Below are 56,970 nucleotides of genomic sequence, written 5' to 3' on the forward strand. Positions count from 1 at the left end.
CGCGTGAGGGGCGTGCGGCGCGCCTTACGCGCTCTTCGGCTCCTCCAGGCGCGGGAAGAGCACCTCGCCCTTGGTCACCGTGGAGCCCGCCGGGAGCCGGCCCCAGCGGCCGGCGTCCTGGACGCGCTGGTCGGCGAGGGCGCCCAGCGACGCCTCCGCGCCGAGGGAGTCCCACAGGAGCCGGGAGGTGCGCGGCATCACCGGGTTGAGCAGCACCGCGCAGGCGCGCAGCGACTCGGCGGCGGTGTAGAGGATCGTCGCCAGACGGGCCCGGGCCTCGTCGGAGGAGTCCTTGGCGACCTTCCACGGCTCCTGCTCGGTGAGGTAGCCGTTGACCAGCTTGACGAAGTCGAAGATCGCCGCGATGCCGCCCGCGAAGTCCAGCTCGTCGCCGATGCGCCGGTCGGCCTCGGCGACCGCCGTGGCCAGGGCGTCCTTGATCGCCTGCTCGGCCTCGCCGTCCGCCGTGGACTCCGGCAGGGTGCCGCCGAAGTACTTGCCGACCATGGCCGCCACGCGCGAGGCGAGGTTGCCGTAGTCGTTGGCCAGCTCGCTGGTGTAGCGGGCGGAGAAGTCCTCCCAGGAGAAGGAGCCGTCCTGGCCGAAGGCGATGGCGCGCAGGAAGTACCAGCGGTAGGCGTCGACGCCGAAGTGCGAGGTGAGGTCCTGCGGCTTGATGCCGGTCAGGTTGGACTTGCTCATCTTCTCGCCGCCGACCAGCAGCCAGCCGTTGGCGGCCACCTTGCCCGGCAGCGGCAGGCCCTGCGCCATCAGCATCGCGGGCCAGATCACCGCGTGGAAGCGGAGGATGTCCTTGCCCACCAGGTGGACGTCGGCCGGGAAGGTCTCCTCGAACTTCCGCTGGTCGGAGCCGTAGCCGACGGCGGTGGCGTAGTTCAGCAGGGCGTCGATCCACACGTAGATGACGTGCTTGTCGTCCCAGGGGATCTTCACGCCCCAGTCGAAGGTGGAGCGGGAGATCGACAGGTCCTCCAGGCCCTGGCGGACGATGTTCACGACCTCGTTCCGCGCCGACTCGGGCTGGATGAACTCCGGGTGCCTCTCGTAGTGCTCCAGGAGCTTCGGCCCGTACGCGGAGAGCTTGAAGAAGTAGTTCTCCTCCTTGAGCATCTCCACGGGCTTCTTGTGGATCGGGCAGAGCTTCTCGCCGGCGTACTCGCCCTCGCCGTCCAGCAGGTCGCCGGGGCTCTTGTACTCCTCGCAGCCCACGCAGTACGGGCCCTCGTACTCGCCCTTGTAGATCTCGCCCTTGTCGTACAGGTCCTGGACGAACTCCTGGACGCGGGCGGTGTGCCGCTCCTGCGTGGTGCGGATGAAGTCGTCGTTGGCGATGTCCAGGTGCTCCCAGAGGGGCTTCCACGCCTCCTCCACGAGCTTGTCGCACCACTCCTGCGGGGAGACCCCGTTCGCCTCGGCGGTGCGCATGATCTTCTGACCGTGCTCGTCCGTGCCGGTGAGGAACCACACCTTCTCGCCGCGCTGGCGGTGCCAGCGCGTGAGCACGTCGCCCGCGACGGTCGTATAGGCGTGGCCCAGGTGCGGAGCGTCGTTGACGTAGTAGATGGGGGTCGTGACGTAGAACGCCTTCGCCCCCTGCTGCTCTGTTCCAGTGGCCGCCATGGGGAAATCCTAACGTTCCGGGACCCCCGTTCCGATCCGTGTTCCGGCGGGCACGAGCCGTCCCCGCGGGGTGCGCGGCGGGGTCGGACGCGCCCTCCGATCCGCCGTCCGGGCCCCTGGGCGGGCGGCGTGCGCCCCGCGCCGTCCGGGTCGGCGGAACGTGCCCGGGCGGATCCGGACCGTAAGGATGGTTGAAGTGCGCAACTGTTCTCACGGTCGTGGTTCACTGCCCGTTCACCATGCGGTCGCCCCCCGTCGCATTGGCGCCCATACCGTCCTCACCTGCACGGACACGAAATTCCGGAGGGGACCATGCGCAAGCTGCTGCCGCTGATCGGTTCGCACCCCGGCGGGAGATCCGCCATGACCTGCCGCTACCGCTGCGGCGACGCCTGCTTCCACGAGGTGCCCAACACCAGCGGCAACGAGTACGCCGGCGACGTGATCGCCGGCGCGCTCTCCCGGCGGTCGGTGCTCCGCGCGGGTGCCGTGGTCGGTGCGGCCGCGACCGCCGGAGTGGCCGGATTCGGCCGGACGCCGAGCGCCTCGGCGGTGCCCACCGCCGTCCCCGCCCAGGGCAAGGGCCTGGGCGAACACGGCAAGGCCGCCCGCGGCCTGCGCTTCGCGCCCGTCGCGCCGAACACCGCCGACAAGGTCACCGTCCCCGAGGGCTACGCCCAGAACGTCGTCATCCGCTGGGGCGACCCCATCCTGCGCGGCGCCCCCGCCTTCGACCCGGAGAAGCAGAGCGCCAAGGCGCAGGCCGGGCAGTTCGGCTACAACAACGACTTCCTCACCCTGATGCCGCTCAAGGGCGAGCGCGGTCGCCAGGTGCTCTTCGCCAACCACGAGTACACCGACGAGCAGCTGATGTTCCCCGGGTACGACCCGGACAACCCCACCCGCGAGCAGGTCGAGATCGCCTGGGCCGCGCACGGGCTGTCCGTCGTCGTGGTCGAGGAGGACCGCCGCACCGGCAGGCTCACGGCCGTCCCCCGCCACCACCTCAACCGCCGCTTCACCGCCACCACCGAGTTCCGCCTCACCGGCCCGGCCGCCGGCGGCGACCTGCTGAAGACCTCCGCCGACCCCACCGGCACCAAGGTGCTCGGCACCCTCAACAACTGCGCGGGCGGCTCCACCCCCTGGGGCACGGCCCTGTCCGCCGAGGAGAACTTCAACCAGTACTTCGCCAACGCGTCCGCCGTCTCCGACGCCGACACCAAGGCGAAGCTGGCCCGCTACGGCATGACCGGCGGCGCCTCGGAGCGCAAGTGGGAGCGGTTCGACGAGCGCTTCGACCTGGCCAAGGAGCCCAACGAGGCCAACCGCTTCGGCTGGATCGTCGAGGTCGACCCGTACGACCCCGACTCCGTGCCGCGCAAGCACACCGCGCTCGGCCGCTTCAAGCACGAGGCCGCCCAGCCCCGGCTGACCGCCGACGGCCGCCCGGTGGTCTACATGGGCGACGACGAGCGCTTCGACTACCTGTACAAGTTCGTCTCCGCCAAGCGGATGATGAAGGGCGACAGCCGCGCCGCCCGCGAGCACAACCTCACGCTGCTGGACGAGGGCACCCTCTACGTCGCCAAGCTGACCGGCGACAGCCCGGCGGACCTGATCGACGGCAGCGGCAAGCTCCCGAACGACGGCGAGTTCGACGGCTCCGGCGTGTGGATCCCGCTGGCCACCGGCGACACCTCGCACGTCCCCGGCATGACGGCCGAGGAGGTCTACGTCTACACCCGGATCGCCGCCGACAAGGTGGGCGCCACCAAGATGGACCGCCCCGAGGACGTCGAGCCCAGCCCGCGCACCGGCCGCGTCTACGTCGCGCTGACCAACAACACCCAGCGCGGCACGGCCGGCAAGGCCGGCGCGGACGAGGCCAACCCGCGCAACAACAACAAGCACGGCCACGTGCTGGAGCTGGCGGAGCACTGGGACGACCCGGCCGCCGACGGCTTCGCCTGGCGGCTGTTCCTGGTCTGCGGCGACCCGGAGGACCCGTCCACCTACTTCGGCGGCTTCCCCAAGGAGCAGGTCAGCCCCATCTCCTGCCCCGACAACCTCACCTTCGACGCCTACGGCAACCTGTGGATCTCCACCGACGGCAACGCGCTGGGCACGCACGACGGCCTCTTCGGCGTCGCCACCGCGGGCGAACGCCGCGGTGAGGTGCGCCAGTTCCTGACGGTGCCCACCGGCGCCGAGACCTGCGGCCCGATCGTCCAGGACCGCCGCGTCCTCGTCGCCGTCCAGCACCCGGGCGAGGTGGACGGCGCCAGCTACGAGCAGCCGGCCTCCGCCTGGCCCGACGGACCGGGCACGGTCGTCCGCCCGTCGGTCGTCGCCGTCTGGCGCAAGGACGGCCGCGACATCGGCGTCTGATCCCGGCGCTTCCGTCTCCCGTCCCTCTCCCGACACCGCACACGTCGCCGCACACACGTCGCCGCCCCACCCCGACCGGGGAGGGGCGGCGACGTCCTTTTCCGCCAACCCGCCCGCCCCGTCGAGCGGATGAGGGCCTCTCCGGTGCGCCCCTTGCGTGCATTCGTTCGAACGGGGAAGGAGGAAACGCGAGGAACCGACACGAAAAGGTGGAGTCATGGAGATGACCGGCATCATCACGGCGATCGTCGTCGGCATCGTGATCGGTGTGCTGGGACGACTGGTCCTGCCGGGCCGGCAGCGCATCGGCGTCCTGTGGACGATCGCGGTCGGCATCATCGCCGCCCTGCTCGGCACGTTCGTCGCCGCGGGGCTCGGTGTGGCGGACACCAACGGTGTCGACTGGATCCAGGTGCTGATCCAGGTCGCCCTGGCCGCGCTCGGTATCGCCGCGCTGGACCGCACCAAGGTGCGCGCCTGACGGTTCACCGACTCCGTACGGCCCGTGAGATACGGCCCGTGAGGTGCGACCCGCGAGCGCCCCGCCTCGACGCGAGGGCGCACCGGCCCGGCGGGGCCGCGGCGCCGACGGCCGCCTCCCCGCCGGGCCTTCGACCGTTCCGGGACGGGCCCGCCCCGTCCCGGAACGGCCGGGGAGACCGGGGGCGGTGCTTCCCGGTCTCCTCCGGCTCCGGCCGTGACGGCCCGGCCCGGGTCCGTCCGATCCCACCGGGCCGGACCGGCTCCCTCACGGCGGAGCCGGCGTCGTGGGCTCTCAGCCCGTGTGGTGGTCGCGCTGGAAGAGCGCCGCGTGTTCCAGCACGTCCTCCATGGGGTCGTCGATCTGCCCGGTCGAGATCAACGCGACGGTGGGGCCGTTGTGCGATCCGTTGTGCGTCTCGTCGGCCCACGCCGCCCCACCCGACAGGGCCACCGACGCGATGGCCGCCGCGACCACCGCGCATCCGCGCGCCCAAGTCCTCTGCACCGTGCTTCTCCTCTCGAAAGCGGCCACGGCGAACGCCGTTCACCGTGCATATCTGCCGGTGAGCGGAAAAGTTACGAACGGATCTGCACTCCGGTCCCGCGCCGGTTCCCGCGCGCGGTCCTCCGCTTCCTCGCGCCCCTCTACGCCGTGGAACCACCGTGGTCGAAGGCGTCCAGGAGCCGGCCCACGGCCCGTTCGAACGCGGCCTCGTAGTCGTGGGGGCCGGTGGGGGCGGGGTTCTCCGCGACCGCCGCGGCGAGGTGCGGATACCGTCCGCTTCCCAACTCCGCCGTCAGGTAGGCGTTCCGGACGGCCTGTTCCTCCTCCGGCGTCCAGGGCACGGCGCGGGCGCGTTCGGCCGCGGCCACCTCGTTGGAGACGAACGCCATCACGCTGCCGTTGATCATCGACAGCAGCTCCAGCTTGGCGCCGCCGGTCGCGTCCAGCCCCTCCAGCGCGGCCATGCAGCGCTCCAGGTGGCGCAGTGTGTTGGGCGTGAAGCCGTACGCCGCGCTGAGCAGGCGGGTGAGCCAGGGGTGACGGCGCATCAGGTCGCGGGTGTCGCGGGCGACCGTCAGCATGTCCGCGCGCCAGTCGCCGGTGGGCAGGGCCGACAGGTCGTGCTCCTCGGCCGCCGCGTCGACCATCAGCTCGTACAGGTCCTCCTTGCGCGGCACGTAGTTGTAGAGCGACATCGTGCCGCAGCCGATCTCGGCCGCCACCCGCCGCATGGAGACCGCCTCGATCCCGTCGGCGTCGGCGATGCGGACGGCGGCGCGCGCGATCTCCGCCCGGGTGTGGGCGGGGCGCGGTCCGCGACCGGTCCGCTCGGGACGGGTCCAGATCACCTCGGGTCCTGCGGAACGGCCGCCGGCTGGCATCGATCGATCACCTCGCCGTCCATCGTAGTTACGTACAGCGTACGTAGTGGTGTAGCGTGACGGCATGGCTACTACGTACGCTGTACTTAGTGAGGGTGTGCGGAAGCGCTACGGCGACGTCCACGCCCTGACCGGACTGGACCTGGCCGTCCCCGAGGGCACCGTCTGCGCGCTCCTGGGACGCAACGGCGCGGGCAAGACCACCGCCGTCCGCGTCCTGACCACCCTCACCGTCCCCGACTCCGGCACCGCCCGCGTCGCCGGCCACGACGTCGTGCGCGAGGCGGCGGCCGTCCGCCGCGCCATCGCCGTCACCGGCCAGGACACCTCGGTGGACGACGACCTCTCCGGCCGCGAGAACCTCCACCTGTTCGCCCGGCTGCTGCGCCTGCGCACCGCGGCGGCGCGCGAACGCGCGGACGCGCTCCTCGACCGCTTCGGCCTCGCCGACGCCGCCGACCGCCCCGTGCGCACCTGGTCCGGCGGCATGCGGCGCCGCCTCGACCTCGCCACGAGCCTGCTGGTGCCGCCGGAGGTCCTCTTCCTCGACGAGCCCACCACCGGCCTCGACCCGCACAGCCGCAACCACATCTGGGACGCCGTCCGCGCCCTCGCCGACGACGGCACCACCGTCCTGCTCACCACCCAGTACCTGGAGGAGGCCGACCGGCTCGCCGACGAGGTCGTCCTGGTGGACGGCGGCCGGGTCGGCGTGCGCGGCACGCCCGCCGAACTCAAGGCGCGCATCGGCTCCCGGGCGGAGGTCGTCGTCGCGGAGGAGTCGGCGCTGCCCGCGGCGGCCGTCGTCCTCGGCCCGCTCACCGGCTCCGCACCCGCCCTCGACCGCGAGCGCCTGGCCGTCGGGGCCGTCACCGTCGACCCGACGCTCACCCTGCCCCGCCTCGTCCGCGAACTCGACGCCGCGGGCGTCCCCCTCGTGGACGCCACCCTGCGCCCGCCCACGCTCGACGAGGTCTTCCTGCGCCTGACGGGCGAACCCACCGCGAAGGAGAGCGCCGCATGACCGTCGCCGCCCACGCCGTCCACGCCGCCCACGACACCCGGGCGGTGCTCGGCCGCCACCTCGCGCGCATCCGCCGCGCCCCGGGCCTGTTCCTGATCACCCAGACCATGCCGCTGACGCTGCTGCTGTTCTTCGGCTACGTCTTCGGCAGCGCCGTCGCCCTCCCCGGCGACGTGGACTACCGCGCCTACCTCGTACCGGGCCTGTTCGCCGTCACCGCCGCCGGAGGACTGGTCACCGGCATGCTCCAGGCCGCGCAGGACGCCGGACGCGGCGTGACGGACCGCTTCCGCGCCCTGCCCGTCAGCCGCGCCGCCGTCCCCGCCGGACAGGCCGCCGCCGACGTGCTCGCCACCGCCGTCGGCCTGTTGCCGCTCGCGCTGGTCGGATACGCCGTCGGCTGGCGGATCGAGAGCGGGCCCGGCGCCGTCCTCGGCATCCTCGGCCTGCTGCTGTTCTTCCGCCTCGCCACCGTCTGGGTGGGCATCCACCTCGGCCTGGTGATCCGCGACGAGGCGGCGGCCGGACAGCTCGCCGGCAGCACCTTCCTGGTCCAACTGCTGTCCAACGCCTACATCCCCACCGCCGGGATGGCCGACTGGCTGCGCGCCGCCGTCGAGTGGAACCCGATCAGCGCCGTCGCCGCCGCCGTCCGCCGACTCTCCGGCGATCCGGCCGCCGACCTCGCCGCCGCCCCGGGCGCCGCCTGGCCGATGCACCACCCCGTCGCGGCCTCGCTCGCCTGGTCGGCCCTGCTCATCGCGGTCTTCGCCCCCCTCGCCGTCCGCCGGCACGCCCGGGGCGCCGAACGCTCCGCGTGAAACACCTCGCACGGCGGGCCTCTGGCCGGGCCCACCGTCACGCCCCGCTCGCGCCGCCCGGGGGCTCGACCTCGCTCAACCTGCGCCGTAGGCAGGCACGTTCGGGCTCGTTGCCGGCCAGGGCGAGCGCCCGACGCCAGGCCGCCGCGGCCTCGGGGAGGCGGCCGAGCCGGTGCAGCAGGTCACCCCGGGCGGCATGGCAGGGGTGGTGGCCGCGCAGCCGCGGCTCGTCCGCCAGCCGGTCGAGCAGCCTCAGGCCCGCCTCCGGGCCGTCGCGCATCGCCACCGCCACGGCCCGGTTCACCGCGACGACCGGGGACGGGACGAGGGCGAGCAGCATGTCGTAGAGCGCCACCACCTGCGGCCAGTCGGTGCCGGCGAGATCGGCGGCCTCGTCGTGCAGGGCGGCGATCGCGGCCTGCACCCCGTACGGGCCGGGCGGGCCGCCGGTCAGCGCGGTGCGCACCAGGCCGCGGCCCTCCTCGATCATCGCGCGGTCCCACAGGCCGCGGTCCTGGTCCGCCAGCAGGACGATCCCGCCGTCCGGGCCGGTCCGGGCGGCGCGCCGGGCGTGGACCAGCAGCATCAGCGCGAGCAGCCCGGCGACCTCCCGCTCGGCGGGCAGCAGGCGGCGCAGGATCCGCGCCAGTCGGACGGCCTCCTCGGCGAGGTCGAGTCGCTGCAACTCCGGGCCCGAACTGGCCGCGTAGCCCTCGGTGAAGACCGAGTAGAGGACCTGGAGCACCCCCGGCAGCCGCTCGGGCAGTTCGTCCGTGCCGGGCACCCGGAACGGGATGCGGGCCTCGCGGATCTTCCGCTTCGCCCGCACGATCCGCTGGGCCATCGTCGCGGTCGGGACGAGGAAGGCCCGCGCGACCTCGGGCGTCGTCAGACCGGCCAGGCAGCGCAGGGTCAGCGCCGTGCGGTCCTCGGCCGCGAGGGCGGGGTGGGCGCAGGTGAAGAACAGCAGCAGCCGTTCGTCGGGCAGCGCGCCCTCCTCGTCGACGGGCGGCACGGGCGCGGCCCGGTCCGCCTCCACCTGGAGGAGGGCGAGCCGGACGGCGTACGCCCGGTCCCGCCGCAACCGGTCGACGGCCCGGCGCCGTGCCACCGTCAGCAGCCAGGCGCCCGGCCGGGCCGGGACGCCCTCGACCGGCCAGTGCCTCAGCGCCGCCTCGACGGCCTCGGACGCGACCTCCTCGGCCAAGTCGAGATCGCCGAAGCGCCGGACGAGGGTGGCGAGCAGCCGCCCGCGCTCCTCGCGGAACACCGACTCGACGGACGCCCTCGCGGACGCTTCGCCGACCGGTTCCCCCACGGGCTCCACGTCCGTCAGGCCCCGAACTCGGCGACCGGCCGCACCACGACCGCCCCGCCACCGCGCGCGCCGGGGCAGCGCGCGGCCCAGTCGAGCGCCGCGTCCAGGTCCGGCACGTCGATGACCAGGAAGCCGCCGAGCACCTCGCGGGTCTCGGCGAACGGCCCGTCCGTGACGATCCGGTCGCCCTCCGGGCCGACCCGGACCGTGGTGGCGGTGACCAGATCCGCCAGCGACTCGCCGGAGACGTGGATCCCCGCGTCCCGCACCGCCTTGTCGTACGCCATCCACTCCTCGACGCCGCACTCGGCGGCACCGCCGTCGGCGTCGGTCGCACCGGCGTGGATCAGCAGCATGTACTTCACGTTCCGTCTCCTCGATCGGGTCTGTCGTGTTCCGTACGGCGGGTCGCCGTACACAAGGACGACGAACGGTGGACGGACTCGTCGACAGGGCGCCGAAGATTTTTCGAGACGGATTCGGCGGGCCGGCGGTGCGGCGTGGCGGTCACCAGGGCACCAGGTCCGTCCACCTGCGGCCCAACCAGTCGCCGAACGACACCATCCGGCCGTTCAGCCGCAACGGGAGGATCCGCTCGCAGGTGGCGCGGGCGTCGAACCACATCGTGCCCCGGTACGGGCCGGTGACGACGAGGAGGGTGGAGAAGCCGCAGCCGTTCTCCTGGAGGAACACGGCGCCGGCCGTCCTGCGCTCCTCGAACACCCCGCACTCGGCGTCCCGGCACGCGCGTGCGCGTGGCCGCGGCCGTCCGGAGGTCGGGGTGTCCCGGCGGGCCGTCCGGCGGGTCATCCGGCGCGGACGCACCGGCGGCAGACACGGGCGGAGGCCGCCACCACGGTGTGGAACACGGCCGCGAGGACTCCGGCGAGCGCGACCAGCGGCCAGTTCGCGGCCAGCGGGGAGGACACGGCGAGGGCGAGCGCGGAGAGGCCCGTGGCCGCGCCGGCCGCGGTGCCGGCCCACGCGGTCGCCGTGGGCAGCCGGTGCGGCGTGGGCAGCCGGCGGGCGAGGGCGCCGGTGGTGGTCAGCGTCGCCGCGGCGAGCAGGGTGGCGCCGGCCGCGACACCGGCCGGCGGAAGGACCAACCACCACGCCAGGGAGGGGAGTCGGCCGCCGTGGCCGACGATCAGGAGGTACCAGCAGACGACCAGGAGCGGGGCGGTGAGGGCGACGGACCGGGCGGTGTGCCGGACCTGGGCGACGGTCAACTCCCGCTGACAGGACGGCACCAGCTCCTCCACGGTGCCGAACTCCCGCACGGCCCGCCGGACGGCGTGGTCGTGCGGGAGCCCCTGGTCGACGTACGCCGCCACGGTGTCCGCGAGGCCGTCGCGCACCTCCTCGACCAGCCGCGCCTTGGCCCGCTCCGGGCCGTGGAGGGCCGCCGCCAGGGCGGCGGCGTACTCCGCGGCGTACGTCTCGGCGTCCGTCCCCGCGTCCGTCCCCGCGTCCGTCTCGGCGGGGTCGGGCCACCGTTCGGCCGCGCTCACGAGGCGTGCCCCGGCCGTGCGTCGGCGGGGTTCAGCACGGCGCCGATCGCCTCCGTGAACGCGCGCCAGGCCGTCCGCTCCTCGGCCAGGGCGCGCCGTCCCGCGTCGGTGAGCTCGTAGCAGCGCCGCCGCCGCTCGCCGACGGAGTCCCAGGTGCTGCGCAGCAGGCCGAGCCGCTCCAGCCGGTTCAGGGCGGGATAGACCGTGCCCGTGCGCAGTTCGAGCGCGCCTGCGCTGCGCCGCTGGACCGCCGTGATGATCGCGTAGCCGTGCAGCGGCCCCGGTTCGAGCACGGCCAGCAGCAGCCCGTCCAGGTGTCCCCGTACCGCGTCCGCCTTCATGAGTAGGCAGCCTACACAACCTGGATGTAGGCGTGCTATCTATTGGCAGCCAACATATTCGTCATCGGTACGGAGGAGAGTCCGCGATGACCAAGCTGCTGCTGTCCGTGCACGTCCTCGCGGCGATCCTGGTGGTCGGACCGATCGCCGTCGCCGCCTCGCTGTTCCCCCGCTACGCGCGGCAGTCGGCGTCCGGGGGCGGGGGAACGGGGGACCGGGACGCCGGGGCCGCCGCGCTCCTGCACCGGATCTGCCGGGGCTACGCCGTCGTCGGCGTCACCGTCCCGGTCTTCGGGATCGCCACGGGCGCACGGCTCGGCGTCCTCACCGACGCCTGGCTGCTCGTGTCGCTCGTCCTGACCGCCCTCGCCGCGGCCGTCCTGGTGCTGGCGATCGTGCCCGGCCAGCGGCGGATGCTCGAACCGGCCGGCCACGAGGGGGCGCGGTCGGCGGCGGCCCGGCTGTCCATGCTCACCGGCGTCTTCAACATCCTGTGGGCGATCGTCGTGGTCCTGATGATCGTCCGGCCCGGCTCGACGACGGGAGCGTGACCGTCATGGGCCCGCGCACCCTGCGCATCGCCGCCGGCGTCGAGGCCGCGTCCCTGGCCGTCCTGCTCGCCAACCTGCTCACCGTGCACGCGCGGGTGATCACCTCGCTCGGCGGCCCGCTGCACGGCACGGCCTACCTCGTCACCATCGCGGCGGCCTGGCAGGTCACGACCGCCGCCGAACCGAGCGCCCGCTGGTACGCCCTCGTCCCCGGGATCGGCGGACTGCTCGCCCTGCGCCGCGTCCGGAAGACCCCCGTCCACACCGCCCGGGAGGGCTGACCCGGCGGGCCGGTGCGGGGAGCCGCGCCGTGCCGGTCCGGCTACCGCCGCAGCCGGTCGTGGGTGTCCCGCGCCTCGCGCAGGTACGGCGCGGTGGCGGCCGGCTCGTCCCGCGCGATCCGCCTCAGGAGAGCGACCGCCTCGGCCGACGCCTCCCTGGCCCGGTCCGAGCGGTCTCCGGTCAGGAGCCGGGCACGGGCGAACGCCGCGAGCGCGAGGGCGAGCACGTCCCGGTGGCCCCGCCGGTGCTCGCGCGCGAGCAGTCGGGCGAGAGCCAGGGCCTCCTCCGTGGCATCGGCCGCCTCCCGCGCCCGTCCGGCCTCGGCGAGGCGGAGGCCGTGACTCGCCAGCGACAGGGCCAGGGACGAGCGGAGGACGGGAAAGGCCCCGACGAGGCGGTGGTGGATGGCGACGGCCTCCCCGGCGGCGCGGAGCGCCTCCGGGTGCCGCTCCGGCACCGCCGCCAGATGCCACCCGAAGCACCCCAGCGCCTCGGCGAGCTGCATCTCGGCCCCGGGACCCGCACGGTCGGGGAGGGCACGGCAGAGGGCGACGGCTTTCTCCAGGAGCTCCGGAGCGCCGTCCTCGCCCAGCACGGCGGCGACCCTGCCGTACGTGGTGAGCGCCGCCGCCGTGGTGAGGTCGGGCGCCGCACCCGGGCCGGCCGCCGCCCGGCCGATGCCCACCGCCTCGGCGGCGGCCCCGAGAGCCGCCTCGCCGTCTCCCGCGTGGAGGAGCAGGACGGCCAGTTGGCACAGCGCCGAGGACAGCGAGGAGAGGGTCGTCCCGTGCGGGTCGGAGCCGGCCGCGTGAAGCGCCCGGAACTCGGCCTCGGCCTCCCGGGTCGGCGGCAGCGCGTCGGCGCGGCGACCGCACTGTACGAGGCGGTTTCCCAGAAGCATGGCCGCACGCGCCGCCGCGGACCGGGCGTCGTCGGTGCCTCGGTGATCCCGCACCTCGCGACGGAGGACGAACACCTCCTCGGCGGTCGCGAGGGCCTTCCCGCGCCGGTCCAGCAACCACAGCTGGTCGCCGTACTTCTCCAGGTACTCCGCGAGTCCGGCCCGGTGGCGGCCGGGATCGCCGTCCGCGAGCCGGCGGCCGACGGCCACGGCCTCCCGCGCCCGGCGGAGGGCCCGCTCGCGCTGTCCCGTGAACTGCAGCAGCACACCGGTGGAGGAGAGGACCATCGCCAGGTCGCTCTCGTACCGGCCGGGCGCGGACCTGACCAGGGCCCGCAGTCTGCGCACCGCCTCCGCCCCCGCCGGCGCCGCCTCCTCGAGCCGGTTCAGCAGGACGAGGCAGTGGTACTTGACCATCCAGTTCTTGGCGAGGGCGTCCGCGAAGGCACCGGCCCTGCCCCGTGCCAGCCTGCTGTTGATGGCGATGGACTCCTCGACGGTGCGCAGGGCGGACTCGAATTCCCCGGTCCGCCACAGGAGGCTGGAGAGGTTGTTGAGGCACCCGGCGAGACCGGGACGGTAGGCGTCCGGGGCGGCGTCGGCCAACGGCCGGTAGATCGACTCGGCCTCCTCCAGGGAGGCGCGCGCCTCGTCCGGCCGGTCGGTGCGCTCCTGGCAGAGGGAGAGGGTGACGAGGGCCACCGCGAGCTTGTCGCGGAACGCCCCCGGATGTGCCGCGTCCAGTTCCCGGTACGTCCGGACGGCTTCCTCGGCGGTCTCCAGGGCCCGTTCCCGCTCCTCATGGTCGAGCAGGCTGTTGGCCAGGGAGTTCAGGGCCAGGGCCAGGTCGGGGGTGTGGGCCGGGGGATGCGCGACGGCCAGGTCGCGGAACAGCTCCACCGACTCCTCGCCGGCGGCCAGTGCCTCGTCGTGCAGTCCCAGGCCCATCAGGTCGATGGCGAGGCTGTTGAGGGCGTGGGCGAGGTCGGCGCGGTACACCTCCGGACGGGCATCGGCCAGTCGGCGGCGGATGGCGACGGCCTCCCGGGCCGCCTCCAGCGCCCTGCTCCTCAGACCCATGAGGCGGGCGGCGGCCGAGAGGGTGGCGAGCGCCGCGGCCAGGCCGGGCCGGAACGCGTCGGGGTGCGCGGCGGCCAGATCGTCGTGGAGGGCGACGGCCTCCTCCGCCGCCGTCAGCGCCTCCTTCCGCAGGCCGCACTCCATCAGGTGGCCCGCCAGGCTCTGCAGGCCGTCGGCCAGGAGGGAGGTGGACTCCTCGTCGCGCCCGCACAGCTCGTACAGGTCCCGCCGGAGCTTCACGCACTCCTCGGTGGTCCGCAGGGCGGCCGTGTTGTCGCCGAGCTCGCTCTGGGCCCAGGCCAGTGAGGACAGCCCGCGCGAGAAGTGGCCGAGTGCCACCGGATCACCGGACCGGGCCTCCTCGCGGAGCAGTTCGACGGCCGTGAGGGCGGCCTGGAGCGCCTCCTTCCGCCGGCCGAGGGCGCTGTGGCACAGGACCGCGTTGTTGTGGCAGGCGCCCAGTTCGGCCCGGCGGCCCGGGAGGTGCGCGGGCAGCGCCCGCCACAGGTCGATGGCCTCCTGGTTCACCCGGAGGGATTCCTCGCGTTCCCCCATGCTCCCCAGGCGCTTGGACAGCTCCCGCAGGGCGACGGCGAGCCGCGCCCGCCCTTCCGGGACGTCGCCGGCCTGCTCGCGGTGGACCTCGACGATGCGCTTGTGGAGGCGGAGGGCCCAGGGGGCGAGGTTCTGCGTGCTCCTGGGGAGGCGCGCGGCCAGGCGTTCCAGGTCCGGCAGGGACGTGCCGGGGTCGTCGACGACCGCCCCGAGCGCGTCCAGCAGCGGCTCGGGCTCCTCCACCCGGGTGGCCACGTCGATCGCCGGGAGCGCCAGGACGTCGCGGTGGCGGACGCACCAGTCGGTCAGCTCCCTCCCGAGGACGCCGCGGGCGGCCGCCCGGGTGGCGAGGGTGAGGAACCGGGCGGCCTGGTCGGGGGTGGCCCCGGACAGGAGGCCGTCGGCGAGTTTCGGCTCCCTCACCAGACGTTCGCCGACGAAGCGCTCGGCCAGCCGGTCGGGCTGGAGGTCGCCCACGGGACGGCCGGCCGCGGGGGGAAGGACGGACCGGAGCCAGGAGAGCACCGAGTAGAGCCGGTCCTCGCTCTGACCCGCCAGACGGTGTACGCGTCGGATGAGCGCGTCGGCCTGGTCCTGGTCCCGCGGGCGCAGCACGACCATCGCCGCCACCGCGTTGAACAGGGCGTCCTCCGACAGGGCGGGTTGGCGCAGCCCGTGCGCGGCGGCGATCCGCACCCAGTGCGACCGTTCGTGGGCCAGCAGTCGCTCCTCCACGGCCGCGGTGCCGTCCCGGGGGTCGGCGGCGCGCGGGGCCGCGGTGCCGTCGGTGTCGGTGTCGTCGGTGTCGGAGGCGTCGAGGGAGGCGTTGAGGAGGTCCACCAGGGCGGTCATGTGCAGGGTGAGGGGGGAACCGAGGTGATCGCCGGGGCCGGGCGGGGACAGCCTGCCGGCGAGGGTCTCCCAGGGGTGGTGCTCCCACTCGGGAACGCCCTTCAGGGCCGAGGCGAACGCGCGGACGGCGCTGCGGTACGAGCGCCGCTGCGCAGCGGCGTCCGTCTCCAGGTCCGGCAGGGCGATCGTCAGCGCTCCGCTCATGAGGGTCGCGACCGGGAGGGACGGCTCGCGTCCCCGGAGGTCGTTCCACCAGCCGTCCGACCGGGCCAGGAGGACGACCTTGATCCGGGCACTCCGGTGCCGCACGGCGAACTCCAGCACGGCCGCGGTCTCCTCGACGCGGCTGTCGGCACCGTCGACCACCACGAGCAGCGGCATCGCGGGCGGCGGCATCCGGCGGACGTCGTCGGATCTTCCGGGGGCCGGCCAGAGGACCGCCCAGTCCTCCTCCCCCGAAGCCGGCCCGCGGGAGAACTCCAGGGCCAGACGGGTCTTTCCCCGGCCGCCGGGGGCGTGGATCAGGGCCACTCCCGGCCCGGGCCGCCGCGACCACTCGTGCAGGCGCGCCAGGTGCTCGTCGCGGCCGGCGAAGGGCACGACGCCGCGGGCGGGGTGGAGCAGCTCCATGATCGAGGCGGGACTCCGGTCCGGGCCGGTCCCGTGGTCCCGATCGGCGAGTCCGGCGTACTCGACGGGTTCGAGCACACGGGGGCCCGACGGCCCGTACCGGTCGAGGACGTCCTGGAAGCCGTCCGCCCGGAGCAGGACGGCGGCCGGCTCGGCCTCCAGCCGGGCGGGCAGGTGGCCCGGCAGCTCGGCGGTCACGACGCCCGTCAGGAGATCCCCGCAGAACACGGCCGCCCCGGACATGCCTCCCCACGGCGAGCCCTCGGCCGGGCGTGGAGGGGTGGTGTCGCAGTCGATCACATACGTACCGCCGACGAAGCCGTTGCCCGGGTTGATGGTGCCGAAGACCTGCGTGCTCTCTCCCGCGCGGTGCTCCGAGCGGGAGAAGCCCCACACGCGGCACTCCACGCGGACGCGCTCTCCGACGATGCGGCCCCAGCGGGGCCGCTCCGTCGCATCCGGCTCCGTCGCATCCGTCGTGGCGCTCCGCCGGCCGGGGTCCTCGACGTGGACCAGGGCCGCGTCGACGTACCGGCCGCCCCGCCGCTCCGGACCACGCGCGTCCGAGGCGCACGGCCCGCCGCGCCAGACGACCCGTCCCGAGTGCTCCGGGTCGTCCGGTGCCCTGCGCACGCGGACCGGTGAGCCCACCTCGTCCACGGCGTGGGCGGCGGTCAGGACGAGGCCCGGCAGGATCTCGTATCCGGACCCCCACGTTCCGGGGGTCTTCACCTGCACCACTCGACCGCTGTCCATCCCCGTCCCCTCCGTCGATCGGCGCCACGTCACCGCCCGGCCCCCGGCCTCCGGTGCCCGGGCGGACGGGAGGCCGTGCCGGCGTCAGCGCCTGCGGAAACGCCGCTCGTCGTCGGAGGACGGCTCGGGGGCGGGGGCGTCCTCCGCCGCCGAGACCAGTACGGGACCGCCGCCGGCGCGGCGAGGGGTGAGGGTGAGGGCCACGCGGTGACCGCGTCCCCGGGCCACGCCGCCCTCGGCGTCGGCCGCGAGGACCCATGCGCGGAAGCCGGACTTCCCCCGGACCTCCTGTCGGAGCTCGACCTGGAACTCCATCTCGATCGGTCCGACCTCGAAGGCGACGTCCCGGCCCGCGCCGCGGGAGGCCGCGTCCATCAGGCTGTCGCGCAGCGCGGCGACGGCTTCGGTGAGTTCGATCTCCACAAGGCCCCCCGTGATCCGACGGCGTGCTCGACGCCGTCCGCCCCCTCGACGCCCGCGCCCCCGCCGAACCGCTCCCCACCGATCGGCGACCGCACGGGGCGGACATGAGGCTCCCCACTGTAACGACCCTCCGTCGCGCCTGCCACACGTTCCGTGAACTTCCGTTCGGGCCCGTCCGGGGAGCGGGGTACCGGCGAGGCCGGGGACCGGGGCGAGGCTCCGCCCCGCGACCCCGTCCCACGGCCTCGCCTCACCTCGTCTCACCGCACCGCATCACCGCCCCGCCTCACAACCGCTCGAAGCCGCGCATCCGCTCCCAGTCCGTGACCGTCCGCTCGAAGGCCGCCAGCTCCGTGCGGGCCGCGCGGGCGTAGTGGGCGACGACCTCCTCACCGAAGAGCTTGGCGGCGATCTCGCTGGTCTCCCAGCGGTGCAGGGCCTCGGTGAGGGTGCCGGGCAGGCGGGGGACGGTGGTGTCGTCGAGGGCGTTGCCGGCGTGGGGGGACGGGAGGGGGAGGCGGTTGTCGATGCCGTACAGGCCCGCGGCCACGGCGGCGGCGACGGCCAGGTACGGGTTGGCGTCGCCGCCCGGCACCCGGTGCTCGATGCGCAGCGACGGACCCGAGCCGACCACCCGTATCGGGCAGGTGCGGTTGTCGTGTCCCCAGGCGATGCCCGTCGGGGCGAACGCGCCGGGCTGGAGGCGCTTGTAGGAGTTGACGTTGGGCGCCATCAGCAGGACGAGGTCGGGCAGGCAGGCGAGCTGCCCGGCGACGAAGTGGCGCATCGTCTCGGACATGCCGTCGTCCGCGCCGTCGTCGGCGAGGACGGGCGTGCCGTCCTCGTCGCGCAGGGAGAGGTGGACGTGGCAGGAGTTGCCCTCCCCCTCGTCGAACTTCGGCATGAAGGTGAGCGCGACGCCCTCCTCGGCGGCGATCTGCTTGGCGCCGTTCTTGAAGAAGACGTGGTTGTCGCAGGTGGCCATCGCCTCCGCGTAGCGGAAGACGATCTCGTACTGGCCCGGGTGGCACTCCGCGCGGGCCGTCTCCAGGACCAGCCCGGCGCGGACCATCTCGCGGCGGATGCGGCGGACGACGGGCTCGATCCCCTCCAGGCCCTGGAGGGAGTAGTCGACGTTGTAGCGGGTGGCGGGCCGCAGGCCGGTGTAGCGGCGTTCCCACGCCTCGCGGTAGGAGGCGGTGAAGGCGAGGAACTCCAGCTCGGTCCCGGCGTACGCGACGAGGCCGCGTTCGGCCAGCCGGTCGAGCTGGGCGCGCAGGATGCGGCGGGGCGCCACCTCCACCGGCGCCCCGCCGGGCCAGACGGCGTCGGCGACGACCAGCGCGGTGCCGCCGTCCCAGGGCAGGCGGGTGCGCAGGGTGGACGGGTCGGGGCGCAGGACGAAGTCGCCGAAGCCGCTGTTCCAGGCGTCGATGGCGTAGCCGGGGCCGGTGTCCATCTCGACGTCGGTGGACAGCAGGTACAGGCAGGCGCCGAAGCCCTGCCGGGCCGCCTCGTCGAGGAAGTGGGGGACGGACAGCCGGCTGCCCATCAGCCGGCCCTGGAGGTCGGGGACGGCGACGACGACCTCCTCGACGCGGCCCGCCCGGGCCTCGGCGCGCAGGTGTTCGTAGGGGTCGGTCATGTCCTCGGTCATGTCGGCTCCTCGCTGCTCTCGATGGTGGGGGGTGCGCCGGCCAGGGGGTTGACGACGGTGCCGTGGACGACGTCGAAGCCCTCGTCGCGTTCGGCACGGTCGTGGAAACCACCGCCCAGGAGCTGTTCGCGGTTGAGGGCCACCCGGTCGAAGACGGGCGCGAACAGTCCGAACTCCCCGAACCGGTCGGCGAGTTCGGGAAAGCGGGCGTGGTAACGGTCGACCTCGGCACGGACCATGCTCCAGAAGTCGCCCTCGGCAACGCCCAGATGCTCCTCCAGGAGGGGCGCGAAGAAGCGGAAGTGGCCCGCGAAGACGGCGCTCAGCAGCGAGTGCGCCAGCTCGTGCGCGGGCCAACGGAGCAGGACGGCGTTCGCGCGCTCCGAGAGCCCGGCGTACTCGGGGCGCTCGCCGGGAAGCAGGTTGACGTCCTCGGCGAAGTCCTTGAGCGCGACGCCGACCGGCGTCTCGGCGGCGTCGTAGAGGACGACGGTGTTCTCGCCGTGCGGGCAGTAGGCGACGCCGTAGCGGTAGAGGTAGTGCAGCAGGCCGGGCAGCAGGGCCGCCAGGAAGCGGGCCAGCCAGTCGCGCGGGGCCAGGGCGGAACGTTCCACCAGCTCGGCCACCAGGGCCCTCCCGTCCGAGCCGACCTTCAGCAGGGCGGCCATGGTGCGGGCCTTCTCGCCGTCGCGCAGCAGCGCGGTCACCGGTTCGCGCCACACCGCGCCCAGCAGCTCGTGGTAGCGGTACGGGGCGTCCCGCACCGACTCGTACAGCGGGTGGCGCACGGCCACGGACGCCACCTCGCCGAGCGGGTGGAAGCGCAGTTCGTCCCGCAGGTACGGGTCGGCGTCGCGGATCGCGTGGAGCCAGGCGCTGACGTCGGGCGCGGCCTTCGTCGGCTCGGTGGACAGCCCCCGCCACACCAGCGTGTTGCGGATGAGGAGGGGGACCTTGACGTTGCGGCGCCCGGGGTGGTCGAGGTTGGCGAGGGTGCGGATCGACTGGAGGGGCCGGTAGCGGTCCGGCCCCTCGCCGAGCGGGACGATCCGGCCGTCGGCGAGGTAGGGGGCGAAGAGCGTCTCGACGGCCTCGTCCCAGTGGAAGGGGTGGACCGGGAGCCAGACGAAGTCCCGCGCGCCGTACGGGGTCCGGGCGCGGGCGTCGGTCGGGGCGGTCGGGGCGTCGGTCGGGGCGGCGGTCAGGGCGTCGGCCAGGGCGGCGGTGAAGCGCTCGCGGGTGGCGGGGTCCAGCTCCTCGGCGAGGAGGGTCGCGTCGTCCAGGCCGGGCACGCCCGCGTACGACGCCAGGGAGGTGTGCACCGCCGCCCAGCGCAGCCGCACCTCGCCGGCGGCCTCGGGGGCGTAGGCGGCGGCGTCGGAGGCGGAGAACCCCAGCCGGCCCTTGTTGAGCACCATGCAGGGGTGGCCGTCCTGGTGGGCCTCCAGGTCCAGGTGGTCCAGGTCGGCGAGGGCGGCGGCGGGCAGGTCGCGGGCGAGGACCTCGGCCTGGGCGCGGCGGGTGGCGGTCAGCTCGCGCAGCGCCTCGGCGGTGGTGGGGCCGTCCCAGCCGAGCACCGGGCGGGCGTCGAGCAGCAGCCGCTCGGGGCCGGCCTCCTCGCCGTCGCCGGGCTCCGGGTGACGGCGGAGGGTGTCGGGGAGGAGGCGCCAGGTGCCGAAGGTGCCGCGGGCGGCGCGGAACGTCCAGTGGGCGCCGTCCCCCAACTCCAGCCGCCAGGTGCCGGGTTCGGGGCCGGGCACGGGGACGAGCAGCTCCTCGTACGCGAACTCCTCGACGGCCTTGACCAGCAGTCTCCGGCCCGCCTCCGCCCAGGCGTCGCGGAAGACGGCACAGGGGTCTTCACGGGGGACGCCGCGGGAGACGCCGTGGGAGACGCCGCGGGGGGCGGGGGTCATCGCGCGGCCTCCCCGGTCCGCGGCCCGGGCGCTCCGAAGGTCGTCCAGGCCACGTGTCGGGGGACCCTCACCACCGTCCGCCCGGCGGCGGAGTTGAGGATCGTCGCGGCCCGCCACGCGCCCAGGGTGAGGTCGGGGGTGCCCACGCCGTGGGTGTGCGTCTCGGCGTTCTGGACGTACAGCGTGCCGGTGACGGTCGCGTCGAGGGCGACGCGGTAGGCGCCGTCGACCCGGTAGCGGCCCTTGTCGTCCCAGTCGACCAGCTTCTCCAGGGGCTCCAGGAAGGCCGGGCGCACGGCCGCGTAGCCGGTGGCGGCCACGACCGCCGAGGTGCGGATCTCGAACTCCGTGCCCTGCTCGGCGTGGCGGCAGCCGAGGACGTAGCCGTCGCCGTCGGGGCGCGCGGCGGTGACCTCCACGCCGGGGTGGAGGTCGGCGCGCGGGCGCCCGCCGCCAATGGTCCGCTCGTACAGCTCGTCGTGGATGTCGGCGAGCGTCTCCTCGCTGACGCCCTTGTAGAGCTGCCACTGCGCGCGCACCAGCCGCTCGCGGGTGGCCTCGGGCAGGGAGCGGAAGTAGTGGAGGTAATCGGGGGTGAAGTGCTCCAGACCGATCTTGGAGTACTCCATGGGCGCGAACGCCGGGGTGCGCGCCAGCCAGCGCACGTACGGGCCGCCGCGCCCCTCGCCGTCCTGGTGCCGCACCAGGTCGAGCACCACCTCGGCACCGGACTGGCCCGCGCCGATCACCGTGACGTCGTCCCGCGCGGCCAGGGCGGTGCGGTGGGCGCGGTAGTCGGCGCTGTGCAGGACGCGCCCGGCGTGCGCGGGCGTGAGCAGCGGGCGCAGCGGCTCGGGGACGGTCGGGCCGGTGCCGACGCCCAGGACGACCCGGCGGGCCAGGACGCGCGCCTCGGTCCCGTCCGCCGACCGGTGCGCGACGGCGAACGCCTCGGCCCGCCCGTCCCACTCCACGGCGGTGACCTCGGCGTCGAAGCGGCACGACGGCAGGCGCTCGGCGACCCAGCGGCAGTAGTGGTCGTACTCGCGGCGCGGGATGTGGAAGCGCTCGGAGAAGAAGAACGGGAACAGCCGCTCGTGCTCGCGCAGGTAGTTCAGGAACGACCAGCGGCTGGTGGGGTCGGCCATGGTCACCAGGTCGGCCAGGAACGGGACTTGGAGGACCGTGCCCTCCAACAGCAGGCCCGGGTGCCAGGAGAAGGCCGGCCGGCGGTCGAGGAAGAGGGCGCTCAGCCCCGGTACGCCGTCGCAGAGGGCGGCCAGGGAGAGGTTGAACGGACCGATGCCGACGCCGAGCAGGTCGTACACGCCGTCGTGTACGGCGCCGCGTGCCGTGCCGTTCACGCCGTCGTTCGCGCCGTCGTTCGGGCTGCCGTTCACGCCGTCGTTCGCGCCGTGCGCCGGGGTGGGGCGATCGGTCACCGCTGTACCTCCGCGAGGGGGTTGGGAAGGTCGATGTAGACGGACTGGGTGTGGACGTCGCCGACCAGCTCGTCGAGTCCGTCCACGCAGGTCAGGAAGTTGCCCTTGCAGCGCAGGGCCGGCGCGTCCAGCAGCGGGTCCAGCAGGCCCTCGGCGCCGGGCTCGGCGGCGCGCAGCCGGTCCAGCGCGCCGCGCAGCACGCGCAGCAGCTCCTCCTCGTCGGCCAGGCCGTACGCGCCGAAGGCGCCCACCAGTCCGAGGAGGTTGTTGACGCCCAGGTAGTAGACGACGCGCTCGTCGACGAACGCGTCGTCGAAGACCAGCTCCACCCCCTCGGCCACCCCGGGCAGCAGCCGGTCCAGCTCGGCCGCGTGGGAGGCGGCCACGTAGTAGCCCTGGCTGTCGCGGTACCAGCCGGCGGCGGGCAGCCCGTCGCCGTCCAGGGCCACCAGGGTGTTCTGGTGGTGCGGCTCCAGGGCGATGCCGTAGCGGGCCCGGAGGCGGATCAGCGGGACGGCCAGCACGTCGAGGTAGCGGGTCAGCCACCGCGCGGACGCCTCGGCGCGGGAGACGCCCAGGGCACGGGCGGCGCGCTCCACGGCCGCGCAGAGCGGGGCGCGGTACGGCGGCGGGGAGCCGTCGCCCGGACCGGTGCGCTCGGCCACCAGCCCGGCCACGCACAGGGCGTCGCCGGTGCCGCCGCGGGAGGAGCCCCGGAAGGGGTTGTCGCGGATCGCCGTCTCCAGACCCGTCTCCGCGTCGCCGGTGCCCACCGACACCCAGGCGAAGTCCCGCAGGACGCCGAACTCCGGGTGCTCGGCGCGGAGCCAGGCCGCCGGGCCGGGCCGCCCGGTCCCGTCCTCGGGACCGGCCGCCAGCAGCCGGGCGGCCCGCACGCCCAGCCGCAGCTCGCCGCGGAGGTTGTTGCGGCGCGAGTTGGTGATCCGCATGCCGAGCGACAGCTTGAGCATCGCCGCCGCGTCCGGCCGGTGCACGGTCCGCACCGAGGACGTCGGGTGCCAGGCGGGACCGGCCGGGCCCAGCGGGCGCAGCAGCCCCGCGTCCAGCAGGGCGGCGACCTCCGGACGGGCGGCCACCTCGCGCGCCTGCCAGGGGTGGGCGGGCACCGGAACCCACCCCTCGGGCACGCCCACGTCCGTGGCGAGCGCGCGCAGCAGGTCCGCCACGGGACGGCCGTCCGCGCTCTCGCCGACGACCGCGTCCGGGTGCGCGGCGAACCAGTGCAGCGGGAAGGAGCCGCGCACCTCCGGCGAGTACGCGTCCAGTTCGGCCTCGGACGCCCCCTCGCGGCTCTTGGGCGCGGGGTGGAAGGGGTGGCCCAGCAGCAGCGCCTGCTCGGCGTCCAGGAACGGCGTCGGGCCCGTCGTGCCGGCGGGCTCCTCCCGGCGCCGGGCCAGGTGGACGGCGGTGCGGCGGGCGGAGTCCAGCACCCGGCCCACCGCGTCCACGCCCGTGTGGGGGAGACGCCCTCGGCCCAGGACGCTCTCCCGGACCAGCGCCGCCGCCACCAGCGCGACGTCGGCCGGGAGGCCGCCGCCCCGCTCGGAGGTGACGACGCGCGCCCTGCCGAAGCGGTGCCATCCCGTCGCCGACCGGTACCGCACCCGGACGCGCAGCGCCGTTCCGCCGAGGGGCAGGCGCAGGTACAGCACCCGCCCCGTGGGCGGGACCTCGGTGCCGGTCTCGCGGACGTACGCGCGCAGCAGCCGCTCCGTCGCGGCGGCGTCGGCGGCGCGCAGGACGTCGGGGTGGTCCAGCGGGTCGCCGGCGTGCGCGGACGGGTCCCCGGTCCACGGTTCGGGGCTCACGGCGCCTCCTCTTCCTCCGCCCGGCCCGCCGCGGCGACTGCGTCCAGCAGCCGTTCGACGTCGGCCGGGGTCGCGTACGGGTTGAGCAGGGTGAGCTTGAGGCGGACCCGGCCCGGTCCCTCGCCCGGCAGCTCGGTGCGGCCGACGACCGCGCGCCCCGCGCGCAGCAGCCTGCGCCGCAGCGCGGCGTTGATCCGGTCCACCCGCCCGGGGTCCTCGGGGCCCGACGCCGGCAGGTAGCGGAAGAGGAAGGCCGTCAGGACGGGGTCGTGGTGCAGCTCCAGCCGCGGGTGGGCCCGCACCGCCGCGGCCCCGGCCAGCGCCAGGTCGTGGCAGGCGTCCACCAGACGGCCCAGGCCCGCGCGCCCCAGCGCGCGGAGGGTGACGGCCATGGGGAACGCGTCCGCGCGCCGGGTGGTGCGCAGTGACAGACCCAGCAGGCTGGGGTAGCCGGCCTCCTCGTCGTCGCGCGGGTTGAGGTAGGCCGCGCGCCGGGCCAGGGAGGCGTACGTCTCCGCGCGCCGCACCAGGAACGCGCCCGCCGCGACGGGCTGCCAGCCCAGCTTGTGCCAGTCCAGGGAGACCGAGTCGGCCAGCTCGACGCCGTCCAGCAGCGGGGCGAGCCGGTCCGACAGCAGCGCGCCGCCGCCGTAGGCCGCGTCCACGTGCAGCCAGGCGCCGGCCTCGGCCGCCGCCTCCGCGCAGGCGCGCAGCGGGTCGACCGCGCCGGTGTCGGTGGTCCCGGCGGTGGCGACCACGGCGACCGGCAGCTCGCCGCCGTCCACACACCGTTTCAGGGCGCCGGCCAGGGCGTCCGGGTCCATGCGCAGCCCGTGGTCGACGGCGACGGGCACCACCGCGTCCTCGCCCAGGCCCAGCAGGGCCGCCGCCCGCCGGACGGAGAAGTGCGCGGCGGCGGAGGCGAACACGCGCGGACGCGGCCCGCTCCGGGGCACGCCGCCCAGCTCGACCCGCCGCCCGGACGCGCGGCCCAGCACCCGGTCGCGGGCCAGCATCAGGCCCATCAGGTTGGACTCGGTGCCGCCGGAGGTCGGCACCCCGGCGGCCTCGTCGCCGTACCCCACCAGGCGGGCCAGTTCGTCCAGCAGCAGCGTCTCCAGCTCGGTGGCGGCCGGGGCCTGGTCCCAGGAGTCCTGGGAGGGGTTGAGCGCGGAGACCGCCAGGTCGGCGGCGACGGCGACGGCCAGCGGCGGGCAGTGGAGGTGCGCGGCGCAGGACGGGTCGGCCGGGTCGGCGCCGCCGTACGCCAGCAGCTTTGTCAGCCGGTGCAGCGCCTCCCCGCCGGAGGCCGCCGCGAACTCCTCGGCGACGTGCGCGGCCAACTCGCCGGGCGTGGTGGCGGGGACGGGTCCGCCGCGCCGCCCGGCGCCCTCGGCGAGGGCCGCCAGCACGGTGCGCAGCAGCGGCTCCAGGGCGGCCGGCCCGGCCGTACCGCCGGACAGGGCGGGCGCGCCGGACGCGCCGGGGGGCTCGTCCGCGGCGCCGCGCGCCGTCGGGAGACGGGCCGCTCCCGTCCCGCGGACTTCCGGCCCGTGGGCTCCCGGCCCGTGGACGCGGCTCGTCATGCCGGCCATCCGGCGCCCCGGCGCCCCGCGCTCCGCCGGACGACGCCCCCGCGGGCGGCCTCCCGGCCGCCGGTCACCGCGTCGATCGCGTCGGCCAGCCGGTCCAGGACGGCCTCGACCTCCTCGTCGCCGATCACCAGCGGCGGCAGCAGCCGCACCGTCGAGTCGTACCGTCCGCCCAACTCCACGATCAATCCCCGCTCCAGGCACGCCGCCCGCACCCGGTCCGCCGTCCCCGGCGCGGGGGGACGGGCCCCGCAGGCGTCGGGCGCGCCCTCCGGATCGACCAGTTCCACGCCGATCATCAGGCCCCGCCCGCGCACGTCGCCGATCGCGGGCAGCTCGGCGCGGAGCGCGTCCAGCCGGGCCGTCATCCGCGCGCCGACCTCGGCGGCCCGCTCCGCCAGGCCCTCGCGCGCCACGTACCGCAGGGTCGCCGCGCCGGCCGCCATGGCCAGGGTGTTGCCGCGGAAGGTGCCGGTGTGCGCGCCGGGCGACCAGCGGTCGTACTCCTCGCGGTAGACGATCACCGCCAGCGGCAGACTGCCGCCGATCGCCTTCGACAGCACCATCACGTCCGGCACGATCCCGCTGTGCTCGACCGCCCAGAACGCGCCCGTGCGCCCCACCCCGGTCTGCACCTCGTCCACGATCAGCGGAATTCCGCGCTCGGCGGTGATCCGCCGCATCGCGCGCAGCCACCCGTCCGGGGCGGGCACCACGCCGCCCTCGCCCTGCACCGCCTCCAGGATCATCGCGGCGGGCGGCACCACGCCCCCGTTCGGATCGTCCAGCAGCCGCTCGGTGTACGCGGCCGACAGCTCCGCCCCGCGCTCGCCGCCCACCCCGAACGGGCAGCGGTAGGCGTACGGGTACGGCAGCCGCGTCACGTCGGCGGCGATCCCGGACACCGGACGCTTGACGGCCACCCCGCCGGAGACGGCCAGCGCGCCGGCCGTCATCCCGTGGTAGGCGCCGGTGAAGGCCAGCAGACCGTGCCGTCCGGTGGCGGTCTGCGCCAGCTTCAGCGCCGCCTCCACCGCGTCCGTCCCGGCGGGCCCGCAGAAGTGGACGCGGGCCCGCTCGGCGAACACGGGCGGCAACGTGGCGAACAAGGCGTCGGTGAACTCGTCCTTCTCCGGCGTCGCCAGGTCCAGCACGTGCAGCGGGGCCCCGCTCTCCACGGTGCGCTTCACGGCCTCGATCACCACGGGATGGTTGTGGCCCAGGGCGAGGGTGCCCGCGCCGGAGAGACAGTCGAGATAGCGGCGCCCGTCGGCGCCCTCGATCGTCGTGCCGTACGCGCGGGCCGGGACGACGGGGAAGGAGCGGGCGTAGGTGCGGGCCGAGGACTCCCGCGCCCGCTGACGCCGCAGGATGGCGTCGGCCGCGACGGCGGGCGGTGTCGGAGCCGGCGTGGGGGCCGGCGTGGGGGACGTGGTGGACACGGTCATGGCGTGACGCTCCGTCAGGAGGTGGCGTCGGTACGGCCGCGGCCGTACCGGGGGCGGTCAGAGCAGATGGCGTTCCGCGACGGGGTGGCCGAGGAAGCTGTGCATCGCGAACTCCCAGCCGTAGGAGCCCGCGTAGGGGAAAACGACCAGATCGCCCGCGCGGACGCGGTCCACCCGGACATCGCGCACCAACGTGTCCTCGGGCGTGCACAGTTCGCCGACGACCGTCACCCGCGCGTCGGCCGCCTCGGGGCGCGGCAGGCCCTCGGGCCAGCGCTCGACGGGCAGCACGGCGATGTTGTGCACCAGATCCCAGGAGGTGGGGAGCTGGAAGTGGTTGATGCCGCCGCGCAGCACCACGAAGACCGCGCCGTAGCTGTGCTTGACGTCGGTCACCTCGGCCGCGTACCAGCCGCAGTCGGCGACCAGGAAACGTCCCGGCTCCAGGACCACCCGCACCCCGGGCGGCGGCTCCACCCGCCCGGCCAGCTCCCCGAAGCGGGCGACGTCGAACGACTCCTCGCCCGCGAGCTCCTCGAACGCCACGCCTATGCCGCCGCCGATGTCGACGTGGCGCAGCTCGACGCCGTGCTCGCGGGCGGCCCGCACGCTCCACTCCACGCACCACCGCAGGTAGGCGGCCTGGGAGTCGGCGTCGAGGTTGTTGGACGCGGCGTGGATGTGGAAGCCGGTCACGTCCAGCCCCGGCAGCCGCAGCGCCTCGCGCAGCACCTCGGGGACGTCGGGCTCGGGGACGCCGAACTGCGACGGCGCGCCGCCCATGCGCAGCGAACCGGTGACGGGGATGTCGGCGGGGTTGACGCGCAGCGCCACCCGGGCGGTGGTCCCCTCGGCGACGGCGATCCGGCTGATGCGGTGGAGCTCCAGCGGGCTCTCGGCGTTGATCGCCTCGACCCCGGCCCGCACCAGGGCGGTCAGGACGGGCACGGACTTCGCGGGCCCGGCGGCGACGACGGGGACGGGACCGCCGGGCGCGGGGGCTGCGGAGGACGCGGGGGAGCCGCCCTCGCCCTTCTCCCGGAGGGCGGCCAGCGCCAGCTCCAACTCGGCCCGCGACGCGACCTCGAAGCCGTCCACGTGCGGGGCCAGCGCCCTGACCACGCCGGGGAAGGAGTTGGCCTTCACCGCGTAGTGGACGGCCGCCCACTCCGGCAGCGCCGCGCGCAGCGCGCGTGCGCGCCCGGCGGCGACCTCCCCGTCGTACAGGTAGGCGGAGACGGGCTCCCGCCCCTCCGCCAGTTCCAGGAGCCTGCGGCGGAGCCGCTCGGGGAGCACCCGGGCCGGGTAGGCGGAGCGCGGGGCGGCGGAGGGCGGGAGAACGACGGACACGGGCTTCCACCTCGGGCGGGTCGGTTGTCCAGGTACGCGTCACAGGGCCGCCCAACGGGCCGCCGGTTGGTTAGGTGAACCTAACCTAGATTCTTCCCGGGTTTCTTTCCAAGAGCGCCTCACCGGCCGGCGGCATCGCTCGAACGTCTGTCCTGGAGGTGTACGAGCTTCCCCCAGGGTGCGGGAGCCAGGGGGCGGCATGAGGCGAACAGCGGTGCCCCTGTGAACAGGACGGTTTAGTCGGGAAAACGGATGTCGACGGGGGCCTTGAGACTCCGTGGCCTGTCCCGTTCCCGAGGGACGAGTCTCTCGATACGAGCATCGGCAGCACCGGCGAGGAATCCTCTCCGGCCGACTCGATCTCGACCGTCGGCCGTGGCGTGATCCACTCCGTGCCGCTCGTCCACCCAGTCGTATCCGGGTGGCTGGATTCCGTGTCGTGCGTCGTCGTTGCGGCCGGGACGAGTCGACACAACCCGGGGTGAGGTCATCCGGGGCACGCAGACGCGAATTGCCTCGTGCATGTCGGAAAAATCACCCCAAGCGCAGTGGAAGTGTCCCGCGAACGCCTGGGAGCTCGCCCTCCCCTGCCTGTCGTTGCGTCCTTCCGGAAGCGAAGGGGTCAGCGGCGACCTCCTGACTCCCGGTTCTCTCGCTCGATTTCTTGACGTTGGACCTCGAGGAAGCGTCGGGCTTCGGACTTTTGCTTCTCGCGTTCCTCCGGCGTCATCCTCTCCCATGATTCTCTGAAGGTTCGAACCTTTTCTCCCAGAGCTTCCGCGTAAGCAGGCACACGCATGGCTTCACTCAGTCCCACTCGGCCGGAAAGGATCTCTCTGGCCATCTCCTGAAGTACGCTTCCTGCGCCTCCCTGCGCCAGCTGCTGCAGTTGTTTGCGCAGTGCGCGGGCTTGAACGCGATCGCGGTTTTCGTTCTGGAACTCGAGATCGTCCACCTCGGGTTCGGGGCGCCCGTTTTCCTGGGGCACTCTGAAACCTCTTTTTCGTTGTGGCTTTATTGAACCAGAGGGTTGTCATACGCGCGGCCGGGAAGTGGGAAGTCGTGCAGCTTTCCCGCCAGCTCGCCACCGACCGTTTCCATGCTTCCCATGGCGCTGTTGACGATGATCTGACCTTTGTTGATCAGTTTGGTGGCATTGCTCCACATTTCGATGATTCTCAAGATTTCGAAGGCGGCCAACCCGTACCCGACGGCCGCGCCCCATCCGGTCCAAGTGGTCATCGTGCCGGCGGCGGCAGCGATCGCTGCCGTGGCGGCAGCATCACCGATCTGGGCGAGAATCGCACCGACTGCTTCGGCTGTGGACCATACGCCGTGTGAGACCACGCCATATTTATCGCTCAGGATTTTCAGATCGGACTGCAGATCTTCGCACCGATCGGCCAGGTTCTTGAAGTAGACGAACGCGGAGTCCGCCCCGTTTCCGTCCCAGGTGGCGTCGAGTTCTCGATTCCCTGCGTGAACATTATCGGCGATGTCGGCGCACATCTTGCCGATGTTTTCCCATAGTTGGGCACACTTCGCATACGCCTCCCAATCCCCCGCGAAATACTCTTTCGCCTTGTCCAAGGGATTGAATCCTGTGGACGCTGCAATGATTTCATTCATCCAGTAAGTCGGGCTGATGAGATCGCCCGCCTTGTTCAGTACTTCGAGGGGGCTCTTGAACTCTTCCGGAGTTTCAGGTGGCTTGAGATGGGTGGTGGGCTCGGCGACGTCTTTAAAGCTCATGGTGGTGTCTCAGCGTTTCGCCGGCGGCAGGAGGGCGTCCATCCTGGCAGCCTCTTCCAGATCGGTCTTGCGATAGTACTCCGCCGATCTGTCCAGCTCCCTGGAGGAAGCGTCCAGGAGGGAGTGAAGTCGGTTTAGAACCCTCTCCACGTTTCCTTTCAAGGTTCCATGGAAATCAAAGGGCCTGGTAAAGAGACCTTGGGATCCCGGAGGGATGTCTCCGTATCGGTTAAGATATTCTTTGCCCTCCCGGGCGTCCTCTTTGGCGCGAGCGACCATTTTCCCGTAATCCTCCAGATCGCCCGGATCGACTCTAAAAGTCATGACTCTCCGTGTGTCTTTGACTGTTTTAGTGGGGCTTCCGGCGCTAGGATGACCCTCATGTCTGCCACTCGGGGTCAGAAAGCCCGTCATACAGACCGGAAGGACGATCCCAACCGCTTGATCTACAACACGGGGTTGGCCGCTGGGATCCTCTTCTCCCTGGGGTTCCTTGCCGCTCTGCTCGGTGCCGCTTTCACAGGGGACTTCACCTTCGGCGGCCTTCTGGTGACCGCGCTGGCCTTGGTGAGCGCCGGGCTGGGTGTCGTGGGTTGGCGGCGACGGCAGGTCACTTTCAGCTGGGGAGCTCTTGGGTGCCTGCTGGCTGCCATGGCATTGAGTCGAGTCGTCGCCGGCTGATCCGTGACTACTGTGTGAGCAATTGGTAAACGGCCCCACCGATGATGACCGCGGTCAAGAACGTGTAGAAGATCAGTTTGCGTTTTCGATCTCGTGCTGCGCCCTCGGGGGTGTCCCGCTCATGGGCAAGGGCGCTGCGCAGCATGTCGCGTCGTTCCCTCGGCGTTGCAGACGACCAACGTCGTCGCATCTCCTCACGAGTCACCGGAGTGCTTTGCGCGTCTTCCACGCCGGGATGCTAGCCCTGCCCTCCTCCGGCGGTCCACTGTCCGCTTGCCGATCGTCGCGGAGAGTGAACACATCGATCGGCGCGACTGGCTGGGAAGGTTCCGTGGCTGCGTCGGCTCGGCCTGGGATGAGTCTCGTGCGCAACGGACATCCCGGACACCCCGCGGCTCCGTCCGTGGCTCACCGTCACCGTTCGGACGCCGACCGTACGGGCGACGGCGTGCGGTGGGGACGGGGTTTCGGCCGGGGACGCCCCCCCGGGGGGAAGTCGCGGCGGAAGCGTGTCACGCTGGAAGTCCGCACGTCGACGTTGACGCCGAGCACCTTCGGGTGCTCGGCGTCATGCGTTTGTACGGGTCTCGCGGGGGACAGCGGGACGGCGGACCCAAGGAGCCGCACCTTCAAGGAGAACGCGTGATCGAGAAGCTCTACGACCGGATACTGCACCGCAACCCCGGTGAGAAGGAGTTCCACCAGGCCGTCTGGGAGGTTCTGGAGTCACTGGAGCCGGTCTTCGCCCGACGCCCCGAGCTGCTGGACGAATCCCTCGTCGAGCGGCTGTGCGAGCCGGAGCGGCAGATCATCTTCCGTGTCCCCTGGACCGACGACGCCGGGCGGACGCACGTCAACCGCGGTTTCCGGGTGGAATTCAACAGCGCCCTCGGCCCGTACAAGGGCGGTCTGCGCTTCCACCCGTCCGTCAACCTGGGGATCATCAAGTTCCTCGGCTTCGAGCAGACGTTCAAGAACGCCCTGACCGGCATGCCGATCGGCGGCGGCAAGGGCGGCAGCGACTTCGACCCCAAGGGGAAGTCGGACGCCGAGGTCATGCGCTTCTGCCAGTCCTTCATGACCGAGCTGTACCGCCATCTGGGTGAGTACACGGACATCCCGGCGGGCGACATCGGGGTGGGCGCGCGGGAGATCGGCTACCTCTTCGGCCAGTACCGCCGGATCACCAACCGCTGGGAGGCCGGCGTCCTGACCGGCAAGGGCGTCCTGTGGGGCGGCTCGCAGGCCCGCGCCGAGGCCACCGGCTACGGCCTGGTCGTCTTCACCGCCGAGATGCTCAAGACGCGCGGCGAGGAGCTGGACGGCAAGCGCGTGGTGGTCTCGGGCTCCGGCAACGTTGCCATCTACGCCATGGAGAAGGCGAGCCAGCTCGGCGCCGTGCCGATCGCCTGCTCCGACTCCGGCGGCTACGTGGTGAACGAGAAGGGCATCGACCTGGAGCTGCTGAAGCAGGTCAAGCTGACCGAGCGCGGGCGGCTGTCGGAGTACGCCGAGCGGAGCGGGGCGCGCTTCGTCCCCGGCGGCCGGGTCTGGGAGGTGCCGTGCGAGGTGGCCCTGCCGTCGGCCACCCAGAACGAGCTGGACGAGGACGACGCCGTGCGCCTGGTCCGCAACGGTGTGCAGGCGGTCGGCGAGGGCGCGAACATGCCCACCACGCCGAGCGGCATCAAGGTGCTGCGCGAGGCCGACGTGCTGTTCGGCCCGGGCAAGGCCGCCAACGCGGGCGGCGTGGCCACCAGCGCGCTGGAGATGCAGCAGAACGCCTCGCGCGACTCCTGGACCTTCGAGCACACCGAGGCCCGGCTGACCGAGATCATGCGGCACATCCACCACCTCTGCCACACCACGGCCGAGCGCTACGGCCGTCCCGGCGACTACGTGGCGGGCGCCAACATCGCGGGCTTCGAGCTCGTGGAGGAGGCCATGGTGGCGCAGGGCCTCATCTGACGCCGATCCGGACGGGACCACCCGACGGCCCGGCCCGGGCACCACGCCCGGGCCGGGCCGTCCTCCGTACCACTTGCCCGGTTCACCCCCGAAACGCGTTTTCCAGGGTTAAGGTTCGTCTTGCACGCGTGAAGTGTGCACTCAGTCAACCGACATCAAGTGGTCGTTCGCCGGTGCCCTGGCGCGACCGCGTACCGGGGGGCGCATGCACGAGATGATCAAGGGCGCCAACGTCGACCTGGCGAGCCTGAGCGAGGACGTCGACTCCGTGGCCTTGGGGCTGAGCTGGAGCAGCGCCACGGGCGACGGGGACGCGGACGTCTCCGTCCTGCTGCTGGGCGCCGACGGAAAGGTGCGCGGGGACGCGGACTTCTTCTTCTACAACAACCCGGCCGCGGTCGACGGCAGTGTGCAGCTCCTGGGCAAGACACCGACGGCCGACGGCAGTGAGGACCGGATCAGCCTCGACCTGACCGCGATCCCGCCCGACGTCGAGCGCATCGTCGTCGGGGCCAGCCGCTACGGGGGCGCCCGGTTCGGCGAGCTGGACGGTCTGCGGATGACGCTCGCCGACCGCGCCGGCGAGGTCCTGCTCGGGTTCTCCATCGAGGACGCCGGGGTGGAGAGCGCTTTCATCTTCGGGGAGATCTACCGGCGGGGCGGGGGCTGGAGGTTCCGGGCCGTCGGGCAGGGTTACGAGACGGGCCTGGCGGGCCTGGCGACGGACTTCGGCCTCGACGTCGAGGACGACGCCGAGGCGGAGACGGCGGCTCCGGTGCTGGAAGCGACGCCGGAGCCGGGGCCGGAGCCGGGGTCGGACGGGGCGCCGGAGACCGAGAAGCCTGCCGAGCCGCTGCCCGCCGTCCCCCGGCAACCGGACCGCCGGACGCCGGCGGAGGAGCCGTCGCCCGCTCCGGCCCGGCGTCCTCGCACGGCCCGGAAGAAGGTCACGCTGCCCAGGGTCGCCAGGAAGTCCCTGGCCGAGAACGACTCCTGGCGGCAGGCCCGCCTCTTCCCCGTCTCCTCGCTGAAGAGCGACCGGGAGCGCGAGACGCGGGCGACCTCCATCCTGCTGTCGGTGATGGCCCAGGTACCGGAGTTCGGACGCCGCCTCACCGCCGCCTTCGGGGCTCCGGCGGGGCGGATGGAGACGTTCACGGAGGTGTCGCTGCCGCACGGGGACTCCCCGAAGCGTCCGGACGGCGTGATCAGGGTCGAGCGCGCGGGCAAGCTCTGGACGGCCCTGGTGGAGACCAAGACCAACGGCAACCCGCTCAAGGCCGAACAGGTTCAGGACTACATGGACATCGCCGCTCGACGCGGCTACGAGGCCGTGATCACCCTCTCCAACGACGTGGCCCTGGAGGGCAGCCCTCTCGTCGACGTCAGGATCGACCGGCGCCGCAAGCACAAGGTGGCCCTGCGGCACCTGTCCTGGGCCGAGGTGGCGCACCAGGCCCAGATGCTGATCCGCCACGAGGGCGTCGGCAACGCCGCCCACGCGTGGCTTCTCCAGGAACTCCTGCACTACCTCCGGCACGAGAACTCCGGGTGCCACGGCTTCCAGAACATGGGACCGGCCTGGGTGCCGGTGCGCAACGCCATCGACACCGAGACGCTCTGCCAGGGCGACGAACGGGCGCTGGAGGTCGTCGAGAGCTGGGAACGGCTCGTCCGCCAGGTCTGCCTGCGGCTCGGCGGAGAACTCGGCCGGAAGGTCCTGCCCGTCCAGCGCGCCCGGCGCGGCACGGACCCGCACTCCCGCCGTGCCGCGCTCGCCGACCGGCTCTGCCGGGACGGCCGCCTGTACGCGGAACTGCGCGTCGAGGGCACGCCCGGCATCCTCGCCATCACCGCCGACCTGCGCACCGGTCGGCTGCGCACGTCCATCGAGATCCCCGCCCCCGAGCAGGGCTACCCCCTCGCCTGGGCCAAGCGCCTGGTCCGGCAGCTCGCCGAAGCGCCCGCCGACCTGCACGTCGAGACCCTCGTCGAGGGCCAGGGGGGCGGGCCGCGCGGCACCCTGGAACGGCTGCGGCCCGAGCCGGGCGACATCCTGCCGAAGGACGGTGCCCGGATCACCGGCTTCCGGCTGTCCCTCCTCAAGGGCATGGGCAGTACCCGCGGCAACGCCGAGACGGGGTTCATCCGCAGCGTCGACGACGCCGTGCACCGCTTCCACGCCGGCGTCGTCGCGCACCTGGAGCGCCGCCCGTCCCGCCGATCGGGGGCCGAAACCCCCACGGGATGAACCCGAGAGCCGGCCCGGCCGGACCGGGGGTTCTCCGGGGGGTTCCCGATGTCCGGCCGGTGCGCGGCGCGCGACGATCCGGACAGCGGTGGGACGGGCCGGTCGGCGGCCCGGCCGCGGGCCGGAGGGAGTTCCATGGTGGAGAGCCGTTTACCGGGCGCGGGGCGCGCACGGCGGCGGGTGGGGCGGGCGGTGGTGGCGTGGGGCGCGTTCCTCGCCGTGGCCGCCTCGTCCCCCGGCGCCGTCACCGGTGCCGCCGCGAGCGCCGCGGAGCCGCGCGGCACGGCACCGCGCGTCGACTGGACGCCGTGCCGGGAGGACGCCACGGCGGAGTGCGGCACCCTGTCGGTGCCGGTGGACTGGGACCGGCCGGACGGGCCGAGGTTCGCTCTCGGACTGGCCCGCCGCACGGCTCGGGACCCGGACGCGCGGGTCGGCTCGCTGGTGTTCGGCCCCGGCGGCCCCGGCGACTCCGGGGTGCGGAAGGTGGTGGAGGACCACCGGTTCAGCGACGAGGTGCGCGACCGGTTCGACGTCGTCGGCATCGACCCCCGCGGCGTGGGCCGCAGCGGACCCGTCCGGTGCTCGACCGCCCTGCTGGAGGAGCGGCCCTCGCCCGTCCTGACCGACCAGGCCGACTTCGACGCCGCCGTGGAGTACAACCGCCGGCTGCGCGAGGACTGCCGGAGGCACAGCCGCGGGCTGTACGACCACGTGGACACGCTCCAGGCGGTGCGCGACCTCGACGCGGTCCGGACCGCGCTCGGCGAGGAGCGGCTCACCTTCCACGGCAGTTCGTACGGCACCCTGCTCGGGCAGCAGTACGCGGAGGTGTTCCCGCACCGGGTCCGGGCCGTGGTCCTGGAGAGCGTCGTCGACCACAGCCTGGGCAGACGGAGGTTCCTCGTCACGCAGGCGGCGGCGCAGCAGGACTCCTTCGACGGGTTCGTGGCGTGGTGCTCCCGCACCGAGAGCTGCGCGCTGCACGGACGCGACGCGCGCGCGGTGTGGCGGGGGCTGCTCGCCCGGGCCGAGCGCGGGGCGTTGACCGATCCGGGGTCCCCGGGGACGCGGCTGGACGCGTTCGCCCTCAGCCGCGTGGTGGAGACGGCGCTCAAGGGGCCCGACCGGGAGCGGCTGGCGCGGTACCTGGCCGCCCTGGACGCGGGCCGGCGGCCGGCGGGGAGCGCGTCGCCCCGACGGGAGACGCCCCCCGAGGAGCGGCCCGCGACGGAGGCGCACCCGTTCCCCGCGATCTTCTGCCAGGACTGGAGCCTTCCGGTGCGCTCCCACCGCGAGTACGCCGCCGACCTGCGCCGGATCGCGAGGGTCGCGCCCGACATGCGGTACCCGAGCGCCCTGCTGGGCGTCGTCTCCTGTCTGGGCGCGCCCCGGCCGGTGAACAACCCGCAGCACCGGCTCAGGGTGCGGGGCGGCGGTCCGCTGCTGCTGGTCAACTCGCTGCACGATCCGGTCAGCAGCCACGACTGGGCCGTGCGGGTGGCCCGGCAGCTCGGGGACGCGGGGGTGCTGCTCACCTACGAGGGATGGGGGCACGGCGCCTACGGCACCGGTCCCTGCGTGACGGAGGCGGTGGACCGCTATCTGGTCTCGCGGACCCTGCCCGCGCCCGGGACCACGTGCCCGGACGTGGCGGCGGCGTCCCCCTGAGCCCGCGGCTCCGCCTCCCCGCTCACGCGTGACCCGCTCGTGACCCGCGCGGCTCGCGGGCGGCTCGCCCATGGCTCGCGCGGCTCACTCGTGGAGCCTGTCGAGGAAGGCGAACAGGTTGTCCCTGGTGCGCTCGATCTGCTCCTCCAGGGTGAGGGACTCCTGGATGCGTCCGCCGGCCTCCGGGACCTTCCGGCCGCGTACGTAGAGGGAGCAGGCGAGGTCGGTGCACATGTACGCCCCGACCGAGTTGCCCTCCCGCCCGGCCCGGCTCGCCTTGCGGGCCGTCACCAGGGAGACGCCGTCCGCCGGGTGCGTGGTCAGGCACAGGGAGCACATGCTGCCGCCGCGGTGTGCCGGGCCGCGCTGTTTGACGGGGAAGCGGAGCACCACGCCGACGAGCCGGCCGGCGCGCTCGACGACGAGGTGGCCGCGCTCCGGGGCGGCGGGGTCGCGCCACCCCAGGAAGTCGAGGTGCTCCCAGGGGCGTTCGGTCAGGTCCCGAGGAAGGGCGAGGCGTTTGGCCTCGCCCTTCGAGCAGTTGACGAACGACTCGCGGATCTCCCGCTCGCTCAGTGGTTTCATGGCCCGGACGCTAACCGTGCCTAGAGGCACTAGGCAAAGGGTTAATTCCCCTAGGAAGGGCTTCGGTGGAGGTGGCGCATGGCCCGGGCGGGACTGACGGCGGAGCGGGTGACGGAGGCGGCGGCGGACCTGGCGGACGAGGTCGGGTTCGAGAACGTCACGCTCTCCGCGCTGGCACGGCGCTTCGGGGTCAAGGACGCGAGCCTGTACTCGCACGTGAGGAACCTCCGGGACCTGCGGACGCGGGTCGCGCTGCGGGCCGTGGAGGAGTTCGCCGAACGGCTCGGGGCGGCGGTCGCGGGCCGGGCGGGACGGGACGCCCTGTTCGCCTTCGCCCACGCCTACCGGGAGTTCGCGCTGGAGCGTCCCGGCCGCTACGCGGCGACCCAGATGCGGCCGGTCCCGGACGTCGTCGCCGCGTCGTCCGCGGGCCGGCGCACCATCGAGATCACCTACGCGACGCTGCGCGCGTACGGGTTGGCCGAGCCGGACCTGACGGACGCGGTGCGTCTGCTGCGCAGCACCTTCCACGGCTTCACCGGCCTCGAGGCGAGCGGCGGTTTCGGGCACCCGCGCGGCGTGCGGGAGTCCTGGGAGCGGGCCCTGGAGGCGCTGCACGTGCTGCTGGAGCACTGGCCCTCCGCGGACCGGGAGACCGCCGTGAACGGCGGTGGAAAAGAGACGACTTGACAGACCGTCATACCGGTCGGAGGGCCGAGCGACGGTCGGGCGCGCGTGTCTGACCGGTTAAAGGTCCGAAATGACACAGAATGGTGGAAACTGCTCCATGATGACCATGGTTGTCCCGTTGCCGAGGAGCGTGTCATGCATGTCCGCGAAGGGCTCCCCGACCAGCCCACCCGCGTCGGCCGCATCGACTGGCCGAAGGAAGGCGACAACGGTACGCACCTCCGCCTGAAGAGCGGGCACGTCGTCGTCTTCGACCGGCAACCCTGGCGGATCCTGGAGATCAACGAGTACCGCGACCACCCCTGGCCCCTCTCCTACGAGCAGGCGTGGCGCGAACACGTCGAGCTGTGGCGGCACTCGGAGCACCTGCGCCGGGCGAACGGGCAGGTGAACGTCCAGCCCCCCGAGCGGGCCGACTTCTACAAGCGGCCCGTGATCCTCGTCCTGCGCAACGAGAACTTCCCCCGGTCCGCGCCCAAGTACTGGTGCGCGCCCATCGGTCACGGCTGGCAGGTCCTCCCCGAGCACTACGCGGTCTGCCGCACCTGCGGCGAACTGCCGCCGTGCAGCAACGGGGAGTACCGCGGGGAGATCGGTCCCCGCGCGGCGGCGCGGAGCGAGGGCGGCGCCCTGTGCGTCCCGGCCGGCTGCTGCATCGGCTGCGCGGAGCCCATCAAACCCCGCATGCGGACGGTGCGTTTCCCCGGACCCAACCTCTGGTACCCCGACCTCGGCGAGGGCAGCGCGATCTTCCACGCCCGCGCCGCCTGCGCCGACCAGGTCGAGTGCTACCGCCTCCAGTGGAAGGCCGAACACGTCGGCGCGCCGCACCCCACCACGCCGCTGTGGTCACCGGGCACCGCCGACAACGTCCTGCTGCCGCAGACCAGGCTCTCGCCGGACGTGGCGAAGCCCGTCAAGGGCTGGGGGCTTCCGGTCGCGGGCGGCACGGAGGCACTCCACGTCGACCCTCCGGCCCCCGCCCCCGCGAGCGGGAACGGGGACGGAAGCGGGGACGAACCGCAGGCCGTCCCCGCGCCCCCGCCCGCCCCGGCGGAGCCCGTCGCCGCCGCGCCCCCCGCGCCGGCGCCGGCCCCGGAGCCTCCGAAGCCCGCGCCCTCCGCGCCCGCCACGGGCCCCGTGCTCTCCGCCCCGGTGCCCCCCAAGCCGCCCCGGCCCGAACCGGCCGATCCGCCCGCCCCGCCCGCCGCCCCGTCCACCGCCCCCTCCGCCGGGGACATCGACGCGGTGCGCCGCCTCACCGCGGACCTCAACACCTCCCTGGCCGCCGACCGCCCCGCCTTCCACGACGCGGAGCAGGCCGCCCGGGTGATCGAGGAACTCACCGCCGCGGTGCGCAACATCGCCCTCTGTCTCAACGGCACCGGCCTGCGCACCCGCCCCTGACGGGCGCGCGGGCCGCCCCGCCCGACCGGGCGCGTCCGTAGCCCACCTGCCGTACGACGGTCGTGTGATCGGACCGGTCCGCCGCGTGTGCCGCCTCGAAACCACTACATTCGCTGATAAAACGGCACGGAAAGTGCAGAACGCAGTGAACCACCGGCGGCTGGAGGCCATGTGAAGGCCGTGACGGGCTGGTCGGCGGCACCCGGCCGGGTGGCGTCCGCCTTCGACCCCGGACGGACGGCAGCGGAGTCCGCCCTGGTGAGGACGGCGGGCCGCGGACTGTGGGCCGTGTGCGCCGTCTTCGTCCTGGCCGCCGCCGCCCTGGTGCCGCCCACCCTGCCGCTCGGCTGGGACGAGCGCGTCTACACCAGCCGCTTCGACCCCCACGGCCCCGCGACCCCCTTCAGCGCCCCGCGCACCCGGGGCGTGCCCCTGCTGGAGCTCCCGATCGCCTCCTGGAACGGCTCGGAACTCCTGCTGAGGATCTGGCTGCTCCTCCTGGCGGGCGTCGCGCTGTACCTGGGCTTCCGCCCCTGGCTGCGGGCCCTGTCCCGCCCGTCGGCCGCCTGGGCGGCGGCGGCGCTGTACGGCAGCGGGTGGATCGCCCTGTTCTACGCCAACTCCGCGATGCCCAACCACTACACGGCGATGGGCGCGGTCGCGGCGGCGGGTTGCTTCGCCCGCCGCCGCCCGTGCCACGCCGGGGTGGTCGCGGGGCTGGCCGTGGCCACCCTGATGCGGCCCAACGACGGCGCGTTCGTCGCCGCCCCGCTCCTCCTCGCCGCCCTCCTGGTGCCCGCCTGGCGCGACCCGGGCCGGATCGCGGCCGTGGCGGGGGGCGTCGCGGCGGGCGCGCTGCCGTGGATCGTCGAGGCGTACCTGCGGTTCGGCGGGGTGGGCCGGCGGCTCGCCGAGGCGAGCGACGCCCAGGGCGGCACGCGGCCCGTCCTCTCCCTGGCCGCCAACCTCACCTCGCTGGACGGTCCGCTGCTGTGCCGCCCCTGCGAGGGCGACGGCGTGTGGTGGGCCGCGGTGGAGTGGTGGCCGCTGCTCGTCCTGCTCGCCGCCCTGGGCCTGTGGGCCGCGCGCCGCGCGGGAGGGCCCGTGGCGCCCCTGTGGCTCGCCGTGGCCGTGGCCCTCTCGGCCGTGGCGCAGTACCTCTTCCTCGTCGCCTACGCGGCACCGCGCTTCCTGCTGCCCGGCTACGCCCTGCTCGCCGTGCCCGCCGCCCTCGGCCTGCTCGCCGTCGCGGACCGGGCCCGCCGCTCGCTCCCGGTGGCCGCCGTCCTCGCCCTGGTCCTCGCGGGCCACCTGACCGTCCAGCTCGGCCTCGCGTACACCCACGGCGACATCCAGGAGAAGGCCCGCGAGGACTGGCGGCGGACCGCCGCGGTGCTGCGCGAACACGGTGTGCGTCCGCCGTGCGTGCTCGGCGGGAGCGGCTCGGCGATCCCCGCCGCCCACGTCGCCGGCTGCTCCACGGCGGAGTCCGACGCCCGGACGCGGGCCGACGCCCTGGTGCTGCGCGGCGGCGAGGTGCCGCGCTGGGCCCGCGACTGGCCGCGGTACCCCGTGCCGGACACCTACCGGCCCCCCTGGTCCGTCGCGGTCCGCCCCTGACGCGGCCCGCGTCACCCCGCCCGCTCCACCAGCTCCACCACGGCCTCGGGCGTCCAGCGCGCGGCCGCGCCCGGACGGCCGGCGAGGAACCGGGCCGCCCGCTCGACGCTCCAGCCGTGGGCCGCCATCAACCCCGCCGCCAGATGCCGCAGATAGGCCGCCGACGGCGGGGTCTTCTCCACCTCGCCGCTCCGCCAGGGGGCGGTGAAGGTCAGCACCGGCCGGCCGTCGAGCAGGCCGGGGCAGACCAGCGTCTCGTACCGGCCCGGCCCCAGCCGCGCCCGCCCGCGCGCCAGGACCTCGGCGAGGTCCGGATCGGTGCCGGGCTCCCGGTACATCTCCTGGGCGGCGATGTCGGAGAACTGCGCGACGGTGAGCAGGTAGGCGTGCGCGGGCGTCTCGCCGCCGGCGTCGGGGTCGTAGAAGGCCCGCCCGCCGGTCCACACCGGCGACTCGGTCGCGAAGTACAGCAGTCCGGGCAGCACGATCGGCAGCGACCGCGCGGGCGGTCGGCGGTCCCGGCAGCCGGGGTACGTCCGGGCGCCGCCGGGCGGTCTGCCGCCGGCGAGGTAGCAGGTGAGGCGTTCGCGGTGCAGGTTCGAGCCGTACGCCGCGTACCAGACGCGCCGGCCGGCCGCCGGGCGCGCGCCGAGGGGGTCCGGCCGGCGGGGCGCGGGAGGGGGAACGGTCATGTCTCCACTCTGCGCGGTCGCCGCGCCGGACGGCGGACGCCCGGTGCCTCTCGGTGCTCCAAGGCGGTGTCCGGGTCGGCCCGCCGGCACGTGACCCGGCGCCGGCGTTGACCGCGCTGCCGGGGGGGCGTGAGACGCGCCCCGCACGGAAAAATCGGTGGGGCGGCCCGCCCCGTCCGCCTACCGTGCCGCCTGTGGACCTCGACCTCGTGCCCGTCACCGGCCCCCTCACCGGGCCGACGCTCGCCGACCTGACGGCGGTGTACGCCTCCAACCCCGGCTACCACCGTCTCAGCGGCGACTTCCCGGACCCGGAGCACGTCACCCCCGACCAGGTGGCCTCCGCGCTCGGCGAGGAGCTGGAGAACCCCGACGCCGAGGTCCTGCTCCTGCGCGACCGGGCGCGGCGGCCGGCCGGCGTGGCCTGCCTCCTCCACCGGCACCCCGACCCGGGCGACCCGTACCCGTGGATCGGTCTGCTGATGATCCACGGCGACCACCACGGCCGCGGTCTCGGACGCGCGGCGGCCGGCCTCGTCGAGGAACGCCTCCGGACCGCGGGCCGCGCCGGCGTCCGCCTGGCCGTGCTGGAGAACAACCCGACGGCGTGGGCGTTCTGGACCGCGCTCGGCTACCGCGAGATCGACCGCCGCCGGGACCGCGCGGGGGACCGCCCCTGTTCCGTGCTCCACAAGGACCTCCGGTGACCCGGGAGACGCCGCCCCGTCCGGCACGGGCGTGCCAGGCTTGGGCGCATGGCGGAACACAGCGGTGAGCCGGTCGGCCTGAACGACGCCCTCCAGGCGCTGGCACTGACCAACTACGGGCACTTCACGTCCATGCGCGTCGAACAGGGCCGGGTGCGCGGGCTGTCCCTGCACCTGGACCGGCTGGTGCGCGACTGCCGGGCGGTGTTCGACACCCGCCTCGACCCCGACCGCGTCCGGGAGCACATCCGTCGGACGGCTCCCCTCGACGGCACCTCCGTGGTCCGGGTGACCGTCTTCGACCCGGCGCTCGGCCCGGGCCACATCGACCGGGACGCCCACCCCCACGTCCTGGTGACCACCTCGCCCGCCGGCGCCGCGCCGGCCACGCCGCTGCGGGTCCGCTCCGTCGCCTACACCCGCGACATGCCCGAGGTGAAGAACGTCGGCCTGTTCGGCTCCCTGCGCCACCGCCGCGAGGCGCGGCGCGCGGGGTTCGACGACGTCCTCTTCGTCGACGGGCGGGGGCGCGTCTGCGAGGGCGGCACCTGGAACATCGGCTTCGTCAAGGGCGACCGGGTGGTGTGGCCGGAGGCCGACTGCCTGGTCGGCGTCACCATGCGGCTGCTCCAGCGGCTCCACGAGGACTCGGTGACGGCCCCGGTGACCCTCGCCGACGCCGCCGGCTTCGACGCGGCCTTCGCCACCAACGCCGTCGTCGGCGTCCGCCCCGTCGGTGCCCTGGACGACCTCTCCTTCCCGGCGACCCACCCGCTGATCGACGGACTCCGCGACAGGTACACGGCCCTTCCCGGCGAACCGATCTAGCCGCCCGGCGGCCCGCCGCCGACGACCGACGACGACCGACGACGACCGCCGGCTCGCCCCCGTGCCGGGCCGTGGTCGGGCACGGCCGGGGCACCGCACTCCCCCGGCCGTGCGGTGCCCCGTGTCTCCAGTCCAGCGCCCGCGGGGTTGTTCAGCAGCCCGTTCCACCGGAGTGAACAATTCCGGTCTTTCCGAACGCCCCCGATCCGGGCGGCGGTTCACCCGCAGGGCGGGGTGAACGGCACCTGCGGCACGTACCGCTCCCACTGTCGCCGCGTCAGGGAGCCCGCCGTGGTGGAGCAGATGCGTCGGATCGCCCGCTCCGCGTCGAGCTGCCACACCCGTGCCGTGACGTCGTAGCCCCCGCTGGCCAGGGTGTCGCCGTCCGGGGCGAACGCCACGGAGGTGATGGTGTCGACGTGGCCGGTCAGGGGTTCGCCCAGGGGCGTGGGCCGTGCGGGGTCGGCGACGTCCCACAGCCGCACCGTGTTGTCGCTGCCCGCGCCGGCCAGGGTGGCCCCGTCGGGGCCGAACGCCACCGCGTGGACGGGCCCCTTGTAACCGGTCAGGGGGTCGCCCAGCGCCCGCGGCCGGGCCGGGTCGGCGACGTTCCACAGCCGTACCGTCCGGTCCTCGCTCGCGCCGGCCAGGACACGGCCGTCCGGGCTGAACGCCACCGCGTGGACGATGCCGAGGTGGCCGGTCAGGGGTTCGCCCAGGGCCCGGGGCCGCGCGGGGTCGGCGACGTCCCACAGCCGCACCGTGTTGTCGGCCCCGGCGGTGGCCAGGACGTTCCCGCGCGGGTCGAACGCCAGGGAGGCGACGTCGTTGCCGTGGGCGTCCAACGGGTCGCCCAGCACCCGCGGCCGGGCCGGGTCGGCGACGTCCCACAGCCGCACCCCGCCGTCCGCCCCCGCAGCGGCCAGGAGCCGGCCGTCCGGGTCGAACGCCACCGCGTGGACGATGCCGACGCGGCCCTCCAGGGGGTCGCCCAGCGCCCGGGGCCGCGCGGGATCGCCGACGTCCCACAGTCGCACCGTCCGGTCCTCGCTCGCGCTGGCCAGGACGTTCCCGCGCGGAGCGAACGCCACCGAGGTGACGGGCCCCTCGTGGGCGATCAGCGGCTCGCCGATCAGCGACGGGCGCGCGGGGTCACGGGTGTTCCACAGCCGCACCATGTGGTCGTGGCTGCTGGCGCTCGCCAGGAGCCGGCCGTCCGGGTCGAACGCGACGGAGTTGACGGGGTTGGTGTGCCCGGTCAGCAGCGTGGCGGGACGGTGCCACAGCCGCACCACGTGGTCCTGGCCCCCGCTGGCCAGGGTGGTCCCGTCCGGGCCGAACGCCACCGTCCAGACGCCGTCCGTGTGGTCGGTCAGCGGTTCGCCCAGGGGCATGGGGTAGGCGGGATTGGCGACGTTCCACAGCCGCAGCGTGTCGTCCTGACCGGTGGTGACCAGGGTCTTCCCGTCCGGGGCGAACGCCACGGAGGTGACGGCGGCGTCGTGGGCCTCCAGCGGTTCGCCCAGCGGCTCGGGCTCCTTCGGATCGCCGACGTCCCACAGCCGCACCGTCGCGTCGTAGCCGCCGCCGGCCAGCGTCTTCCCGTCCGGGGCGAACTCCACCGACCAGACCGCGGCCTCGTGCCCCTCCAGGGGCTCGCCCAGCGCCCGGAGGCGGGCCGGGTCGGCGACGTCCCACAGTCGTACCGTCTTGTCGTAGCCGCCGCTGGCCAGGGTCTTCCCGTCCGGGGCGAACGCCACGCTCCGTACGCTCCGCCCGTGGGCGTCCGGCACCACGTCCAGGAGGTCGGGCTCCCTCGGGTCGGCGACGTCCCACACCCGGATCGCCGCGTCGTCGCCGGCGGTGACCAGGACGCGTCCGGCGGGGTCGAACGCGGCCGAGACGACGGGCCCCTCGTGCCCCGTCAACGGCCCGCCCAGCGGCTCGGGCTCCTTCGGGTCGGTGACGTCCCACAGCCGCACGGTGCGGTCGAAACCGGTGGTGACCAGGGTGTTTCCGCCGGGGGCGAACACGGCCGAGAGGACGGGTCCCTCGTGCCCTCCCGGGAGCCTGCCCAGGGGCCTGGGCCGGGCCCGGTCGCCGATGTGCCACAGCCGCACCGCCGCGTCGTACCCCGTGCTGACCAGGGTCTTCCCGTCCGGGGCGAACACCACCGAGGTGACGACGCCGGTGTGCCCGGTCAGCGGGGTGGAGAGGGTGGCGTGGGCGCCGGACACCAGCTTGGTGCGGAGTTCGGGGGTCCGCCGCATCCGGTAGGCGGCGAGGTCGAGCTGGGCGGCGAGGGAGGACCGGGCGCCGCGCAACTCGTCGGCCTTCGCGGTGATCTGGTGGAAGATCGCCGTGTTGCGCTCCGTCCGGGCGGTGGCCCGCTGCTGGAACGCGACGACGGCGGTGCCCGAGGTCAGCAGGAGCAGGATGGCGAGGACGGCGGTCACGGCCCGGCGCAGCGCCACGCTACGGCGACGCTGTCGCACCGAGGCGGCGAGGAACTCCTGCTCCACGGGCGTGAGATCGCGGTGGCGGTCCGGCTCGGGGAACGCCTCGCCGGCCATGACGAGCCGGCTGCCCCGGTACAGGGCTCCGGGGTCGCGGCCCAGGTCCTCCCAGCCGCGGGCGGCCTCGGTGAGCCGGCGGTGGAGGCGGAGCCGGTCGCGTTCGGCGTCGATCCAGCCGCGCAATCTGGGCCAGGCGTCGATGAGGGCCTCGTGGGCGAGGTCGACCGTGCCGTCGGCGAGGGTGATCAGCCGGGCCCTGGCCAGGTGTTCCAGGACGGTGGCGGTGTCCCGCGGATCGCCGAGGTCGAGTTCCGCGCGGTCGGCGGGCCGGCGGGTGTCGGGCGTCCCGTCGCCGGGGGCGACCAGGCGCAGCAGGATCCGGCGGGCGAGGTCGGCCTGGGCGTCGGTCAGCCGGGCGAAGACCTCCTCGGCGGTGCGGGCCGCGGCGCCGTGCAGGCCGCCGGCCGCGTCGTACGCCTCCCGCGTCAGGGCGCGTCCCCTGCGGTGCTGCCAGGTCTCCAGCAGGGCGTGGGACAGCAGCGGCAGCGCGCCCGGCTCGTTCTCGGCCTCGTCCAGCAGGCGGGACGTCAGGGAGCGCTCCACCTGGAGCCCGACGGCGGCGGCGGGCTTGACGACGGCCTCCCGCAGCTCGTCGCGGCTCATCGGACCGACCAGCAGGGTGGCGTCCTGCACGGCGGCGATGAGTCCGGCGTGCTCGGCGCACCGCCCCAGGAAGTCGGCCCGCACCGCGACGACCACGCGCAGCCGGCTGTCGGCGTCCCGCGCCGCCAGCAGCCGGTCGAGGAAGGCGGCCCGTACCGCGGGGTCGTGGCAGAGCGTGTACAGCTCCTCGAACTGGTCGACGATCAGCCAGGTGTCGCCGTCGACGTCGAGCCGGGGTGCGAGCCGGTCGCCGTGGACGGCCAGGGGGTCGGCGCCGGGGGTGATGATCCGCACGGTCGCCGGACGCGGCCCGCCGTCCCCGCCCTGCCGCAGCCGGGGGATCAGCCCGGCGCGCAGCAACGAGGACTTGCCGCTGCCGGACGGCCCGAAGACCGCGGTGAACCGGTGGCGCCGGGTGAGGTCGGTCAGCTTCTCCACGAGCCGGTCGCGGCCGAAGAACAGGGCGGCGTCGTCCGGCTCGAAGCGCGCCAGGCCCCGGTACGGCGGCCTCGCCTCGTCGTCGTCCCGCAGCCGGGCCGCCTCCCGGGCCGTGTCCCGCCACCGCCGCTCCCACTCCTCGACGTCCCCGCCGCAGGCCCGGACGTAGGCCAGGGCGACCGGCAGCGTCGGCAACCGCTCCCCGGCGGCGGCCTGGGAGAGCGCGGTGACCGAGTAACCGGCCCGCTCGGCCAGCACCTTGTAGGTGGGCGTCCCGGCCTCCCGGCGCAGTGTGCGCAGCTCGAAGGCGAACCGCTCCACCGGCCCCGCGTTCGGGTCCAGTTCGGACTCACGACGCCCCATGACCCCACCCCTCAGTGGCTCCCCGTACGGAGACGCTCACGGTAGGCAACCGGAGTGAACCCCGGCAAGCGGAACGCCTCTTCCCGTGCCGGCAACGCCGCCGGCCGTGCCCCGCAACCTGGCACGGGGAACTCGGGACCGGTCCCGAAACGGTGGACGGAGCCGTCCGCCGCCGGGGAGGAGGAGCCCCGTCCACGTCCGTGACGTCCCACGTCCATGACGGAAGCCCGGCCCCCGAAGGGACCGGGCTTCCGTCACGGCGTGCGTCGTGTGGGTCGTGCGGGGATTACTTCGCCCGGGCTTCCTTGGTGGCCCGCTCGATGCGCTCGCCGATGGTGGCGTCGACGTTCTTCCAGTACTCGAAGGCACGGGACAGGACCGGCTCCTGCACCGACGCGAGGGCACCGGCGACGGTCTCGACGAAGCGGTCGCGCTGGGCGTCGTCGAAGACCTCGCGGACCAGCGTGCCGGGCTGCGAGAAGTCGTCGTCCTCGGCGTGCAGGCTGTAGGCGCTGCGCACCATCTCGCCGTCGGCCTCCCAGCCGTCCTCGACCGGACCGGTCTCGTCGGCGAACGGGCGGCCGAAGGAGTTCGGGGCGTACACCGGGGCCTTGCCGGTGTGCTCGAACGCCATGTTGCCGTCGAAGGTGTAGGAGTTGACCTTCACCTTCGGGCGGTTGACCGGCAGCTGGAAGTAGTTGGTGCCGATCCGGGCGCGCTGGGCGTCCGCGTAGGCGAAGACGCGGCCGAGCAGCATCTTGTCGGGGGAGACGCCGATGCCCGGGACGAGGTTCGACGGGGCGAAGGCCGCCTGCTCGATCTCGGCGAAGAAGTTCTCCGGGTTCCGGTTCAGCGTCATCTTGCCGACCTTGATCAGCGGGTAGTCCGCGTGCGGCCACACCTTGGTCAGGTCGAACGGGTTGAACCTGTAGTTCTTGGCGTCCGCGTACGGCATGACCTGGACGTGGAGGGTCCAGCTCGGGAACTCGCCGCGCTCGATCGCGTCGAACAGGTCGCGGCGGTGGTACTCCGCGTCCGTGCCCGCGAGGCGCTCGGCCTCCTCGTTGGACATGGACTCGACGCCCTGGTCGCTCTTGAAGTGGTACTTGACCCAGAACTTCTCGCCCTCGGCGTTGATCCACATGTAGGTGTGGGAGCCGTAGCCGTTCATGTGGCGCCAGGTCGCGGGGAGGCCGCGCTCGCCCATGAGGTAGGTCACCTGGTGGGCGGACTCGGGGTTCGCCGTCCAGAAGTCCCACTGCATGGTGCTGTCGCGCAGACCGGTGTGCGGCATGCGCTTCTGGGACCGGATGAAGTGCGGGAACTTCATGGGGTCACGCACGAAGAAGACCGGCGTGTTGTTGCCGACGATGTCGTAGTTGCCCTCGGAGGTGTAGAACTTCAGGGCGAAACCACGGACGTCGCGCCAGGTGTCGGGCGAACCCTGCTCGCCGGCCACGGTGGAGAACCGGGCGAGCATCTCGGTCTTGGCACCCTTCTGGAAGAGGGCCGCCTTGGTGTAGCGGGAGACGTCCTCGGTGGTCTCGAAGACGCCGAAGGCGCCGGCGCCCTTGGCGTGCGGGTTGCGCTCCGGCACGCGCTCGCGGTTGAAGTGCGCGAGGGTCTCGACCAGGTGGACGTCGTGGAGCAGCAGCGGACCGTTGGTGCCGAGGCTGAGCGAGTTGCGGTCACTGACGGCCGGCGCGCCGTTCTGCAGCGTCGCCGGGGTGTGGGTGGAGTCGGTCAAGACGGTCTCCTTCAAGACGTACAGGGCCGAAGCCCCGGTGGTGAACTCCCGCGGTGGTGATGCGGAGGCCCTGGAGGTCTCACGGCTGCGGACACAGCGCGTCGCCCGTGGCGCAGTGCACGTCGACGGCGTCCCCACAGTCACGGCAGACCAGGTCCGATGTCGTGCGATGGCGCGTAACCTCGTGAACCTCATCCTATACTAGACATTGTCTAAGTCAGTTGTGGATCCAAAGTCGTACTCCATCGGAGCGAGATCCCTCGACAGTTGGGGCGGCCTGCCATGAGCGACCTGCTGGAACGTCTGCGTGAACGCGGTTGGCGGATGACCGCGCAACGACGTGTCGTGGCCGAGGTCCTCGTCGGTGAGCACGTCCACTTGACCGCCGACGAGATCCACGCGCGCGCCGCCGCGAGGCTCCCGGAGATCTCCCGGGCGACCGTGTACAACACGCTCGGCGAGCTGGTCTCGCTCGGCGAGGTGATCGAGGTCACCACGGTCAAGCGCGCCAAGACGTACGACCCGAACGCGCACCGGCCGCACCACCACCTGGTCTGCGTCCACTGCGGCGCGGTCCGGGACGTGCACCCGACGGGGAACCCGATCTCCGACCTGCCCGCCTCCGAGCGCTTCGGCTTCACTCTCCGCGACGCGGAGATCACCTACCGGGGCGTCTGCCCCGGCTGCTCGGCCGGCTGACACACGGGCCCCGAGCGGGCCCGGTCGCCGCACGGTCCGGCCGTGTCGCCGAGAGCGGACGCCGGCATCGCCGCCAGGGGCCGGTGTGGGACCGCCTCGGCCGGAGTGGCGTCGATCGCGTATGGGTGACCGTGCGGCCCGGCTTCCTTCGGGAGCGCGGCCGTCGCCGTGTGCGCCCGTATGCGCCGAGGTGGCCGTCCGGGTGGCGGGATCTCTGTGGTGCGAGTCCGACGCGAGACGCCGGGCGCGGTCCGGGCAACAAAGAAGCCCCGGGCCGCCGGCCTGGGGCTTTCCGCTGGAGCGGGTGACGGGAATCGAACCCGCGCTCTGAGCTTGGGAAGCTCATGTTCTACCATTAAACTACACCCGCGAAGAGCGAACGATCATCGTTGCTCATCGACGCACACTGTACCGCATCTCGGGCCCCCGGCGCACAGCCGCGGGGTCTTTTTGCTGTGCGCTCCGTCGGTTCACGGGTGTGGTTCGGGGAGGCGAGGGAAGGGAGTTGAGGCGTACGGTGAGGGGAGTGCCGGTTGGTGGAGCAGACCGCTTGATCCCTTAATGTGGCTTTCGTCGTCCACGTACATGGGGAGAGGCAAGCGATGGAACCCACCGTCGTTCGGTGTGCCGAAGGGCACGTGTTCAGCACCTCGACGTTCCCGATGCAGAACCTCGGCCCCGGCCGGATCGGCCCCGGCCGGCTGCTGCGGTGCCCGCGGTGCGCGCGGCTGCGGCAGGCCGTGCCGGTGGTCCCGGCCAAGCGCTGAGGGAAGCGCCGAGGGACGCCGAGGCGGCGGCGTCCGGCGGCGCGGTGGGAGAGCCGAGGTGGGACCGAGGGCCCGGTGCGGAAGCGCCGGGCCCTCGGTCTGTACGCTCGGTGCGTGCTTCTCTCAGACAAGGACATCCGGGCCGAGATCGACGCGGGGCGGGTGAGGATCGACCCGTACGACCCGGCGATGGTGCAGCCCTCCAGCATCGACGTACGGCTGGACCGCTTCTTCCGGGTGTTCGAGAACCACCGCTACCCCCACATCGACCCGGCCGTCGAGCAGCCCGACCTGACGCGGCTGGTGGAGCCGGAGGGGGACGAGCCGTTCATCCTGCACCCGGGCGAATTCGTGCTCGCCTCCACGTACGAGGTCGTCACGCTGCCGAAGGACATCGCCTCCCGGCTGGAGGGAAAGAGCTCGCTGGGACGGCTGGGCCTGCTGACGCACTCCACGGCCGGGTTCATCGACCCCGGTTTCTCCGGGCACGTGACGCTGGAGCTGTCGAACGTGGCGACGCTGCCCATCAAGCTCTGGCCCGGCATGAAGATCGGGCAGCTGTGCATGTTCCGGCTCACCTCGCCCGCCGAGCACCCGTACGGGTCCGCCCGGTACGGCTCCCGCTACCAGGGACAGCGCGGGCCGACGCCCTCGCGCTCCTATCTGAACTTCCACCGCACGCAGGTCTGAGGGAGAGAACGACGCACATGAGCCAGGAGCGGGAGAACCTGACGTACGAGCTCTTCGGACGGGCGATCCGGGAGCTGGCGCAGGAGATCGCGGACGACGGCTACGAGCCGGACATGATCCTGTCCATCGCGCGCGGCGGGCTGTTCGTCGCGGGCGGGCTCGGCTACGCGCTCGACGTGAAGAACCTCCACGTCATGAACGTGGAGTTCTACACCGGCGTGGGCGAGACGCTGGAGATGCCCGTGATGCTCCCGCCCGTCCCCAGCCTCGTCGACCTGCGCGAGAAGAAGGTCCTCGTCGCCGACGACGTCGCCGACACCGGCAAGACGCTCAAGCTGGTGCACGACTTCTGCGCCGAGCACGTGGCCGAGGTGCGGTCCGCGGTGATCTACGAGAAGCCGCAGTCGCTGGTGAAGTGCGAGTACGTGTGGAAGCGCACCGATCGGTGGATCAACTTCCCGTGGTCGGTGGAACCGCCCGTGGTGCGCCGGGACGGGCAGGTCCTCGACGCCTGAGCGGGCGATCGGGGAGGACGATCGGGGAGGACGAGAGGACACGGCGAGAGCCCCGGCCGGGAACGGCCGGGGCTCTCGCCGTGGAGGGGCGCGGAGGGGTGCGTCAGGACGCGGCGGGCGCGCTCGCCACGTTGTCCTTCACCCGCATCCGCTCGCCGAGGAGGCCGCCGAGCGCGGTGAGCAGGGACAGCGCCGCCAGCAGCAGGGCGACCGGCCACGAGGCGCCGCCGCTGACGTCCAGCAGCGCGGTGGCGACGAAGGGCAGGAAGCCGGTGAGGGCGCCCGCCAGGTTGTACGCCAGGGCCACGCCGCTGTAGCGGAGGTGCGCCGGGAACAGCTCGGTGAGCAGGGCCCCGGAGACGGCGTACGCCACGGAGAGCACGGCGATGCCGAGCGTCACCGCGAACACGACCAGCAGCGGGCTCTCGGTGTCGATCAGCCAGAAGAGCGGGAAGGCGAGCAGCGCGGTGGCGGCACCTCCCCAGAGGGTGACCCGACCGGGGCCGATCCGCTCCGCCACCCGGCCCATGAACAGGATCACCGCGATCTGGAAGACGGCCGCGACGAGGGTGGCGTTGACCATCAGGCTCCGCGACAGCCCCAGGGTGTCGGCGCCGTAGCTGATCACGAAGGTGGTCAGGATGTAGAAGCCGCCGACGCCCAGCAGGGCCGAGGTGATGGCGACCAGCAGCCGGCGCCAGGCGGTGCGGAAGACGTCCACCGCCGGGATCTTGGCGCGCTCGTCCTGCTTGAGCAGCTCCTCGAAGAGCGGCGACTCCTCCACCTTGCGGCGGATGTAGACGGCGATGAGCAGCAGCGGGAAGGCGGCCAGGAACGGCAGGCGCCAGCCCCAGGAGTCGAAGGAGTCCTTCGGGAGCAGCAGCACCAGGGAGAAGGCGCCGGAGGAGAGCAGGGTGCCGACCGGGGAGCCGACCTGGGGCAGGGCGGCGTAGCGTCCGCGCTTCGCCGGCGGCGCGTGCTCCACGGCCAGGGTGACGGCGCCGCCCCACTCGCCGCCGACCGCGATGCCCTGGAGGAGGCGCAGCAGGACCAGCAGCAGCGGCGCGGCGATGCCGATGCCCGCGTAGCCGGGCAGCAGACCGATGAGGCCGGTGGCGACGCCGATCAACACCACGGTGATGAGCAGGGCGGGCCGGCGGCCGATGCGGTCTCCCAGCCAGCCGAAGATCACGGCGCCGATGGGGCGGGCCACGAAGCCGACGCCGAAGGTGGCGAAGGCGGCGAGGGTGGCGGCCGTGGGGTTGAGGGAGGTGAAGTACAGCCGGTTGAAGACGATGGCGGCGGCGGTGCCGAAGAGGTAGTAGTCGTACCACTCCAGTGCCGTGCCGACGAAGGACGCGAAGGCGACGCGGCCCGCTTCCTTCTCGGTGACCACCACCTTCTCGGCGCCGCCCGGCCCACCCGAGGTGGTGCCCGCGGCGTGTTCCAGCTTGTTCATGTCCTGTAGTGCTCCTTGCGTGCGGCCGTCAGACGCCGGCCTGGGGGAGGGGACCGGTCACGGACACGGCGTCCCCGAGTACGTCGGCGCCGTGCACGCACTCGCCCGCCACGAAGGTGGCGAGTACGTCGATGGCGCCGATCCGGCTGCTGTCGGTCTCCACGGGGTCGTCGGACAGCAGGACGAGGTCGGCCAGCTTGCCGGGGGTGAGGCTGCCCCGCCGGTCCTCGTCGTGGCCGGCCCAGGCGGCGTCGATGGTGTAGGCGCGCAGGGCCTGCTCGGCGGTGACCCGTTCGTCCGGGCCGAGTACCACGCCGTCCCGGCTGAGCCGCTCGACCATGGACTGCATGCCCAGCAGCGGGGCGCCCGGGGCGACCGGGCGGTCGGAGCTGCCGGGGACGCGCAGGCCGTGGTCGAGGAAGGACTTGTGCCGGTACATCCAGGGGGTCCGCTCGGGGCCGAGCGCCTCGGCCATGGTGTCGCCCACCGCGTACAGGAAGTGGGCCTGCGGCACGGGCGTCACCTCCAGCTCGGCGTAGCGCTTCAGCTGGTCGGGGCGGACGACCCCGGAGTGTTCGATGCGGTGCCGCACTCCGGGGCGGGGGGTGGTGCGCCGGGCCTCGTCGAAGGCGTCGAGGGCGAGGTCGACGGCGGCGTCGCCGATGGCGTGGGCGGCGACGCGCCAGCCGGCGCGGTGGGCGGCGACGACGAGGCGGCGCATCTCGTCGGGGTCGTTCTGGTAGACGCCGGTGGCGTGGTCGTGTCCGCAGAAGGGCTCGGTCACGGTGGCGGTGCGGCCGATCAGCGAGCCGTCCAGCCAGATCTTCATCGGGCCCAGCCGCAGCCGGTCGTCGCCGAACCCGGAGCGCAGGCCGAGGTCGATGCCGGTGGTGATGCCGTCGTCGGCGTGCGCGTCGAGCGGGTGGAGGTTGTCGGCGGCGACCATCAGCTCGACGCGGGTGCGCAGCGTGCCCCGCTCGCGGGCGAGCTGGTACGCGGCGGCCTCCACGGGGCTGCGGCCGATCAGGCCGCGTCCGATGCCGGCCTCGGTGACGTGGGTGAGGCCCTCGGCGGCGTAGACGGCGCTCGCCCTGCCGATGGCGTCGGCGAGCTCGGCCACCGGGTAGGGCATGACGAGCCCGGTCACCAGGGACTGGGCGCGCTCCTGGAGCAGCCCGGTGGGGGCCCCGGAGGCGTCGCGGACGACGACCCCGCCCTCGGGTTCGGCCGCGGTGCCGTCCAGGACGCCCGCGAGCCGCAGCACCTCGCCGCTGACGGCGCACATGTGGCCCGAGCGGTGCTTGAGCCACACGGGCCTGCCGCCGCCGGCGCGGTCGAGCGCCTCGCGGTACGGGTGGCCGCCCATGACCGTGTCGTCGTAGCCGGAGCCCACCACCCAGGCGTCGGCGGGGAGGGCGGCGGCGCGGCGGGCGACGGCGTCGTACACCGCCTCCAGGGTGCGGGCGCCGGACAGGTCGAGTTCGTCCAGGGACTGGCCGAACCAGGCCATGTGGTTGTGGGCGTCGCCGAAGCCGGGGACGACGACCGCGCCGCGGCAGTCCACGGTGGTGCGGGCGGGGAGGTCCGCGACCGTCTCGTCGAGGCCGACGACGCGGCCGTGCAGGACGCCGAGGGAGTGGGCGCGCGGGTGGTCGTCGTCGACCGTGCGGACGCGGGCGTTGACGAGTTTCAGATCGAGCATGTCGGGTGGCGGGTCTCTTCCGGACGGGACGCGGGGTCAGGCGAGGTTCTGCAGCCGGGTCAGCGGCAGCTCGGTGGCGTGGTGGACGTCGACGGGACGTCCGTCGATGTGGACCGCGTCGGGTGTGGTGGGCACCCGCACGTCCGGCACGGCGGTGTTGGCGACCATGTCGGCCCTGGTCAGGCCGCGGCTGTCGCGCAGGGCGGTGTAGCGCACCCCGCGGGGCAGCGCCGCGGACGCGGAGCCGTCCTCCAGGCACGCCCGCGAGACGAAGACGGTGGACAGCCGGCGCGGCGCCCCGCCCAGGCCGCCGAAGTAGGGCTTCATCACGCGGGGCTGGGTGAGCCGGGTGGAGCCGGAGCCGGAGCCGGTCAGGCCCCAGGCGACGAACCCGGACTTCAGCACCAGCTCGGGCTGGGCGCCGAAGGTCGCCGGGCGCCACAGGACGATGTCGGCGAGGCTGCCGGGCCGCAGGGAGCCCACCTCGTGGGCCATGCCGTGGGCGATGGCGGGGTTGATCGTGACCTTGGCGAGGTAGCGCAGCACCCGCTCGTTGTTGACGAACCCCGGTCCGGTCTCGCCGGCCAGGTGGGCCTGGACGTGGGCGAGCTGCCAGGTGCGGCGGGCGGTCTCGGCGATCCGTCCCATGCCCATGGCGTCGGAGTTGACGATGCTGATCGCGCCCAGGTCGTGGAGGGCGTTCTCGGCGGCGATGGCGTGCTCGCGCACCCGGCTCGCGGCGATGGACACGTCGCTGGGCACGCCGTGGTGGCCGCGGTGCACGGTCATCGTCATCGGCAGCAGCTCGGCGACGGTGGCCGGGGTGAGCGGCAGGGTCGGGGTGGTGGAGGAGGTCAGGACGTGCGGCTGGGAGACGATCTCCAGCAGGTCCGGGTGCCCTCCGCCGCCCTCGACGTGGTAGGCGTGCACGGTGCGGCCGCGGGTGGCGTGGAGGGTGTCGGAGAGGTAGCCGGACTCGTTGAGGGTGTCGGTGTGCAGCGCGACCGGCAGGTCGGCCTCCTCGGCGACACCCAGGCAGGTGTCGACGATCCGCGGGGTGGCGCCCCAGTCCTCGTGGATCTTGAAGCCGCCGGCCCCGGCGAGGACGGCGCGCTCCAGCAGCTCCCGCGAGGAGGAGGAGCCGCGGGCCAGGAACGCCACGTTGATCGGGGCGTCGCGCCAGCCCTCGATGAGGCTGTGCAGGTTGTAGGCGGGGTTGGCGCCCACGTCCCACACGCCGCCGATGCCCATGCCGACCAGGGAGGTCACTCCGGCGGACAGCGCCGCGGGCACGACCTCGGCGCTGGAGAGGTGGACGTGGGAGTCGACGATGCCGGGGGTGGCGACGAGCCCCTCCCCGGTGATCATCGCGGTGTGGGAGTCGACGACCAGCTCGACGCCGTCGGTGGTCTCGGGGTTTCCGGCCCGCCCGACGCCGACGATCCGGCCGTCCTTGATGCCGATGTTGGTCTTGCGCACCCCCAGCAGCGGGTCCATGACGACGACGCCGAGGACCACCATGTCCAGGGCGCTGTCGCGCGGGGCGCGTCCGGTGACCAGCAGTCCGTCGCGGGTGGTCTTGCCGCAGCCGCCGAGCAGCTCCTCGCCGGGCTCGGTGTCGTCGGCCTCGACGCGCACCCACAGGTCGGTGTCGGCGAGCCGGATCAGGTCGCCGCTGGTGGGACCGTAGACGGAGGCGTAGGCGCTCCGGGACATGCGGCTCATCGCCGGCGACCTCCTCGTGCCACCACGGTGACGGATCGGCTGTGACCGGGAAGGAACTCGACCGAGGTGCCGGCCGGGACGTCCAGCCGGTGGCCGCGGGCGGCCTCGCGGTCGAACTCCAGGGCGGCGTTGGCCTCCTCCAGGGGGAAGTGGGAGGAGACCCAGATCGACCGGTGCCCCCGGTTGGTGACGGTCAGGACCCGGCGCGGACGGCCGGGGGCCAGCTCGGTCTCCTCCTCGGCGCCTCCGGCGGCCAGGACGCCGCCGGGGCCCGTCGGGTCGGCCGGGCCGAACGGCTCGGGCACGTGGACCAGCGTGGAGCCGTGCGGGAAGAGGGCCTCGACCTGGATGCTCGGCACGGCCTCGGGCACGCCGGGCAGCAGCCGGTCGCGGGGGACGACGCGCGCGGCCCGCTCGACCACCTCCTCCAGGGGCGTGCCGTCCCAGGCCATCTCCAGGATCTCGTCGCAGACCAGGGCGACGGCTTCGGTGGCGCCGAGCCGCGCGCCGCGGGCCAGCCGCCTGCGGGCCAGCTCGGCGGCCGTGAAGAGGGTGAGCCTCTCCTGCTCGCGCGGGGTGAGGTGCATGGGCGATCTCCCCTTCGTGCCGACGCGGTCGATCGCCGCGCTTGGGGGTATGTCCATCAGGCTGCCT

The 56,970-nt window shown here is 73.8% G+C and carries 48 protein-coding genes and 1 tRNA gene; 19 read left to right on the forward strand and 30 right to left on the reverse strand.

Annotated features, from left to right (window positions below):
• Positions 1-24: 24 nt before the first annotated feature.
• A complete protein-coding gene (metG, locus tag ABD335_RS30360; protein ID WP_344329308.1) occupies positions 25-1,641 on the reverse strand; it encodes a methionine--tRNA ligase in 1,617 nt (538 codons plus the stop codon).
• A gap of 312 nt (positions 1,642-1,953) precedes the next feature.
• Here metG and ABD335_RS30365 point away from each other — a divergent pair, with 312 nt between their 5' ends.
• Positions 1,954-4,032, forward strand: a complete 2,079-nt coding sequence (locus ABD335_RS30365; protein WP_344329311.1) for a PhoX family protein — start codon at positions 1,954-1,956, stop codon at positions 4,030-4,032.
• A gap of 217 nt (positions 4,033-4,249) precedes the next feature.
• On the forward strand, positions 4,250-4,513 hold the full coding sequence (locus ABD335_RS30370) for a GlsB/YeaQ/YmgE family stress response membrane protein (protein ID WP_344329312.1): 264 nt from the start codon (positions 4,250-4,252) through the stop codon (positions 4,511-4,513).
• A gap of 294 nt (positions 4,514-4,807) precedes the next feature.
• Here ABD335_RS30370 and ABD335_RS30375 read toward each other — a convergent pair whose 3' ends face one another.
• Both ABD335_RS30375 and ABD335_RS30380 read right to left on the reverse strand, forming a co-directional pair.
• Positions 4,808-5,020: a hypothetical protein gene (locus ABD335_RS30375; RefSeq protein ID WP_425583787.1), complete on the reverse strand. Its 213-nt coding sequence runs from the start codon at positions 5,018-5,020 to the stop codon at positions 4,808-4,810.
• Between the two features lie 140 nt (positions 5,021-5,160).
• Positions 5,161-5,901 (reverse strand): TetR/AcrR family transcriptional regulator, encoded by a 741-nt coding sequence (locus ABD335_RS30380; protein ID WP_344329313.1) that lies wholly within the window; start codon positions 5,899-5,901, stop codon positions 5,161-5,163.
• A gap of 64 nt (positions 5,902-5,965) precedes the next feature.
• Between ABD335_RS30380 and ABD335_RS30385 the strand changes: the two genes are divergently transcribed.
• Positions 5,966-6,925, forward strand: a complete 960-nt coding sequence (locus ABD335_RS30385) for an ATP-binding cassette domain-containing protein (protein ID WP_344329314.1) — start codon at positions 5,966-5,968, stop codon at positions 6,923-6,925.
• Positions 6,922-7,746, forward strand: a complete 825-nt coding sequence (locus ABD335_RS30390) for an ABC transporter permease (protein WP_344329316.1) — start codon at positions 6,922-6,924, stop codon at positions 7,744-7,746. Before ABD335_RS30385 ends, ABD335_RS30390 begins: the two co-directional genes overlap by 4 nt.
• Positions 7,747-7,783: 37 nt before the next feature.
• Here ABD335_RS30390 and ABD335_RS30395 read toward each other — a convergent pair whose 3' ends face one another.
• The 5 genes from ABD335_RS30395 to ABD335_RS30415 form a co-directional block, all read right to left on the reverse strand.
• Positions 7,784-9,064, reverse strand: a complete 1,281-nt coding sequence (locus tag ABD335_RS30395) for an RNA polymerase sigma factor (protein WP_344329317.1) — start codon at positions 9,062-9,064, stop codon at positions 7,784-7,786.
• Positions 9,065-9,078: 14 nt separating this feature from the next.
• Positions 9,079-9,429 carry a YciI family protein gene (locus tag ABD335_RS30400; RefSeq protein ID WP_344329319.1) on the reverse strand — a complete coding sequence of 117 codons (351 nt, stop codon included), beginning with the start codon at positions 9,427-9,429 and terminating at the stop codon, positions 9,079-9,081.
• A 142-nt stretch (positions 9,430-9,571) separates the two neighbouring features.
• A complete protein-coding gene (locus ABD335_RS30405; RefSeq protein ID WP_344329321.1) occupies positions 9,572-9,757 on the reverse strand; it encodes a hypothetical protein in 186 nt (61 codons plus the stop codon).
• A gap of 113 nt (positions 9,758-9,870) precedes the next feature.
• Positions 9,871-10,575: a permease prefix domain 1-containing protein gene (locus ABD335_RS30410; protein WP_344329322.1), complete on the reverse strand. Its 705-nt coding sequence runs from the start codon at positions 10,573-10,575 to the stop codon at positions 9,871-9,873.
• Positions 10,572-10,916 (reverse strand): PadR family transcriptional regulator, encoded by a 345-nt coding sequence (locus ABD335_RS30415; protein WP_344329325.1) that lies wholly within the window; start codon positions 10,914-10,916, stop codon positions 10,572-10,574. The genes ABD335_RS30410 and ABD335_RS30415 overlap by 4 nt, the downstream gene beginning before the upstream one ends.
• Before the next feature lie 86 nt (positions 10,917-11,002).
• Between ABD335_RS30415 and ABD335_RS30420 the strand changes: the two genes are divergently transcribed.
• Together ABD335_RS30420 and ABD335_RS30425 are read left to right on the forward strand one after the other, a co-directional pair.
• On the forward strand, positions 11,003-11,467 hold the full coding sequence (locus ABD335_RS30420) for a hypothetical protein (RefSeq protein WP_344329326.1): 465 nt from the start codon (positions 11,003-11,005) through the stop codon (positions 11,465-11,467).
• A 5-nt stretch (positions 11,468-11,472) separates the two neighbouring features.
• Positions 11,473-11,748: a hypothetical protein gene (locus ABD335_RS30425; protein WP_344329327.1), complete on the forward strand. Its 276-nt coding sequence runs from the start codon at positions 11,473-11,475 to the stop codon at positions 11,746-11,748.
• Positions 11,749-11,789: 41 nt separating this feature from the next.
• Here the strand turns inward: ABD335_RS30425 and ABD335_RS30430 are convergent, their stop codons facing one another.
• The 12 genes from ABD335_RS30430 to ABD335_RS30485 form a co-directional block, all read right to left on the reverse strand.
• Positions 11,790-16,523, reverse strand: a complete 4,734-nt coding sequence (locus ABD335_RS30430; RefSeq protein WP_344329329.1) for a tetratricopeptide repeat protein — start codon at positions 16,521-16,523, stop codon at positions 11,790-11,792.
• 84 nt (positions 16,524-16,607) lie between these two features.
• Positions 16,608-16,946, reverse strand: coding sequence for a trypco2 family protein (locus tag ABD335_RS30435; RefSeq protein WP_344329331.1), 339 nt, complete (start codon positions 16,944-16,946; stop codon positions 16,608-16,610).
• A 286-nt stretch (positions 16,947-17,232) separates the two neighbouring features.
• Complete coding sequence (locus ABD335_RS30440; protein ID WP_344329332.1) at positions 17,233-18,603, reverse strand: glutamine synthetase family protein; 1,371 nt, start codon at positions 18,601-18,603, stop codon at positions 17,233-17,235.
• On the reverse strand, positions 18,600-20,519 hold the full coding sequence (locus tag ABD335_RS30445; RefSeq protein ID WP_344329334.1) for an IucA/IucC family protein: 1,920 nt from the start codon (positions 20,517-20,519) through the stop codon (positions 18,600-18,602). Before ABD335_RS30445 ends, ABD335_RS30440 begins: the two co-directional genes overlap by 4 nt.
• Positions 20,516-21,961, reverse strand: a complete 1,446-nt coding sequence (locus ABD335_RS30450; protein ID WP_344329336.1) for a lysine N(6)-hydroxylase/L-ornithine N(5)-oxygenase family protein — start codon at positions 21,959-21,961, stop codon at positions 20,516-20,518. Before ABD335_RS30450 ends, ABD335_RS30445 begins: the two co-directional genes overlap by 4 nt.
• Positions 21,958-23,790 (reverse strand): IucA/IucC family protein, encoded by a 1,833-nt coding sequence (locus ABD335_RS30455; RefSeq protein WP_344329337.1) that lies wholly within the window; start codon positions 23,788-23,790, stop codon positions 21,958-21,960. Before ABD335_RS30455 ends, ABD335_RS30450 begins: the two co-directional genes overlap by 4 nt.
• Positions 23,787-25,376, reverse strand: a complete 1,590-nt coding sequence (locus ABD335_RS30460) for a pyridoxal phosphate-dependent decarboxylase family protein (RefSeq protein ID WP_344329338.1) — start codon at positions 25,374-25,376, stop codon at positions 23,787-23,789. The genes ABD335_RS30455 and ABD335_RS30460 overlap by 4 nt, the downstream gene beginning before the upstream one ends.
• The gene (locus ABD335_RS30465) at positions 25,373-26,830 is read right to left on the reverse strand and encodes a diaminobutyrate--2-oxoglutarate transaminase (protein WP_344329340.1); all 1,458 of its coding nucleotides are present in this window, start codon (positions 26,828-26,830) and stop codon (positions 25,373-25,375) included. The genes ABD335_RS30460 and ABD335_RS30465 overlap by 4 nt, the downstream gene beginning before the upstream one ends.
• 57 nt (positions 26,831-26,887) lie before the next feature.
• Complete coding sequence (locus ABD335_RS30470; RefSeq protein ID WP_344329341.1) at positions 26,888-28,180, reverse strand: type III PLP-dependent enzyme domain-containing protein; 1,293 nt, start codon at positions 28,178-28,180, stop codon at positions 26,888-26,890.
• Between the two features lie 622 nt (positions 28,181-28,802).
• Complete coding sequence (locus ABD335_RS30475) at positions 28,803-29,168, reverse strand: hypothetical protein (protein WP_344329343.1); 366 nt, start codon at positions 29,166-29,168, stop codon at positions 28,803-28,805.
• Between the two features lie 26 nt (positions 29,169-29,194).
• Complete coding sequence (locus ABD335_RS30480; RefSeq protein ID WP_344329344.1) at positions 29,195-29,932, reverse strand: hypothetical protein; 738 nt, start codon at positions 29,930-29,932, stop codon at positions 29,195-29,197.
• Positions 29,933-29,941: 9 nt separating this feature from the next.
• Complete coding sequence (locus tag ABD335_RS30485) at positions 29,942-30,256, reverse strand: hypothetical protein (protein WP_344329346.1); 315 nt, start codon at positions 30,254-30,256, stop codon at positions 29,942-29,944.
• Between the two features lie 117 nt (positions 30,257-30,373).
• Here ABD335_RS30485 and ABD335_RS30490 point away from each other — a divergent pair, with 117 nt between their 5' ends.
• Complete coding sequence (locus ABD335_RS30490) at positions 30,374-30,613, forward strand: hypothetical protein (RefSeq protein WP_344329347.1); 240 nt, start codon at positions 30,374-30,376, stop codon at positions 30,611-30,613.
• A 7-nt stretch (positions 30,614-30,620) separates the two neighbouring features.
• Here the strand turns inward: ABD335_RS30490 and ABD335_RS30495 are convergent, their stop codons facing one another.
• A complete protein-coding gene (locus ABD335_RS30495) occupies positions 30,621-30,842 on the reverse strand; it encodes a hypothetical protein (RefSeq protein WP_344329348.1) in 222 nt (73 codons plus the stop codon).
• Positions 30,843-31,183: 341 nt separating this feature from the next.
• Here ABD335_RS30495 and gdhA point away from each other — a divergent pair, with 341 nt between their 5' ends.
• The 3 genes from gdhA (at position 31,184) to ABD335_RS30510 (ending at position 36,503) form a co-directional block, all read left to right on the forward strand.
• Positions 31,184-32,581, forward strand: a complete 1,398-nt coding sequence (gdhA, locus tag ABD335_RS30500) for an NADP-specific glutamate dehydrogenase (RefSeq protein ID WP_425583788.1) — start codon at positions 31,184-31,186, stop codon at positions 32,579-32,581.
• Positions 32,582-32,795: 214 nt separating this feature from the next.
• Positions 32,796-34,832: a TerD family protein gene (locus ABD335_RS30505; protein WP_344329407.1), complete on the forward strand. Its 2,037-nt coding sequence runs from the start codon at positions 32,796-32,798 to the stop codon at positions 34,830-34,832.
• 135 nt (positions 34,833-34,967) lie between these two features.
• A complete protein-coding gene (locus tag ABD335_RS30510) occupies positions 34,968-36,503 on the forward strand; it encodes an alpha/beta hydrolase (protein ID WP_344329352.1) in 1,536 nt (511 codons plus the stop codon).
• An 84-nt stretch (positions 36,504-36,587) separates the two neighbouring features.
• On the opposite strand, the gene ABD335_RS30515 is transcribed toward ABD335_RS30510, so the two are convergent.
• Positions 36,588-37,088 (reverse strand): FBP domain-containing protein, encoded by a 501-nt coding sequence (locus tag ABD335_RS30515; RefSeq protein WP_344329353.1) that lies wholly within the window; start codon positions 37,086-37,088, stop codon positions 36,588-36,590.
• Positions 37,089-37,166: 78 nt separating this feature from the next.
• Between ABD335_RS30515 and ABD335_RS30520 the strand changes: the two genes are divergently transcribed.
• The 3 genes from ABD335_RS30520 to ABD335_RS30530 all read left to right on the forward strand — a co-directional run bounded on the left by ABD335_RS30520 (position 37,167) and on the right by ABD335_RS30530 (position 40,805).
• Positions 37,167-37,778, forward strand: a complete 612-nt coding sequence (locus tag ABD335_RS30520) for a TetR/AcrR family transcriptional regulator (RefSeq protein WP_344329354.1) — start codon at positions 37,167-37,169, stop codon at positions 37,776-37,778.
• 135 nt (positions 37,779-37,913) lie between these two features.
• Positions 37,914-39,185, forward strand: coding sequence for a hypothetical protein (locus ABD335_RS30525; protein WP_344329355.1), 1,272 nt, complete (start codon positions 37,914-37,916; stop codon positions 39,183-39,185).
• 171 nt (positions 39,186-39,356) lie between these two features.
• Positions 39,357-40,805, forward strand: a complete 1,449-nt coding sequence (locus ABD335_RS30530) for a hypothetical protein (RefSeq protein ID WP_344329357.1) — start codon at positions 39,357-39,359, stop codon at positions 40,803-40,805.
• Positions 40,806-40,816: 11 nt separating this feature from the next.
• On the opposite strand, the gene ABD335_RS30535 is transcribed toward ABD335_RS30530, so the two are convergent.
• A complete protein-coding gene (locus tag ABD335_RS30535) occupies positions 40,817-41,497 on the reverse strand; it encodes a histone deacetylase (protein ID WP_344329358.1) in 681 nt (226 codons plus the stop codon).
• 194 nt (positions 41,498-41,691) lie between these two features.
• On the opposite strand from ABD335_RS30535, the gene ABD335_RS30540 reads away from it, so the two are divergent.
• On the forward strand, positions 41,692-42,204 hold the full coding sequence (locus ABD335_RS30540) for a GNAT family N-acetyltransferase (RefSeq protein ID WP_344329359.1): 513 nt from the start codon (positions 41,692-41,694) through the stop codon (positions 42,202-42,204).
• 48 nt (positions 42,205-42,252) lie between these two features.
• Complete coding sequence (locus ABD335_RS30545; protein WP_344329360.1) at positions 42,253-43,032, forward strand: aminotransferase class IV family protein; 780 nt, start codon at positions 42,253-42,255, stop codon at positions 43,030-43,032.
• 218 nt (positions 43,033-43,250) lie between these two features.
• Here the strand turns inward: ABD335_RS30545 and ABD335_RS30550 are convergent, their stop codons facing one another.
• Together ABD335_RS30550 and ABD335_RS30555 are read right to left on the reverse strand one after the other, a co-directional pair.
• Positions 43,251-47,012 (reverse strand): nSTAND1 domain-containing NTPase, encoded by a 3,762-nt coding sequence (locus tag ABD335_RS30550; protein WP_344329361.1) that lies wholly within the window; start codon positions 47,010-47,012, stop codon positions 43,251-43,253.
• Between the two features lie 286 nt (positions 47,013-47,298).
• Positions 47,299-48,759, reverse strand: a complete 1,461-nt coding sequence (locus tag ABD335_RS30555; protein ID WP_344329363.1) for a catalase — start codon at positions 48,757-48,759, stop codon at positions 47,299-47,301.
• A gap of 282 nt (positions 48,760-49,041) precedes the next feature.
• On the opposite strand from ABD335_RS30555, the gene ABD335_RS30560 reads away from it, so the two are divergent.
• On the forward strand, positions 49,042-49,458 hold the full coding sequence (locus ABD335_RS30560; RefSeq protein WP_344329365.1) for a Fur family transcriptional regulator: 417 nt from the start codon (positions 49,042-49,044) through the stop codon (positions 49,456-49,458).
• Positions 49,459-49,754: 296 nt separating this feature from the next.
• Here the strand turns inward: ABD335_RS30560 and ABD335_RS30565 are convergent.
• A tRNA-Gly gene (locus tag ABD335_RS30565) sits at positions 49,755-49,828 on the reverse strand.
• Between the two features lie 232 nt (positions 49,829-50,060).
• Here ABD335_RS30565 and ABD335_RS30570 point away from each other — a divergent pair.
• From ABD335_RS30570 to ABD335_RS30580, 3 genes are all read left to right on the forward strand, one after another.
• The gene (locus ABD335_RS30570) at positions 50,061-50,225 is read left to right on the forward strand and encodes a hypothetical protein (RefSeq protein ID WP_344329366.1); all 165 of its coding nucleotides are present in this window, start codon (positions 50,061-50,063) and stop codon (positions 50,223-50,225) included.
• A gap of 114 nt (positions 50,226-50,339) precedes the next feature.
• Complete coding sequence (gene dcd, locus ABD335_RS30575; RefSeq protein WP_344329367.1) at positions 50,340-50,915, forward strand: dCTP deaminase; 576 nt, start codon at positions 50,340-50,342, stop codon at positions 50,913-50,915.
• Positions 50,916-50,932: 17 nt separating this feature from the next.
• The gene (locus tag ABD335_RS30580; RefSeq protein WP_344329370.1) at positions 50,933-51,430 is read left to right on the forward strand and encodes a phosphoribosyltransferase; all 498 of its coding nucleotides are present in this window, start codon (positions 50,933-50,935) and stop codon (positions 51,428-51,430) included.
• A 103-nt stretch (positions 51,431-51,533) separates the two neighbouring features.
• On the opposite strand, the gene ABD335_RS30585 is transcribed toward ABD335_RS30580, so the two are convergent.
• From ABD335_RS30585 to ureA, 4 genes are read right to left on the reverse strand one after another with little or no spacing between them, the layout of a single operon-like run.
• On the reverse strand, positions 51,534-52,889 hold the full coding sequence (locus ABD335_RS30585) for an MFS transporter (RefSeq protein ID WP_344329371.1): 1,356 nt from the start codon (positions 52,887-52,889) through the stop codon (positions 51,534-51,536).
• A gap of 28 nt (positions 52,890-52,917) precedes the next feature.
• Positions 52,918-54,591, reverse strand: coding sequence for an amidohydrolase (locus tag ABD335_RS30590; RefSeq protein ID WP_344329372.1), 1,674 nt, complete (start codon positions 54,589-54,591; stop codon positions 52,918-52,920).
• Between the two features lie 36 nt (positions 54,592-54,627).
• Complete coding sequence (locus tag ABD335_RS30595; RefSeq protein WP_344329373.1) at positions 54,628-56,316, reverse strand: urease subunit alpha; 1,689 nt, start codon at positions 56,314-56,316, stop codon at positions 54,628-54,630.
• On the reverse strand, positions 56,313-56,903 hold the full coding sequence (gene ureA / locus ABD335_RS30600; RefSeq protein WP_344329375.1) for an urease subunit gamma: 591 nt from the start codon (positions 56,901-56,903) through the stop codon (positions 56,313-56,315). Before ureA ends, ABD335_RS30595 begins: the two co-directional genes overlap by 4 nt.
• Positions 56,904-56,970 lie beyond the last annotated feature (67 nt).

The sequence above is a fragment of the Streptomyces macrosporus genome, from assembly GCF_039533145.1.
Lineage (GTDB): Bacteria > Actinomycetota > Actinomycetes > Streptomycetales > Streptomycetaceae > Streptomyces > Streptomyces macrosporus.

Excerpts from the sequence above, each read along its gene's own strand:
- ABD335_RS30415 (WP_344329325.1), bottom strand. The coding sequence starts at position 10,916 with ATGAAGGCGGACGCGGTACGGGGACACCTGGACGGGCTGCTGCTGGCC.
- ABD335_RS30515 (WP_344329353.1), bottom strand. The coding sequence starts at position 37,088 with ATGAAACCACTGAGCGAGCGGGAGATCCGCGAGTCGTTCGTCAACTGC.
- ABD335_RS30585 (WP_344329371.1), bottom strand. The coding sequence starts at position 52,889 with ATGAACAAGCTGGAACACGCCGCGGGCACCACCTCGGGTGGGCCGGGC.
- gdhA (WP_425583788.1), top strand. The coding sequence starts at position 31,184 with ATGCGTTTGTACGGGTCTCGCGGGGGACAGCGGGACGGCGGACCCAAG.
- ABD335_RS30505 (WP_344329407.1), top strand. The coding sequence starts at position 32,796 with ATGATCAAGGGCGCCAACGTCGACCTGGCGAGCCTGAGCGAGGACGTC.
- ABD335_RS30440 (WP_344329332.1), bottom strand. The coding sequence starts at position 18,603 with ATGACCGAGGACATGACCGACCCCTACGAACACCTGCGCGCCGAGGCC.
- ABD335_RS30560 (WP_344329365.1), top strand. The coding sequence starts at position 49,042 with ATGAGCGACCTGCTGGAACGTCTGCGTGAACGCGGTTGGCGGATGACC.
- metG (WP_344329308.1), bottom strand. The coding sequence starts at position 1,641 with ATGGCGGCCACTGGAACAGAGCAGCAGGGGGCGAAGGCGTTCTACGTC.
- ABD335_RS30510 (WP_344329352.1), top strand. The coding sequence starts at position 34,968 with ATGGTGGAGAGCCGTTTACCGGGCGCGGGGCGCGCACGGCGGCGGGTG.
- ABD335_RS30445 (WP_344329334.1), bottom strand. The coding sequence starts at position 20,519 with ATGACCCCCGCCCCCCGCGGCGTCTCCCACGGCGTCTCCCGCGGCGTC.
- ureA (WP_344329375.1), bottom strand. The coding sequence starts at position 56,903 with ATGCACCTCACCCCGCGCGAGCAGGAGAGGCTCACCCTCTTCACGGCC.
- ABD335_RS30460 (WP_344329338.1), bottom strand. The coding sequence starts at position 25,376 with ATGACGAGCCGCGTCCACGGGCCGGGAGCCCACGGGCCGGAAGTCCGC.
- ABD335_RS30430 (WP_344329329.1), bottom strand. The coding sequence starts at position 16,523 with ATGGACAGCGGTCGAGTGGTGCAGGTGAAGACCCCCGGAACGTGGGGG.
- ABD335_RS30580 (WP_344329370.1), top strand. The coding sequence starts at position 50,933 with ATGAGCCAGGAGCGGGAGAACCTGACGTACGAGCTCTTCGGACGGGCG.
- ABD335_RS30465 (WP_344329340.1), bottom strand. The coding sequence starts at position 26,830 with ATGACCGTGTCCACCACGTCCCCCACGCCGGCCCCCACGCCGGCTCCG.
- ABD335_RS30380 (WP_344329313.1), bottom strand. The coding sequence starts at position 5,901 with ATGCCAGCCGGCGGCCGTTCCGCAGGACCCGAGGTGATCTGGACCCGT.
- ABD335_RS30595 (WP_344329373.1), bottom strand. The coding sequence starts at position 56,316 with ATGAGCCGCATGTCCCGGAGCGCCTACGCCTCCGTCTACGGTCCCACC.
- ABD335_RS30420 (WP_344329326.1), top strand. The coding sequence starts at position 11,003 with ATGACCAAGCTGCTGCTGTCCGTGCACGTCCTCGCGGCGATCCTGGTG.
- ABD335_RS30390 (WP_344329316.1), top strand. The coding sequence starts at position 6,922 with ATGACCGTCGCCGCCCACGCCGTCCACGCCGCCCACGACACCCGGGCG.
- ABD335_RS30550 (WP_344329361.1), bottom strand. The coding sequence starts at position 47,012 with ATGGGGCGTCGTGAGTCCGAACTGGACCCGAACGCGGGGCCGGTGGAG.
- ABD335_RS30535 (WP_344329358.1), bottom strand. The coding sequence starts at position 41,497 with ATGACCGTTCCCCCTCCCGCGCCCCGCCGGCCGGACCCCCTCGGCGCG.
- ABD335_RS30385 (WP_344329314.1), top strand. The coding sequence starts at position 5,966 with ATGGCTACTACGTACGCTGTACTTAGTGAGGGTGTGCGGAAGCGCTAC.
- ABD335_RS30370 (WP_344329312.1), top strand. The coding sequence starts at position 4,250 with ATGGAGATGACCGGCATCATCACGGCGATCGTCGTCGGCATCGTGATC.
- ABD335_RS30570 (WP_344329366.1), top strand. The coding sequence starts at position 50,061 with ATGGAACCCACCGTCGTTCGGTGTGCCGAAGGGCACGTGTTCAGCACC.
- ABD335_RS30520 (WP_344329354.1), top strand. The coding sequence starts at position 37,167 with ATGGCCCGGGCGGGACTGACGGCGGAGCGGGTGACGGAGGCGGCGGCG.
- ABD335_RS30590 (WP_344329372.1), bottom strand. The coding sequence starts at position 54,591 with ATGCTCGATCTGAAACTCGTCAACGCCCGCGTCCGCACGGTCGACGAC.
- ABD335_RS30525 (WP_344329355.1), top strand. The coding sequence starts at position 37,914 with ATGCATGTCCGCGAAGGGCTCCCCGACCAGCCCACCCGCGTCGGCCGC.
- ABD335_RS30545 (WP_344329360.1), top strand. The coding sequence starts at position 42,253 with ATGGCGGAACACAGCGGTGAGCCGGTCGGCCTGAACGACGCCCTCCAG.
- ABD335_RS30485 (WP_344329346.1), bottom strand. The coding sequence starts at position 30,256 with ATGACTTTTAGAGTCGATCCGGGCGATCTGGAGGATTACGGGAAAATG.
- ABD335_RS30425 (WP_344329327.1), top strand. The coding sequence starts at position 11,473 with ATGGGCCCGCGCACCCTGCGCATCGCCGCCGGCGTCGAGGCCGCGTCC.
- ABD335_RS30480 (WP_344329344.1), bottom strand. The coding sequence starts at position 29,932 with ATGAGCTTTAAAGACGTCGCCGAGCCCACCACCCATCTCAAGCCACCT.
- ABD335_RS30365 (WP_344329311.1), top strand. The coding sequence starts at position 1,954 with ATGCGCAAGCTGCTGCCGCTGATCGGTTCGCACCCCGGCGGGAGATCC.